General features: G+C 61.3%; 60 protein-coding genes and 3 tRNA genes (2 of these 63 running past the window's edge). 29 read left to right on the plus strand and 34 right to left on the minus strand.

Translation table 11 applies throughout. From position 1 onward, the window contains the following. Positions 1-400 carry the start of a polyprenyl synthetase family protein gene (locus tag GRF63_RS15830; RefSeq protein ID WP_160487039.1) on the minus strand. The gene continues 623 nt to the left of window position 1, outside the view, so the window shows 400 of its 1023 coding nt (coding positions 1-400); the start codon lies at positions 398-400; the stop codon falls past the left edge of the window. A gap of 79 nt (positions 401-479) precedes the next feature. On the opposite strand from GRF63_RS15830, the gene GRF63_RS15835 reads away from it, so the two are divergent. The 3 genes from GRF63_RS15835 to GRF63_RS15845 all read left to right on the plus strand — a co-directional run bounded on the left by GRF63_RS15835 (position 480) and on the right by GRF63_RS15845 (position 2339). Further along, positions 480-797, plus strand: a complete 318-nt coding sequence (locus GRF63_RS15835; RefSeq protein ID WP_419865968.1) for a chorismate mutase — start codon at positions 480-482, stop codon at positions 795-797. 97 nt (positions 798-894) lie between these two features. After that, positions 895-1962, plus strand: a complete 1068-nt coding sequence (locus GRF63_RS15840; protein ID WP_237392568.1) for a PAS domain-containing protein — start codon at positions 895-897, stop codon at positions 1960-1962. A gap of 14 nt (positions 1963-1976) precedes the next feature. Beyond that, complete coding sequence (locus tag GRF63_RS15845; protein WP_160487041.1) at positions 1977-2339, plus strand: response regulator; 363 nt, start codon at positions 1977-1979, stop codon at positions 2337-2339. A 16-nt stretch (positions 2340-2355) separates the two neighbouring features. Here GRF63_RS15845 and GRF63_RS15850 read toward each other — a convergent pair whose 3' ends face one another. The 4 genes from GRF63_RS15850 to GRF63_RS15865 all read right to left on the minus strand — a co-directional run bounded on the left by GRF63_RS15850 (position 2356) and on the right by GRF63_RS15865 (position 5664). Beyond that, positions 2356-3753, minus strand: coding sequence for a sensor histidine kinase (locus GRF63_RS15850; protein WP_160487042.1), 1398 nt, complete (start codon positions 3751-3753; stop codon positions 2356-2358). Positions 3754-3778: 25 nt separating this feature from the next. Continuing rightward, entirely contained in the window at positions 3779-4456 is a 678-nt protein-coding gene (locus GRF63_RS15855; RefSeq protein WP_160487043.1) for a response regulator transcription factor, read from the minus strand. A gap of 104 nt (positions 4457-4560) precedes the next feature. Continuing rightward, positions 4561-4869 carry a hypothetical protein gene (locus tag GRF63_RS15860; protein ID WP_160487044.1) on the minus strand — a complete coding sequence of 103 codons (309 nt, stop codon included), beginning with the start codon at positions 4867-4869 and terminating at the stop codon, positions 4561-4563. Positions 4870-4953: 84 nt separating this feature from the next. Further along, positions 4954-5664: an SIMPL domain-containing protein gene (locus tag GRF63_RS15865; RefSeq protein WP_160487045.1), complete on the minus strand. Its 711-nt coding sequence runs from the start codon at positions 5662-5664 to the stop codon at positions 4954-4956. 112 nt (positions 5665-5776) lie between these two features. On the opposite strand from GRF63_RS15865, the gene GRF63_RS15870 reads away from it, so the two are divergent. Together GRF63_RS15870 and GRF63_RS15875 are read left to right on the plus strand one after the other, a co-directional pair. Next, positions 5777-7591, plus strand: a complete 1815-nt coding sequence (locus GRF63_RS15870; protein WP_160487046.1) for an ABC-F family ATP-binding cassette domain-containing protein — start codon at positions 5777-5779, stop codon at positions 7589-7591. 76 nt (positions 7592-7667) lie between these two features. Further along, the gene (locus GRF63_RS15875) at positions 7668-9131 is read left to right on the plus strand and encodes a hypothetical protein (RefSeq protein ID WP_160487047.1); all 1464 of its coding nucleotides are present in this window, start codon (positions 7668-7670) and stop codon (positions 9129-9131) included. On the opposite strand, the gene GRF63_RS15880 is transcribed toward GRF63_RS15875, so the two are convergent. Further along, positions 9128-9604: a DUF6456 domain-containing protein gene (locus GRF63_RS15880; RefSeq protein ID WP_160487048.1), complete on the minus strand. Its 477-nt coding sequence runs from the start codon at positions 9602-9604 to the stop codon at positions 9128-9130. The two genes, GRF63_RS15875 and GRF63_RS15880, sit on opposite strands and share 4 nt — an antisense overlap. A 101-nt stretch (positions 9605-9705) precedes the next feature. Here GRF63_RS15880 and GRF63_RS15885 point away from each other — a divergent pair, with 101 nt between their 5' ends. Beyond that, positions 9706-10278 carry a helix-turn-helix domain-containing protein gene (locus GRF63_RS15885; protein ID WP_160487049.1) on the plus strand — a complete coding sequence of 191 codons (573 nt, stop codon included), beginning with the start codon at positions 9706-9708 and terminating at the stop codon, positions 10276-10278. A 14-nt stretch (positions 10279-10292) separates the two neighbouring features. Then, positions 10293-11471 carry a glycosyltransferase gene (locus tag GRF63_RS15890; protein WP_160487050.1) on the plus strand — a complete coding sequence of 393 codons (1179 nt, stop codon included), beginning with the start codon at positions 10293-10295 and terminating at the stop codon, positions 11469-11471. 8 nt (positions 11472-11479) lie between these two features. On the opposite strand, the gene secF is transcribed toward GRF63_RS15890, so the two are convergent. Genes secF through yajC form a run of 3 tightly spaced genes read right to left on the minus strand, consistent with a single transcriptional unit; the run spans position 11480 to position 14417 of the window. After that, positions 11480-12457, minus strand: coding sequence for a protein translocase subunit SecF (gene secF / locus GRF63_RS15895; RefSeq protein ID WP_160487051.1), 978 nt, complete (start codon positions 12455-12457; stop codon positions 11480-11482). A 15-nt stretch (positions 12458-12472) separates the two neighbouring features. Further along, complete coding sequence (gene secD / locus GRF63_RS15900) at positions 12473-14071, minus strand: protein translocase subunit SecD (protein ID WP_160487052.1); 1599 nt, start codon at positions 14069-14071, stop codon at positions 12473-12475. A 22-nt stretch (positions 14072-14093) separates the two neighbouring features. Beyond that, positions 14094-14417, minus strand: coding sequence for a preprotein translocase subunit YajC (gene yajC, locus GRF63_RS15905; protein WP_160487053.1), 324 nt, complete (start codon positions 14415-14417; stop codon positions 14094-14096). A 177-nt stretch (positions 14418-14594) separates the two neighbouring features. On the opposite strand from yajC, the gene GRF63_RS15910 reads away from it, so the two are divergent. Next, positions 14595-14671, plus strand: a tRNA-Pro gene (locus GRF63_RS15910). Positions 14672-14839: 168 nt separating this feature from the next. On the opposite strand, the gene GRF63_RS15915 is transcribed toward GRF63_RS15910, so the two are convergent. The 3 genes from GRF63_RS15915 to GRF63_RS15925 form a co-directional block, all read right to left on the minus strand. Further along, positions 14840-15694 (minus strand): alpha/beta hydrolase, encoded by an 855-nt coding sequence (locus GRF63_RS15915; RefSeq protein ID WP_160487054.1) that lies wholly within the window; start codon positions 15692-15694, stop codon positions 14840-14842. Further along, on the minus strand, positions 15694-16983 hold the full coding sequence (locus GRF63_RS15920) for an O-acetylhomoserine aminocarboxypropyltransferase (RefSeq protein ID WP_160487055.1): 1290 nt from the start codon (positions 16981-16983) through the stop codon (positions 15694-15696). Before GRF63_RS15920 ends, GRF63_RS15915 begins: the two co-directional genes overlap by 1 nt. A gap of 92 nt (positions 16984-17075) precedes the next feature. After that, entirely contained in the window at positions 17076-18371 is a 1296-nt protein-coding gene (locus tag GRF63_RS15925) for a cytochrome b/b6 domain-containing protein (protein ID WP_160487056.1), read from the minus strand. A gap of 177 nt (positions 18372-18548) precedes the next feature. On the opposite strand from GRF63_RS15925, the gene GRF63_RS15930 reads away from it, so the two are divergent. The 5 genes from GRF63_RS15930 to GRF63_RS15950 all read left to right on the plus strand — a co-directional run bounded on the left by GRF63_RS15930 (position 18549) and on the right by GRF63_RS15950 (position 22474). Continuing rightward, a complete protein-coding gene (locus tag GRF63_RS15930; RefSeq protein ID WP_160487057.1) occupies positions 18549-18962 on the plus strand; it encodes a holin family protein in 414 nt (137 codons plus the stop codon). A gap of 69 nt (positions 18963-19031) precedes the next feature. Continuing rightward, entirely contained in the window at positions 19032-19466 is a 435-nt protein-coding gene (aroQ, locus tag GRF63_RS15935) for a type II 3-dehydroquinate dehydratase (protein ID WP_160487058.1), read from the plus strand. A 117-nt stretch (positions 19467-19583) separates the two neighbouring features. Continuing rightward, positions 19584-20078 (plus strand): acetyl-CoA carboxylase biotin carboxyl carrier protein, encoded by a 495-nt coding sequence (gene accB, locus GRF63_RS15940; RefSeq protein ID WP_160487059.1) that lies wholly within the window; start codon positions 19584-19586, stop codon positions 20076-20078. Between the two features lie 12 nt (positions 20079-20090). Then, complete coding sequence (accC, locus tag GRF63_RS15945; RefSeq protein ID WP_160487060.1) at positions 20091-21464, plus strand: acetyl-CoA carboxylase biotin carboxylase subunit; 1374 nt, start codon at positions 20091-20093, stop codon at positions 21462-21464. 17 nt (positions 21465-21481) lie between these two features. After that, the gene (locus GRF63_RS15950) at positions 21482-22474 is read left to right on the plus strand and encodes a calcium/sodium antiporter (RefSeq protein WP_160487061.1); all 993 of its coding nucleotides are present in this window, start codon (positions 21482-21484) and stop codon (positions 22472-22474) included. A gap of 42 nt (positions 22475-22516) precedes the next feature. Here GRF63_RS15950 and GRF63_RS15955 read toward each other — a convergent pair whose 3' ends face one another. Together GRF63_RS15955 and GRF63_RS15960 are read right to left on the minus strand one after the other, a co-directional pair. Then, a complete protein-coding gene (locus GRF63_RS15955) occupies positions 22517-22948 on the minus strand; it encodes a GFA family protein (protein WP_272914677.1) in 432 nt (143 codons plus the stop codon). A 2-nt stretch (positions 22949-22950) separates the two neighbouring features. Next, positions 22951-23418, minus strand: a complete 468-nt coding sequence (locus GRF63_RS15960; protein WP_160487063.1) for an Lrp/AsnC family transcriptional regulator — start codon at positions 23416-23418, stop codon at positions 22951-22953. Between the two features lie 208 nt (positions 23419-23626). On the opposite strand from GRF63_RS15960, the gene GRF63_RS15965 reads away from it, so the two are divergent. Further along, a complete protein-coding gene (locus GRF63_RS15965) occupies positions 23627-25396 on the plus strand; it encodes a sensor histidine kinase (protein ID WP_160487064.1) in 1770 nt (589 codons plus the stop codon). Positions 25397-25427: 31 nt separating this feature from the next. Further along, positions 25428-26426: a polysaccharide deacetylase family protein gene (locus tag GRF63_RS15970; protein WP_160487065.1), complete on the plus strand. Its 999-nt coding sequence runs from the start codon at positions 25428-25430 to the stop codon at positions 26424-26426. A 60-nt stretch (positions 26427-26486) separates the two neighbouring features. Here the strand turns inward: GRF63_RS15970 and GRF63_RS15975 are convergent. After that, positions 26487-26563: transfer RNA gene (locus tag GRF63_RS15975), tRNA-Pro, on the minus strand. Positions 26564-26759: 196 nt separating this feature from the next. Here GRF63_RS15975 and GRF63_RS15980 point away from each other — a divergent pair. After that, entirely contained in the window at positions 26760-27155 is a 396-nt protein-coding gene (locus GRF63_RS15980; protein ID WP_160487066.1) for a thermonuclease family protein, read from the plus strand. An 18-nt stretch (positions 27156-27173) separates the two neighbouring features. Here the strand turns inward: GRF63_RS15980 and GRF63_RS15985 are convergent. The 6 genes from GRF63_RS15985 to GRF63_RS16010 form a co-directional block, all read right to left on the minus strand. Next, positions 27174-27249 (minus strand) — tRNA-Ile (locus GRF63_RS15985). A gap of 65 nt (positions 27250-27314) precedes the next feature. After that, positions 27315-28697 carry a M28 family peptidase gene (locus GRF63_RS15990; RefSeq protein WP_160487067.1) on the minus strand — a complete coding sequence of 461 codons (1383 nt, stop codon included), beginning with the start codon at positions 28695-28697 and terminating at the stop codon, positions 27315-27317. A gap of 55 nt (positions 28698-28752) precedes the next feature. Further along, on the minus strand, positions 28753-29250 hold the full coding sequence (locus GRF63_RS15995; protein WP_160487068.1) for a DUF427 domain-containing protein: 498 nt from the start codon (positions 29248-29250) through the stop codon (positions 28753-28755). After that, positions 29247-29609, minus strand: coding sequence for a thiol-disulfide oxidoreductase DCC family protein (locus tag GRF63_RS16000; protein WP_160487069.1), 363 nt, complete (start codon positions 29607-29609; stop codon positions 29247-29249). Before GRF63_RS16000 ends, GRF63_RS15995 begins: the two co-directional genes overlap by 4 nt. Beyond that, on the minus strand, positions 29602-30537 hold the full coding sequence (locus GRF63_RS16005; RefSeq protein ID WP_160487070.1) for an NAD(P)/FAD-dependent oxidoreductase: 936 nt from the start codon (positions 30535-30537) through the stop codon (positions 29602-29604). The genes GRF63_RS16000 and GRF63_RS16005 overlap by 8 nt, the downstream gene beginning before the upstream one ends. A gap of 54 nt (positions 30538-30591) precedes the next feature. Beyond that, entirely contained in the window at positions 30592-31563 is a 972-nt protein-coding gene (locus tag GRF63_RS16010) for a L,D-transpeptidase (protein ID WP_237392569.1), read from the minus strand. A 153-nt stretch (positions 31564-31716) separates the two neighbouring features. Between GRF63_RS16010 and ettA the strand changes: the two genes are divergently transcribed. Continuing rightward, on the plus strand, positions 31717-33390 hold the full coding sequence (gene ettA / locus GRF63_RS16015) for an energy-dependent translational throttle protein EttA (protein ID WP_160487072.1): 1674 nt from the start codon (positions 31717-31719) through the stop codon (positions 33388-33390). Between the two features lie 71 nt (positions 33391-33461). On the opposite strand, the gene GRF63_RS16020 is transcribed toward ettA, so the two are convergent. Further along, positions 33462-33833, minus strand: a complete 372-nt coding sequence (locus GRF63_RS16020; protein ID WP_160487073.1) for a hypothetical protein — start codon at positions 33831-33833, stop codon at positions 33462-33464. 243 nt (positions 33834-34076) lie between these two features. On the opposite strand from GRF63_RS16020, the gene GRF63_RS16025 reads away from it, so the two are divergent. Beyond that, complete coding sequence (locus GRF63_RS16025) at positions 34077-34352, plus strand: acylphosphatase (RefSeq protein WP_160487074.1); 276 nt, start codon at positions 34077-34079, stop codon at positions 34350-34352. Between the two features lie 174 nt (positions 34353-34526). Here GRF63_RS16025 and GRF63_RS16030 read toward each other — a convergent pair whose 3' ends face one another. Further along, a complete protein-coding gene (locus tag GRF63_RS16030) occupies positions 34527-35210 on the minus strand; it encodes a pyridoxamine 5'-phosphate oxidase family protein (protein WP_237392570.1) in 684 nt (227 codons plus the stop codon). A 61-nt stretch (positions 35211-35271) separates the two neighbouring features. On the opposite strand from GRF63_RS16030, the gene GRF63_RS16035 reads away from it, so the two are divergent. Together GRF63_RS16035 and GRF63_RS16040 are read left to right on the plus strand one after the other, a co-directional pair. Beyond that, the gene (locus GRF63_RS16035; RefSeq protein WP_237392571.1) at positions 35272-36279 is read left to right on the plus strand and encodes an RcnB family protein; all 1008 of its coding nucleotides are present in this window, start codon (positions 35272-35274) and stop codon (positions 36277-36279) included. A gap of 110 nt (positions 36280-36389) precedes the next feature. Further along, positions 36390-37106: a prolyl hydroxylase family protein gene (locus GRF63_RS16040; RefSeq protein ID WP_237392572.1), complete on the plus strand. Its 717-nt coding sequence runs from the start codon at positions 36390-36392 to the stop codon at positions 37104-37106. 26 nt (positions 37107-37132) lie between these two features. Here the strand turns inward: GRF63_RS16040 and GRF63_RS16045 are convergent, their stop codons facing one another. Next, positions 37133-38773 (minus strand): lysine--tRNA ligase, encoded by a 1641-nt coding sequence (locus GRF63_RS16045; RefSeq protein ID WP_160487075.1) that lies wholly within the window; start codon positions 38771-38773, stop codon positions 37133-37135. Between the two features lie 119 nt (positions 38774-38892). Here GRF63_RS16045 and GRF63_RS16050 point away from each other — a divergent pair, with 119 nt between their 5' ends. Together GRF63_RS16050 and GRF63_RS16055 are read left to right on the plus strand one after the other, a co-directional pair. Continuing rightward, a complete protein-coding gene (locus GRF63_RS16050) occupies positions 38893-39792 on the plus strand; it encodes a mechanosensitive ion channel family protein (protein WP_160487076.1) in 900 nt (299 codons plus the stop codon). A gap of 168 nt (positions 39793-39960) precedes the next feature. Next, positions 39961-41466, plus strand: coding sequence for a tannase/feruloyl esterase family alpha/beta hydrolase (locus GRF63_RS16055; protein WP_160487077.1), 1506 nt, complete (start codon positions 39961-39963; stop codon positions 41464-41466). Here the strand turns inward: GRF63_RS16055 and GRF63_RS16060 are convergent. Then, positions 41463-41924 (minus strand): hypothetical protein, encoded by a 462-nt coding sequence (locus tag GRF63_RS16060; RefSeq protein ID WP_160487078.1) that lies wholly within the window; start codon positions 41922-41924, stop codon positions 41463-41465. The two genes, GRF63_RS16055 and GRF63_RS16060, sit on opposite strands and share 4 nt — an antisense overlap. 792 nt (positions 41925-42716) lie before the next feature. Between GRF63_RS16060 and GRF63_RS16065 the strand changes: the two genes are divergently transcribed. Next, entirely contained in the window at positions 42717-45464 is a 2748-nt protein-coding gene (locus tag GRF63_RS16065; protein WP_160487079.1) for an ATP-dependent DNA helicase, read from the plus strand. Next, positions 45461-45994, plus strand: coding sequence for a histidine phosphatase family protein (locus GRF63_RS16070; protein WP_160487080.1), 534 nt, complete (start codon positions 45461-45463; stop codon positions 45992-45994). Before GRF63_RS16065 ends, GRF63_RS16070 begins: the two co-directional genes overlap by 4 nt. A 39-nt stretch (positions 45995-46033) precedes the next feature. Here GRF63_RS16070 and GRF63_RS16075 read toward each other — a convergent pair whose 3' ends face one another. The 5 genes from GRF63_RS16075 to rpmF all read right to left on the minus strand — a co-directional run bounded on the left by GRF63_RS16075 (position 46034) and on the right by rpmF (position 49080). After that, positions 46034-46414 carry a MerR family transcriptional regulator gene (locus tag GRF63_RS16075; RefSeq protein WP_160487081.1) on the minus strand — a complete coding sequence of 127 codons (381 nt, stop codon included), beginning with the start codon at positions 46412-46414 and terminating at the stop codon, positions 46034-46036. 17 nt (positions 46415-46431) lie between these two features. Continuing rightward, the gene (locus GRF63_RS16080; protein ID WP_160487133.1) at positions 46432-46731 is read right to left on the minus strand and encodes an integration host factor subunit alpha; all 300 of its coding nucleotides are present in this window, start codon (positions 46729-46731) and stop codon (positions 46432-46434) included. A 103-nt stretch (positions 46732-46834) separates the two neighbouring features. After that, on the minus strand, positions 46835-47800 hold the full coding sequence (locus tag GRF63_RS16085) for a beta-ketoacyl-ACP synthase 3 (protein WP_160487082.1): 966 nt from the start codon (positions 47798-47800) through the stop codon (positions 46835-46837). Further along, entirely contained in the window at positions 47797-48867 is a 1071-nt protein-coding gene (plsX, locus tag GRF63_RS16090; protein WP_160487083.1) for a phosphate acyltransferase PlsX, read from the minus strand. Before plsX ends, GRF63_RS16085 begins: the two co-directional genes overlap by 4 nt. Positions 48868-48897: 30 nt before the next feature. Continuing rightward, positions 48898-49080, minus strand: a complete 183-nt coding sequence (gene rpmF, locus GRF63_RS16095) for a 50S ribosomal protein L32 (protein ID WP_082126465.1) — start codon at positions 49078-49080, stop codon at positions 48898-48900. 196 nt (positions 49081-49276) lie between these two features. Here rpmF and GRF63_RS16100 point away from each other — a divergent pair, with 196 nt between their 5' ends. Beyond that, a complete protein-coding gene (locus GRF63_RS16100) occupies positions 49277-49672 on the plus strand; it encodes an MAPEG family protein (protein WP_160487084.1) in 396 nt (131 codons plus the stop codon). Here GRF63_RS16100 and GRF63_RS16105 read toward each other — a convergent pair. Both GRF63_RS16105 and GRF63_RS16110 read right to left on the minus strand, forming a co-directional pair. Then, positions 49669-50331 (minus strand): MBL fold metallo-hydrolase, encoded by a 663-nt coding sequence (locus tag GRF63_RS16105; protein WP_202131791.1) that lies wholly within the window; start codon positions 50329-50331, stop codon positions 49669-49671. The two genes, GRF63_RS16100 and GRF63_RS16105, sit on opposite strands and share 4 nt — an antisense overlap. 150 nt (positions 50332-50481) lie before the next feature. After that, positions 50482-51069 carry a S24 family peptidase gene (locus GRF63_RS16110; protein ID WP_337189702.1) on the minus strand — a complete coding sequence of 196 codons (588 nt, stop codon included), beginning with the start codon at positions 51067-51069 and terminating at the stop codon, positions 50482-50484. 186 nt (positions 51070-51255) lie between these two features. On the opposite strand from GRF63_RS16110, the gene GRF63_RS16115 reads away from it, so the two are divergent. Continuing rightward, positions 51256-51444, plus strand: a complete 189-nt coding sequence (locus GRF63_RS16115) for a hypothetical protein (protein WP_160487085.1) — start codon at positions 51256-51258, stop codon at positions 51442-51444. After that, on the plus strand, positions 51434-51790 hold the full coding sequence (locus tag GRF63_RS16120; protein WP_237392573.1) for a hypothetical protein: 357 nt from the start codon (positions 51434-51436) through the stop codon (positions 51788-51790). The genes GRF63_RS16115 and GRF63_RS16120 overlap by 11 nt, the downstream gene beginning before the upstream one ends. A gap of 106 nt (positions 51791-51896) precedes the next feature. Here the strand turns inward: GRF63_RS16120 and GRF63_RS16125 are convergent, their stop codons facing one another. Together GRF63_RS16125 and cysS are read right to left on the minus strand one after the other, a co-directional pair. Beyond that, positions 51897-52832, minus strand: a complete 936-nt coding sequence (locus tag GRF63_RS16125; RefSeq protein ID WP_237392579.1) for a D-2-hydroxyacid dehydrogenase — start codon at positions 52830-52832, stop codon at positions 51897-51899. Beyond that, positions 52832-54271 (minus strand): cysteine--tRNA ligase, encoded by a 1440-nt coding sequence (cysS, locus tag GRF63_RS16130; protein WP_160487087.1) that lies wholly within the window; start codon positions 54269-54271, stop codon positions 52832-52834. The genes GRF63_RS16125 and cysS overlap by 1 nt, the downstream gene beginning before the upstream one ends. Positions 54272-54349: 78 nt before the next feature. Here cysS and GRF63_RS16135 point away from each other — a divergent pair, with 78 nt between their 5' ends. Next, positions 54350-54556 carry a hypothetical protein gene (locus GRF63_RS16135; protein ID WP_160487088.1) on the plus strand — a complete coding sequence of 69 codons (207 nt, stop codon included), beginning with the start codon at positions 54350-54352 and terminating at the stop codon, positions 54554-54556. 100 nt (positions 54557-54656) lie between these two features. Further along, positions 54657-54698, plus strand: the 5' portion of a protein-coding gene (locus GRF63_RS16470; protein WP_202131793.1) for a hypothetical protein. Its footprint extends 459 nt past the window's final position; the window shows 42 of its 501 coding nt (coding positions 1-42); its start codon is at positions 54657-54659; its stop codon lies beyond the right edge, outside the window.

Genomic DNA, 54698 nt, shown 5'->3' on the forward strand with positions numbered 1-54698 from the left:
GGGAAAACAGGAAATCGCCCACCAGAACGGTGGCGGGATTGCCGTAAACTATGTTGGCGGCGGATTTACCGCGGCGCATTTCGCTGCCGTCCACCACATCATCATGCAGCAGTGTGGCGGTGTGGATGAATTCCACCGCAGCGGCCAGCTTGTGATGGCGCGTGCCCTGGTATCCCACCACTTCTGCACCTGCCAGCGTCAGCATCGGGCGCATGCGTTTGCCCCCGCCCGCGATCAGGTGGCCTGCCAGCGCCGGGATCAGCGGAATTTCGCTCTGCATCCTGTCCAGAATGATGGAATTCACCGAGTTCATCGATGTTGCCGTCAGGGACAGGATCGGCGTCAACGTCGGGGGAGACGTATCCGGGGCGCGCTTAATGGGGACCACGTTGTCGCTCATGCGGCTCTCAATGGGGATGCACAGGGGTGTTGGCAAGCCAACATTTCTCGCGCAAGAGGGGCTGATGCCAAGCCACCCTATGCAGCCGCAACCGATTGACCCGATGGCCGAAGAAAATTCTGACCAGATCCTCGCCAGTTTCCGCAAAAGTATCGACAATATCGATGCCGCTTTGATCCACATGCTGGCAGAGCGATTCCGAATCACGCAGGCTGTGGGCGAGTATAAGGCGAAGACGAAACTTCCCCCTGCCGACCCAGGGCGCGAGGCCAGTCAGATCGCACGTTTGCGCAATCTGGCGATCGATGCCGATCTTGATCCGGAATTCAGCGAGAAGTTCATCCGCTTCGTGATCGACGAGGTTATCCGGCACCACCGCATCGCGCGCGGTGACTGATTGTCCCTCGAATTGAATACGCGCGACGGAACTCTTTTACCCAACGAGGCGTTTCGCCAGCGAAATGGACAAAACAAAAGATAACAAGGCAGGGCAGATGTCCAAGGGGAGCGGGCAGGCGTACCACGCCGGGCCCAGCTTCGACGCCAGTCCTGAACGCTTTCGCGAAGCGCATCCGGACGATCAGTTTTCCGGTGCATCCGGCGTCTTGTTCGAACAGGCCATGGCGCAAACGCGCATGGCAATCTGCCTGACGGACCCGAATCAGGACGATCAGCCCATCGTCTTTGCCAACCGCGCCTTTCGAGAGCTGACCGGTTATTCCGAAGAAGAAATCATCGGCAACAATTGCCGCTTCCTCCAAGGGCCGGAATCCGATCCGGCTGCCATCGCGAAAATCCGCACCGCGATCGAGGAAGAAGACGTCACCGTCGTGGAATTGATCAATTATCGCAAGAACGGCGAGAAATTCTGGAACGCCCTGCATATCGGGCCGATCTACGATAACGACGGAAAGCTGTTGTATCTGTTCGGCAGCCAGTGGGATGTGTCGGACGTGCGCGCCGCGCGGGCGGAGGAGCTTTATGCCAAGGAAATGGCGCGAGAGCTTTCACACCGCATGAAGAACATGTTCGCCGTAATTTCCGGCATCGTGAACATCACCGGTCGGATGCGCGGCGTGGAAAGCGAAGCGCGCGAAATCAACAACCGGGTGCAGGCTCTTGGCCGCGCTTATGAAACCACGCTGGACGAGGCATCGAGCGGGAACATCCAGATCGGCGAGGCCATCCGCGCCATACTGGAGCCCTATGATCTGGGCACGGGTAGACTGATTCTTAAGGGAAACGGTGCCAAGGTCCCTTTCAATGTGGTGTCCGGAGTGGGCGTTACCCTTCATGAGCTTGCGGCCAATGCCGAACGGCATGGTGCGTGGTCTCGCGAAACCGGACGTGTCGAAGTGGATTGGCGCATGGCGGGCGAGAAACGCGATGAACTGGTTGTCTCGTGGCTGGAACGCGGCGGCCCACCCGTTTCGCCCCCGCGTGAAGACCTGGGATCGGGCAATGCGATCATAGACCGCCTGGTGAGACATTCCGACGGAACCATCCAGCGTGACTGGAATACAGATGGCCTGCACGTCACCATTACTTTTCCTGCCAGCTAGAAGAGAACAGAACAATGTCGAACCCAACGATTCTCCTGCTGGAAGATGAACCTCTTATCCTGATGGATCTGGAATTTGCCGCTGAAGACCATGGCTGCAAAGTTTTCTGCGCATCCGAAGTGGCGAAGGCACTGGCCCATCTGGAACAGCAATCCATCGATGTTGCCATTCTGGATGTGACTTTGAAGGGCACCGAGAATTGCGTGCCCGTGGCAGAGGAACTGGATCGCCGCGGCATTCCCTATCTGCTTCATTCGGGTGATCTGAACCGGGCTGATGAACGAGTTCGCAATCTGGGCGCGATGCACCTGCCCAAGCCTGCAGATTCCGGACATGTGATCGAAACCGCGCTGAATTTGCTGAAAGAAAACGCCTAGCGTTAGTCGCGGTTTGCTATTCGCTGGTGCGCGGCAATCGCAGGGTAATCAGCAAACCGCCCAAATCCTCGCTCTCGCCCAGTTCCACGCTGCCCCCGTAAATTTCCGCCACATCGCGCACGATGGCAAGGCCAAGCCCGGTGCCGGGCTTTTCAGTGTCCAGCCGGGCGCCGCGGCCGAATATGTCCACGCGCTTTGCCTCCGGGATGCCCATACCGTCATCCTCTATCAGCACGGCGCAAAGTTCTGCATTGGGCTCTGCATCAACGGTAATGAACACACTGCCGCCGCCGTATTTGGCCGCATTCTCAATCAGATTGCCCAGCAACTCGTCCAGATCCTGCCGCTCTACGGCGACAAGCGTGGTATCCTTGCCATCGATATCGAAGCGGACTTGCGGGTAAAGGCGGCTGACCGCCCGCTCCACCGCAACGGCGCTTTCCATCAGGTTCGCGCGTGACAGGCCCACCGCGCGGCGTCCCACCGCGCGGGCACGGGCCAGGTGGTGATCCACCTGCCGACGCATGGTGGCCGCTTCGCGCAGCACGGTAGTATCAAGGTCCGGCGCACCGGCGCTGGCCGCGTTGGTAACCACGGTGAGCGGCGTTTTCAGCGCATGGGCAAGGTTGCCGGCATGGCGCCGCGCTTCCTCCGCCTGCAGTTCGGAATGCTCCAGCAGCGCGTTAAGCTCATCCACCATCGGCCGCACTTCCAGTGGCAGCGGATCTGTCACCCGGTTGCTGCCGGAGGAGCGGATATGGGCAATCGCCTTGCGCACGCGGCGCAAGGGACCAAGGCCGTACCATGTTTGCGCCATCGCCATCAGGAACAGGCCGATGCCCAGCACGGCAAATGACCAGCCGAGAATGGCGCGGATATCGGCAATCTGCTGGTCCAGCTGCTCTCTGTTGGCAGCGACGACAAACTGCCATTCCACATCGCTGCCCGGCAGGGACAAGGTGCGCTGCGCCAATCGCAACGATCCCAGCTCTGGCTGGTCGGTATCGTAAAAGATCGGCTCAAAAGCCTGCTCATCCGCGCGGATGGCCAGCTCTTCATCCCACAGCGAACGCGATAGCAGGGGGGCTACGCCCTCCCCATTGATCTGCCAGTAATAGCCGCTGTTGGGCTCCAGATAGCGTTGATCGCCAAGGATGCGGTTGAAGTAGACATCTCCAAACGGATCGAGGTCTGCGGACAGCACCATGGAAGTGAGGGAGATTTCCAGCTGCTCGTCAAACTGGTTGGAAACAAGATTGGTCAGCGCCCGGTCCAGCGCCAGCCCGCCAAGCAGCAGCAGGGCGAAAATCCACCCCGCCGCGATCAGCATCATGCGCCGGGCAAGGCTGCCTGTATGGCGCGGACCATAGCGCACGCCGCCGCCGGAATTGGCAGCCTCGCTGGATGCAGACATCGCAGACGTGTCCCCCTCGCCCGCGTTATTCGCGGGAGGGGCCGTCCGGGTCGTCGAGGCTGTAACCGAGGCCACGGATCGTCGTGATCACTTCTGCGCCGAGTTTCTTGCGGATGCGGGTGACGAAAACCTCGATCGTGTTGGAATCGCGATCAAAATCCTGGTCGTAAATATGTTCGATAAGCTCTGTACGGCTCACCACCTTGCCCTTGTGGTGCATCAGGTAGCTCAGCAGCTTGTACTCCTGCGCCGTCAGCTTCACCGGCTCTCCGGCCAGGGTGACGCGGCCTGAACGCGTGTCCAGCCGCACATCGCCAGCCGTCAGTTCGGAAGATGCATTGCCCGATGCGCGGCGAATCAGCGCACGCAGGCGGGCGATCAGTTCTTCGGTCTGGAACGGCTTGGCGAGATAATCATCCGCGCCAGCATCCAGGCCGGCCACCTTGTCAGACCAGCTGTCACGCGCGGTCAACACCAGGACGGGGAAGTTGCGCCCTTCCTTGCGCCACATGCCAAGCACGGTCAGCCCGTCAATCTCTGGCAGGCCAAGGTCGAGCACGACGGCATCATATTCCTCTGTACTGCCAAGGAAATGGCCATCCTCGCCATCGGTGGAAAGATCCACCGCATAGCCGTTCTGCTCCAGCGTCGACTTGAGTTGTTGGCCGAGCGTAGGCTCGTCCTCGACGATCAGGATGCGCATGCGATTAATTCTCCCCTGCAATCATGCCCGACAATTGGGCTTTTGCCCTAAACGCGTCAAGCAAGGGGGAAGTTTCCGCCGGTAATAAGACAGCGCCCAGATAATCAGCGAGAGATGCGCAGGATGCGCGCGGTCTGCGCATCGACATCGACCCAGATCATGCGGCCGTTGCGGATGAACTTCAGGCGATAGGCCTGCGCAGTCGCATCATATTCAAAGCCGATATATTCATCGCCCCGCTCCATGCGCGGGATAATGCGCCGCTCGATCTCGCGGATCGGCATGTTGCGGCCCGCCTGCATTTCGGCCCGCGCGCTCTGCTGATCGCCGCGCGACTGCGCAGCATAGGCAGGCGTGGCCGCCAAGGAGGCGGCCAGCGCGACAGATGCGAGAAAGGCGGGAAGTGTTTTCATGATGGGACTGTGACTAACCCCAAGCCATTGAACAAGGAGTGAATGTGCGCGTGACCACCTGTTCAGCAACCTGTTGCCGATGGGCTACTGCACCATTTCGAAGCTGAAGTTGACGGTGATGCCCGTCTCCACCTGGCCGGGGCGTACTGGCGTGGAATCGGCCGCAGCTTCAAAGGAAGCCACTTGCCGCAACATTGGCATCGGACGATTGCTCGTCACATTCTCACTGATTTCCAGCAGCCGCACATCGCTATAACCGGAAAGCTGCGCATAATTGCGGGCGCGCTGCATGGCCGTGGCAAAGGCAGCCTGCCGTGCCTGCTCTATCACCGGGGCCGGATCATCCAGCCCCCAGCCGATACCGCCCAGATCCGTTGCACCCGCCGCCACCAGGGCATCCAGAATCTCGCCGGTGCGCTGGATATCGCGCGACACGATATTCACCGTATTTGACACGCGGTAGCCTCGAAACACCTGCTCCTGCCGTTGCTGATCATAATCATACTGGGCACTCAGAGAAACGCCGCTGGTCTGGATATCGTCCTTTGCGATGCCCAACGCCTCTATCTGGGCGACAACGCTGCGCATCTGCTGTGCATTCATGCGCATAGCCTCCACCGCGGTGCGGGCAGAGGTTGTCACCCCGGCGCTGAGATTGGCGATATCGGGATCGGCGGACACACTTTCGTTGACCGAAAGCACGACCACCGGACCATTCGATTCGATGGCCACCTCGGCGGCGGCGGGCGATGCCATCAGGGCAACGGCGGCAACGGGCAGGATGGGACGGATCATGGCAATACTCCTATAGGTCAGGCGCTCAGCCTTGGATTTGCCTACATAACTCGGCACTGAACGCGTCTGTTCCTTGCCAGCAAGCCCGCGCGCGCTTACCTGCGCCTTCGCAATGGCAGAACCACCGATCTTGAGCTGGGAAGGACTGGGCCTGCAACAGGGCGGGCGCTGGCTGTTTGGCGATCCCGCGCATGGCGACGGGCTGGACCTGCACATCGGCCCGCGCGATCGCTTCGCCCTGATCGGCCGCAATGGCGCAGGCAAGACCACGCTGCTCAAACTGATCTCCGGCGATATCGAGGCGGATCGCGGCACCCGCAAGGTGAAGCCGCACATGAATATCGTTTGGCTGGAGCAGGAGCCGGACTTCACCGGCTTTGACACCCTGATGGATTATGCCCTGTCAGGCGATCGCGCCCCGGCAGAGCACGAGATAGAGGCCATTGCCGGCCAGCTTGGCATTGACATGACCACCGGAACGGCCGGTGCCAGCGGCGGAGAGAAGCGCCGCGCCGCCATCGCCCGCGCTTTGGCGCAGCAACCGGACCTGCTGCTGCTGGACGAGCCGACCAACCACCTCGACCTTTCCGCCATCGACTGGCTGGAAAGCTGGCTGACGCGGTATAACGGCGCCTTCATCGTCATCAGCCATGACCGGACCTTCCTTAAACGCCTTACCCGCTCCACCCTGTGGCTGGACCGCGGTCAGTTGCGGCGCAAGGACGTGGGCTTTGGCGGGTATGAGGCATGGGAAGAACAGGCCTATGCCGAGGAAGCGCGCGCGGCGCACAAGATGGATGCCAAGCTGAAGATAGAGGCGCATTGGCTGGAACGCGGCGTCACCGCGCGGCGCAAGCGCAATATGGGCCGGCTGGAGAAACTGTGGGAAATGCGCGCCGCACGCGCGGCGATGATTTCTCCCGGTGGCACGGCAAAGCTGAAACTGGCCAGCGATTCGGATTTCAAATCCAAATCCGTCATCACGGCGGAAAACATCTCCAAGACCTATGATGGCCGCGAGGTGATCAAGCCGTTTTCCCTGCGCATTCAGCGCGGCGACCGCATCGGCATCGTGGGCGCCAATGGCGCTGGCAAGACGACGCTGCTGAAAATGCTGACCAAGGAGCTGGAGCCGGACGAAGGCACGGTGATCCACGCCAACACGCTGGCCGGCGTGATGATAGACCAGCAGCGCGCCTTGATGGACCCTGCCAAATCCGTGCGCGATGTGCTGGCAGAAGGCGGCGACTGGATCGATGTGCGCGGCACGCGAAAGCACGTTCAGGCCTATATGAAGGACTTCCTGTTCGATCCCGAACTGGTGGACGCGAAGATCGGCACATTCTCCGGCGGGGAACGCAGCCGCCTGCTGCTGGCGCGCGAATTTTCCCGCACATCCAATCTGCTGGTGCTGGATGAGCCGACCAACGATCTGGACCTGGAAACGCTGGACCTGTTGCAGGAAGTGATCGCCGATTACGAAGGCACGGTGCTGATCGTCAGCCATGACCGCGATTTCCTGGATCGCACCGTCACCGTCACGCTTGGCCTGGATGGCAGCGGCACGGTGGATATCGTGGCAGGCGGCTATGAAGACTGGCAGGCCAAGCGCAAGCAAAAGCCAGCGAAGAGAAGCGCAAGCGCCGATAATGATACCGAAAAATCTTCCGCGCCCCCTCCCCCGCCTCCTAAAGATCCGGCCAAACTCTCGTACAAGGACCAGCGCGATTACGAGAAGCTGCCTGAACGCATAGAGGAGCTGGAAGGGCTGATCACCAAGGGCGAAGCCGCTCTGGCCGATCCTGAACTCTACGCAAAGGACCCCGACCGTTTCACGCGCATCTCCAAATCGCTGGACCTTGCGCGCATCGAGAAGGAAGAGGCCGAGGAACGCTGGCTGGAACTGGCGGAGCTGGTGGAAGGGTAATTCCCGACCCCAAGGTTAATTCGCATTAACCACGCTTGATCATATCGAATGCACCAAACCCTGCGAGAAGCGCCCTATGGGGAATGCGACTAGCTCTGCTCTGCGTGCTGACGATCCGGCAACATCCGCGCCGGTATCCGCGCCTGCGCGCGGTGGTGCGCCGGGTGAAGACGGTCCCGCCTTTGGCAGCCTAGCCACACTGGGTGGCCCCAAGAAATTCAAGAAAAAGCCTGTCCTCGTCCTCGATCCGGAGGAACTGGAGAAGGCACATATGCTGTTCCAGGATGCGTCCGCAGAATTGCTGGGCGAGGATGTGGAACGGCCTGAGCGGGCGGCACCCGTCCTGGGCCTCGCGCCGATGGCCCTGGATGATGGCGACGCCGATCCCATCGATGCAGGCGAAGATGGCGAGGATATCGAGGACGGCGAAATACCCTCAGCCGAAGAGCTGCTGCGGATGACGGCATCGCGGCCCGCGCCCGATGACGAAGGCGAGGACGAGGACGAGGCCGCGATTGCGGCGCATCTGGAACGCCTGGATATCGATCGCCGTATATTCCCAAGCCTGCCGCTCAAATCCGAAGACGAGATCGCCGCCGAGGAAGAAGCAGAACGCCTCGCTGCCGAGCAGCAATCCGCGATGGATGAAGCAGAGCTGGAGATGGACTTGCCGCCTCCCGAAGCGGACGGCGAGGAGCAAGAGGGCTTCGTCGAAGAGACCTCCGATTATCTCCACCAGGCCCAGGACGAGGCCCCTGCGCCATTGGCGAGACCCGCCGGATCATTCCCCGTCAACTTGCTGCCGGAGCCGGAGCCAGAGCTTCTGCACCCTGCCCCGACGGTGGAGGACGTGGTAGAAGAGCCTGCGGCAGAATTCGAACCACAAGCGGAAGAAACCATCGCCACTGCCAAGGCGGTGTTTGGCGATGAGCCTTTCCTCGATTTCCCCACCCAGCACATCAGCTGGACGCCGGAAGACGAGCCTGCCCAAGAGGCCGAGCTGTCATCCACCGCACCGGAATTGCCAGAGCCGGAATTGCCGGAGCCGGAGGTAGACGCTGCTGAACTGCACGCGCCAGAGATGCCCGAACCAGCGCCATACGAACCAGAGGCAGAGCTGCCGCCGGTCGAGTATAGTGCCACCTTGCCGGACGTGGACGATGATCAATCGAACCGTTTCGAATGGGCTTACGAGGATGACGAGGACGAGGCTGTCGGTCAGACCGATCCCGCAGCCGACGAGCCGCCCAAGGAAGTGCACTGGCCCGAACCCGAAGCAGAGCCGGAACCTGAAACCCCAGACTATCACGACGGCAGTTATACCGAGATCGACGATGATCAGGTGGATGGCTACGCCTTCATGTATGCCAATAATCCGCGCGGCCGAACGATCCACGCACTGGCGGAAGGCGAGAGCAACTCGCTGCGCGCCAAGCTGATCAAGGAACGCGAAGACTTGCTGGCGAAGATGGAGGCGGATGAGCAAAAGCCATCGCTGCTGGCGCGCTTCACCGGCTGGCTGCGTGGCCTTGTCGGCTAATTGATCCGGTAGAAATCGGCCACGCGGTCCAGCGCCAGCTTCAACACCAGCTTCCCGCTGCGCGCTGGCCATGCCAGAGCCTTTTCCGCCACGGGCAGCGTTTCGCCTGCGCACACCACGCGCCACAATATGTCTTCCAGCCCGCGCCCGGCCTGCTTCAGCGCGCCGTTGAAACGGGTGTGCGCGGAAATCTGGCGTTCGGTTGGTGACAGGCCCTGCTCTGCTGTCCCGCGAATCCGCACCGCATCCCAACGCATGGTGACATTCGGGCCCAATTGCGCCCGCTCATAATCGGCGCGCAATCGCTCGCCTGCATCATACAGCCGGTCATCAAGGTGGCCGTGGGCGTGCAACCAGCCCAGTGGGCTTTCCGCCAGATTGACGGTGACGCTACGCCGCTTTCCCACGGCGCGCCCCTTGCGGCGCGGACCCTCTTCGGTCAGATCTCGTTCCACCAGCTTGCGATTGTTCATGCGCATTTCCTTCTTCCTGCGAAAAGGCCCTTGCAAAAACGAATCGGGTGTAGGAAAGACAATTTTTCAAACCATATTGGTTATTTTCTGGAGCAGGCCCGATGATCAACCGCATCCGCGACATCCGTAAGCAGAAGAACATGACGCTGGCAGAAGTCGCTGCGGCCTGCACCCCGCCCACCACGGCGCAAACCATCGGGCGATTGGAAACAGGGATGCGCAATCTCTCTCTGGTATGGATGAACCGTATTGGAGAGGCGCTGGGCGTAGAGCCGGAGCATCTGGTAAAAGGCGAAGCGCAGGTGCAGCCTCAAATCATCGCCCGCCTGACGGAAGCTGGCGCCGATGGCCTGTCCACCCCGCGCGATGCGATCCTGCCCACCGAACTGGTGGATGGCGGCGCGCTGGTGTGCCTTTCCATAGAGGTCAGCCAGGGCGAATACCGCAGCGGAGATCAGCTGTGGATGCGCCAGGTATCGCCCGACGACGCGTCGCAGCTTATCAACCGGGACGTGCTGGCCCCGCGATCGGGCGGCAGGTTTGCCTTCGGGCGGCTGATTGATCGGCAGGGGAGTATGGTCGGCCTGCTGCCGCCGGGTATCGGGCAGCGTCAGATCGTGATTGATAATCCGGGCTGGCTGGCCGTGGCAGAGATGCTTGTGCGCAAGCTTTGACGGGCGAGCCAACCATGCGCCGCGTCCTTTCCATCGCCACGCTTTATCCCAATGCCCATGTGCCGCGCTTCGGCACCTTCGTAGCGCGGCAGATGGAAGCGCTGGCCGCGCGCGGTGACTGGGATGTCACCGTCATCAACCCCATCGGCGTGCCTCCCGTGGCATTTGGCCGGTACAAGGCGCTGGCTGCGGCTACCGTTGCGGGGGAGGAAGGCGGCGTGCACGTGCATCGTCCTCGTTTTTCCCTGATCCCAAGGCTGGGCGGGCGTTTCAATCCGGCGATGATCGTGCGCTCTGTGCTGCCGCTGGCAAAGCGCCTGCATGCGGCAAAGCCCTTCGATCTGGTGGATGCGCAGTTTTTCTATCCTGATGGCCCGGCTGCCGCTCAGATCGCGAAGGAACTTGGCCTGCCGCTCAGCATCAAGGCGCGCGGGGCCGATATCCAGCATTGGGGCCGGGTCTCCTACGCAGCGACAAAGATGCGCAAGGCAGGCGAGCAGGCCGCTGGTTTGCTGGCCGTCAGCGAGGCTTTGAAGCAGGACATGGCCAACATTGGCCTTCCTGCTGACAAGACCACCACCCATTACACCGGACTCGATCGAGGACAGTTTTGCCCGCGCAGCAGAGAAAGCAGCCGCGGCGACCTTGAGGAAAACTTCGGCGTGGAAATCGGGACGGATGCACGCCTTCTCGCCAGCGTGGGGGCACTGATCCCGCGCAAGGGACAGGAATTCGTGATCCGTGCATTGCCTCAGCTGGATGACGCGCATCTGGCGCTGGTGGGCACAGGTCCAGATCGCGAGACATTGCAATCGTTGGTGCAGGAACTGAAACTTCAGGCGCGCGTGCACTTTCTGGGCAGCATGAACCACGGCGATTTGCCCACGGTCCTTTCAGCAGCCGATGTGATGGTCCTGCCCTCTTCAAGCGAGGGATTGGCCAATGCCTGGGTGGAGGCACTGGCCTGCGGCACGCCGCTGGTCATCACCGATGCAGGCGGTGCCAGGGAACTGGTGACCACGCCGAAGGCTGGCCGCATCGTTGCGCGCAATGCCGATGCCATTGCCGCGGGCATTCGCGAGGTGCTGGAGGCGAATTACGCGCCAGAAGAGGTCGCGCAGACTGTTGAACGGTTCAGCTGGGAAGCCAACGCCGCAGCGCTGGCTTCCTATTACAGCGGATTGATCGCCTAGGCCTTGCCCTAGATCTCGCCGCGCGCTTTCCTGTCCTGCTTTTCCGCCACCGTTTCTTCCGGCACGAAGCTGTGGCTGGTAACGCCCAGCCAGATCAGGATCGGCGCGGCCATGTAGATGGATGAGTAGGTGCCGACGAAAACGCCCAGCACAATCGCGGCGACCATGCCAAACAGGCTGGCCGGGCCAAAAAGCAGCAGCGGCAACAGCGCAACCAGCAGGGTAAGGCTGGTCATCACGGTACGCGCCAGTGTCTCATTCACCGACAGGTCCAGCAGTTCGGGAAGCGGCATCTTGCGATACTTCTTCAGGTTCTCACGAATACGGTCGTAAACCACGATCGTATCGTTGAGCGAATAACCGATTATCGCCAGGATCGCGGCGATGATCTGCAGGCTGAACTCCATCTGGAACAGCGCGAACATGCCCAGCGTCAATGACACGTCGTGGAACAGGGCGAAGAGCGCGCCTACGCCGAATTGCCATTCAAAGCGGATCCAGATGTAGGCCGCAATGGCCAGCATCGCGAACAGCAGTGCGTAGACGGACTTCTCGCGGAATTCGCCGGACACTTTGCCCGAAACCGTGTTGTTCGAATCGACGCGGAAATCCGGGTGCTGTTCTGTTACCGTGTCGATGATCTGGGTTGCGATACGATTGGCAGCGGCGGGATCGCCCTCTGCACTTTCCGGCAGGCGCACGCGGATGGAAACCTGATTCACCTCGCCAAATCGCTGGATCACCGGATCGCCCAGGCCCAGCGTGCCCAGTGTATCGCGCAGTTCACCGATTGGCGCCTCAGGTTCTTCGAGGAAGGTGCCGGTAATTTCCTGACCACCGGCGAAATCCACGCCGTAATTCAGTCCCTTGGTCATCACCAGGGCCCAGCTTGCGGCGATCAGCAGCAGGCTGACGACATAGAAAGGCACGCGCCATTTCAGGAACTTGATGTTGGTATCGTCGGGGACGAGCTTGAGCAATTTCATGATTTTTCCCTCCCCTTACACGTTGATTTCGGTGGGGCGCTTTTCGCGCAGCCAGCCGGCAACCCACATGCGGGTGAGCGTCACCGCGGTGAAGACCGAGGTAAACAGGCCGATGATCAGCACGACGGCAAAGCCGCGCACCGGACCGCTGCCGAACAGGAACAGCAGCACACCGGCAATGAAGTTGGTGATATTGGCATCGTAGATGGCGCGGCTGGCTTCCCTGTAGCCATTCTCGACCGCCGCAACCACGCGTCTGCCGCGCTTGCGCTCCTCCCGGATGCGTTCGTTGATCAGCACGTTGGCATCCACCGCCGCGCCGATGGTCAGCACGAAACCGGCGATACCCGGCAGCGTCAGCGTGGTTTTCATGAAGGCCATGATGCCAAGCACCATCAGCACATTGAAGCCCAGCGCGATGGTCGCATAAATGCCGAACCGGCCGTAGGTGACAATCATCAGGACAATCACCAGCAAGGAACCGATGCCCATCGCAAGTGCGCCTGCCACGATCGAATCGCGGCCAAGGTCCGGCCCCACCGTGCGCTCCTCGATAATAGTCAGGTCCACCGGCAGCGCACCCGAACGCAGCGAAATGGCGAGCGCATTGGCGCTTTCCGTGGTGAAACCGCCGGAAATCTGCGCGCTGCCTGAAAGGATGGGTTCGTTGAACGTGGGCGCGGAAATCACCTCGTCATCGAGGATGATCGCGAAACGATCGCCCACGTTTTGCGTGGAAAGTTCTGCAAAACGTGCCCCGCCCTGCGCATCGAAGGTGATGGAGACGACAGGCTCGTTGGTCTGCTGGTCAAAGCTCTGCTGTGCATTCGTCAGGCTGTCCCCGCGGATGCCGCCAAGGCGGCGAACAGCTTCGAACTGTCCGGCAAAATCGCCGTCCTGCGCATAGGGAACAAGCTCGCTGCCGGGATTGGCCACGCCCTGCGCGATATCGCTGGGCAAGGCATTGGCATCCACCAGCTTGAATTCCAGCCGCGCCGTCTGGCCCAGCAGATCCTTCAACTGTTGCGGATCTTCAAGGCCGGGCACCTGCACCACGATGCGGGTGTCACCCTGGCGGATAATCGTAGGTTCGCGCGTGCCCAGATCATCGATCCGGCGGCGCACGACATCGGTGGCGGAATCCATCGCATCGGTAACGGCCTGCTCCAGCCCCTGCTCCGTCTGCGTCAACACCATGCGGTTACCGTCCATAACCGTCATGTTCCATTCGCGCACCAGACCGTTGCCGTTGATCAGCGGGGTAAGGATTTCGCGCGCACGGTCTATTTCCCCTGCGTCCTCCAGCATGAAGGACAGGCGCTGGTTCGCGGTAGATACGTCGCCGATGCGGATGCGCGGGTCGGCATCGCTGAGCAGGCTGCGAACGCTTTCTTCCATCGTCTCCAGCCGCTGGGCCGCAACCTGCGAGGGATCGGCCTCCAGCAGGATATGGCTACCGCCGGCAAGGTCGAGGCCCAGGTTGATCTGCGGCTCATCCGCCCAGGAAGGTAGGTTCACGCCCGAAAGGGAAGCGATGGAGGGGATCGCCATCAACGCCAGGATCAGCGTGATGGCCCAGAGCGAAATTCGCTTCCAGAGAGGGAAATCGAGCATTGTCAGCTATCCGCCAGTAAGATCAGTCGTTGGCTGGCTTGGCGCCGCCCGGCTTCAGGATATCGCCGATGGTGCTTTTCACCACTTTCACGCGGGTATCCTTGGCGATTTCCACCTCGGCATAGGTATCGTCCACCTTCACCACCTTGCCCACGAGGCCGCCTGCGGTGACGACCTGATCATTCTTCTTCAGGGCTTCCACCTTCTGCTGGTGTTCCTTGGCGCGCTTCATCTGCGGGCGGAACAGCAGGAACCAGAAAATGACGATCATGCCGACGATGGGCAGGAACTGCAGCCATCCCGGAGGAGCATCGGCTGCGGCTGCGGCAGAAAGAATATCAAACATCAATCGAGGTCCATCCCGAACATTGGAAACAGTAGAGTGGGGAGGCAGAGGCGAGGTTCAAGTGTCGCCCCGCCACGGCACATTGCGCAGCGCGCCTAGCAGCATTGGCAAATTGAGGCAATCGAGGTGGTTGCCAGACTGGAAATGCCCAACTATAGGGCCGCTCTCCACTGGTCTCGGGAAGTAGCGCAGCCTGGTAGCGCATCACACTGGGGGTGTGGGGGTCGCAGGTTCGAATCCTGTCTTCCCGACCAGTGGAATTCACCCCAAATCCCCCAGATCGCTTGTGATAGGCGGCCTTCTTGAAGAGCCCGCGCCCTGCTCCGCCGCAAGCGGGAATCATGCGTTCGCGGCAGGGCTGGATTGGTGGCGCGCGTGTCGCACCCAACAAAATTGATTCTGAAGAGCCTTACGTAAAAGCGCTACTCAGCAGCGCCCTGCCCTGCGCATGGCACGGTAAAGCCCCATTCCGGCTCAAACTCATACTCCGTCGGCAGCAGATACTGCAGCACGGCGGGCGAGAGGATGTGATAGGCCGTCGCGTGGGTTAGTTCCGGCGTTGCCAGCAGGCAGGCGCTGTCGCCTGCAGCTTCAGCGACCATTTCAATGGCATGCTGCGTTTCCGGCCCTTCGTTGGAGAAGCTGAGCAAAAGGCGCGCTGCGCTGTGCCCCTCCCCAAGGCCGTCCCTTGCCGAGCGTGCCAGCGCCTGATCACCCCACCACAGGCTTGGGTTCACCGCACCATAGGCATCGAACAGGTCAGGCTCCGTCAGCCACGTTTCCACGATGAACAGGCCCGCCAGCGATTCGCCAAGGATCACGTCGGTGCCGTTGGTACGATATTCGGCCTCGATCAGAGGTTTTACCTTGTCTCTCACAAAGGTGCGGAAGGCAGCCGCATTGCCCGCTGTTGGGAAAGCTTCACGCTCCTGCGCATTACCGGCGGATCCGATCAGCTCGGCGCGCCTGTCTCTTGAGGTGATTCCCACGATGATGGCAGGCTGCGATCGGCCCCACAGGGCGTTCAGCGCCGCTGTGCCGCTGATGTGCAGGAAATCCTGATTAATCCCGCCATCCAGAAGATAGAGAACGGGATAATCATCTTCCCCATTCTCATACCCTTGCGGCAGGAACACATTGATTGCCCGCGCACCGTCATCACCGGCCATGGCGAGGATGTGGGACTGCCCTATGGTGATGGGCGTCGCAGCCTCCTGCGCCCCTGCCGAAACGGCGAGGGAAAGCGCAGTGGCCGCTACAAAGCCGCGCAGGATCATCAGATCGCCGCCAGCCCTTTCTCCAGATCGGCTATGATATCGTCGATATGCTCGATCCCCACCGAAATGCGCACAACTTCCGGGCCTGCACCGGCCGCGATCAGGGCATCGCCTTCTAGCTGGCTGTGCGTGGTGGATGCCGGGTGGATGATCAGGCTGCGCGTATCGCCGATATTGGCGAGGTGGCTGAACAGTTCCACGGCCTGCACCAGCTTTACGCCAGCCTCATATCCGCCCTTCACGCCAAAGGTGAACACTGCGCCGCCCTTGCCGCCAAGGTATTTGTCGGCGAGCGGCTTGTATTCATTGTCGTCCAGGCCAGCATAGCTGACCCAATCGATCTTCTCGTGCGCTTGCAGCCATTTGGCCACCGCCAGCGCGTTGTCGCAATGACGCTCCATCCGCAGGGCGAGCGTTTCCATGCCGGTCAGCGCCAGCCAGGCGTTCTGCGGTGCCATCGCCGGGCCAAGGTCGCGCAGGCCCAGCACGCGGCAGGCGATGATGAAGGCGATGGGGCCAATGGGCTCCAGCGCGTCCACCAGCACCGCGCCGTGATACGAACCGTTCGGCTGGGTGAGGCTGGGGAACTTTGCCCCTTGCGCCTTCCAGTCAAACTTGCCGCTGTCCACAATTACGCCGCCGATGGAATTGCCGTGGCCGTTCAGGAACTTGGTGGTGGAATGTGTCACGATATCCGCGCCATGCTCGAACGGACGGCACAGCGCGGGGCTCGCCATCGTGTTGTCCACGATCAAGGGCACGCCGCCAGCATGCGCGACATCGGCAATCGCCTGAATATCGGTGACGACGCCGCCGGGATTGGCGAGAGATTCGATGAAAACGCAGCGCGTCTTCTCATCCATTGCAGCGCGGATGTTCTCCGGATCGTCCGCATCTACGAAGCGGGTTTCCCAGCCAAATTTCTTGAACGCCTCCCCCATCTGGTTGAGCGATCCGCCATACAGCTTTTTGGCCGCCACGATGTTGCAGCCTGTTTCCATCAGCGTGTGAAAGGCGATCAGCTGCGCCGCATGGCCCGATGCAACGCCCAGAGCGCCCACGCCCCCTTCCAGCGCGGCAATCTTCTGCTCCAGCGCATCATTGGTGGGATTCATGATGCGGCTGTAGATGTTGCCGAATTCCTTCAGCGCGAAGAGGTTCGCCGCATGTTCCGCATCATCGAACACGTAGCTCGCCGTCTGGTAGATCGGCGTGATCCGGGCATTGGTGGTGGGGTCAGGCTTTTGCCCGGCGTGGATGGTGAGGGTTTCGATTTTGTGGTCGGTCATGATTTTCATCCCTTGCGGTTATTCAGTCGGCCTGTTCGCGCGTCTGCAATGCCTCATAAACAAGCCCGCCCTGCTATCAACTCGCCGTGCGATCAAGACACCGCGTCAAAAGCAAAGGTAACATTGACTGACGGCGCAAGATTGGCTGCATTCGATCCGGTGCCGACGGAGAAGGCCTTGCGATCCACGGTGGCGCTACCGCTGACAGAGCGGGTTTTTCCGCTGCCGTTCAACGTGAATACAATGCGTTGCGGCCTGCTCTTGCCCTTGAGTGACAAGGTGCCATCAGCCTCATACCGATTGCCCGAAATACGACGCACACTGCTGCTGCGCCATGTTGCCTGCGCATGCGAGGAGGTATCGAGGAAATCACCGCCCCACAGCATGGTGTCCTGCGTCGCGTCGCCCAGGCTGGCGCTGGCAAGGTCCACGGTGATGGAAATCTTCGCGCTTTGCGGGGCATCGGGATCCATGACGATAGAGCCGCTCCAATTGGCGAAGCTGCCTTTCAGCGTGGTGCCGCCATTGTCGATAGCGAAACGCAGCGTACCGCCCGGCTGGATCGCCCAGCTCGGCGGCGGGCCGACAGGTTCCACCACCTCAGGCTCAGCTTCGGCAACAGTCTCTTCATCCTGTTGATCGTCCTCGGCACTGTCCGCAGTTTCGTCCTCAGCTTCATCCTCGTGCACGTGATTGTGGCCATCATCCGCGAGGGTTTGCTGATCACCGTCACAATGCACATCAGTCGCATGATCGCTGGCATGATCCGTTGCATGGTCATGCTCTGCCCGCTGCGAAAATCCGCCCTCATAGGCAAATACGCCAAGGCCCAGCAGCAAAACGGCGGCCAGCATGGCGAGGACAAATCCGCCTCCACCCATCCGGGCAAGCAGGCCGTCCCTGATCAGGAAGTGATGCCGCAGAGCGCCAACCACATGCAGCGCAAACAGCGCCAGCCCGCCCCAGGCGAGGAGTTCATGCGCTTCGCCGGCAAGGCCATTCACGCCTTGCCCCAGCGGCAGATGCGGCAGGGGCACCACGCCGTAAAGCAGCGTGGGGATATCGCTTGGATCGGTTGACACCAGCGCCCATCCCGTCAGCGGCATGGCGATCATGAAGATGTAAAAGCCCACATGCACGGCGGCGGCGAGGAAACCTGTCACGCCGCGTTCTATCGGCGCAGGCCGCGCGTGGGTAACGCGCCAGCCCAGCCGCAGCAGGCTGAGGGCGAGGATGGTGATGCCGATGCTTTTATGCAGCTGGAAGGCGGCAAAACCGCTGGCATCCTTCGGCATCGCGAAACCGAGCGCGATCTCTGCCGCCAGGGCCAGTGCGATCAGCCAGTGCAAGACGATGGCGACCGTCGAATAGCGTTGCGTGGTGCGCATGAAACTTCCCTCTCCCGAACAACACCTGTCGCGCATCAGCCTGCACGGATCAATCCCAAGCACACTTTGAGGATCTCCGGGCCTTTTGCCTGGGCCTCCTTGCTGTCTGGCCTTTCCTACTGCCTGGCCACCCCGGCAAAGCGCCGCAAGTTAAACAGCAAGCGGAACAAATACATAATGGCCATTCTTGAATCGCTCATCGGTCCCATCGCCTCCATCATCGACAAGATCATTCCTGACAAGGAAGCGCGGGAACGCGCCAAGATCGAACTGATAAAGCTGGAAGGCACGCAGGAAATGCAGCGAATCGAAGCGCGCCTTTCCGCCATCGTGGCAGAGGCGAGTTCGCAAGATCCCTGGACCAGCCGCGCCCGCCCCAGCTTCCTTTATGTCATGTATATCCTGTTGCTTACGGCGTTGCCGATGGGCGTGCTGTCGGCGTTTTCGCCCACCGCGGCGCATGATATCGCCAAGGGTATCAATGATTACCTCAGCGGCCTGCCAGAGCCGCTCTATGCGCTGTTTGGCACCGGCTACCTTGGCTACACCGCCGCGCGGCAGTGGGGGAAGGTGAAGGGCGTGGAGAAATAGGCGCCCAAACGGCCTGATGGTCAATCAACCCTTGGCCGCACCCCTTCAGGGCGGCTAAGGGCTGATGCCATGACTGATACTGTTTATGTCCTGAACGGACCCAATCTGAACCTGCTCGGCGTGCGAGAGCCTGAAATCTACGGCGCCGATACGCTGGATGACATCGCCTCCCGCCTCGAAGATCGTGGCCGGCCACTGGGTATCGAGATCGAGATGCGCCAGTCCAACCACGAAGGCCATCTGGTAGACTGGCTGCACGAAGCGCAATCCGATGGCGCCAAGGCCGTTATCGTGAACGCAGGTGCCCTCACCCACACCTCACTGGCGCTGTATGATGCGATCCGATCCATCAAGACGCCCGTGATCGAAGTGCATATCTCCAACCCCGCAGCGCGCGAAGCATACAGGCACAAAAGCTATGTCGGCATGGCGGCCATCGGCTCCATCGCGGGCTTTGGCGCCTATGGATACGAGCTGGCGCTGGACGCAGCGGCAAAGCTTTAAGCCGGCTACCATGGCCCTGTGACGTCACGATGACGGATACACGGGGCCACTTGCCTTGCGGCGTCACAAGTTCTAGCCGCAAATATTCCTGACAATGGTCGCAGAAACGGGGATTACATGCCTGAGAAGAAGGGCACTACCGCCCGCAAGGGTGCATTTAGCGTCGATACCGATCTGGTGCGCGAGCTGGCCGATATCCTGGCCGACACCGGCCTGACAGAGATCGAGGTGGAGGACGAGGATCGCAAGATCCGCGTATCCCGCGCCGCAGTTGCCAGCGCGCCCACCACGCATGTTGCACCAGCGCCTGCTGCTGCTCCCGCGCCATCGGCAGATGTCGCTGCTCCGGCACTCGCAGCCGATGCACCGGTCGACCTTGCCAACGCCGTGAAATCGCCAATGGTGGGCACGGCCTATCTCGCCTCCGATCCGGGTTCGCCCAACTTCGTGAAGGTGGGCGACAGTGTAAAGGCAGGAGACACCCTGCTGATCGTGGAGGCCATGAAGGTGATGAACCCGATCACGGCAACCAAGGATGGCACCGTAAAGGAAATGCTGATCGGCAATGGCGAGCCGGTGGAATTCGACCAGCCTCTCGCCATCGTGGCATAGGGGGCAATCACCATGGCCATTTCCCGCATATTGATCGCAAACCGCGGTGAAATCGCGCTGCGCATCCATCGCGCCGCACATGAGATGGGTATCGAGACCGTGGCGGTGCATTCCACCGCCGATGCCGATGCCATGCATGTACGACTGGCGGATCACGCAGTTTGCATCGGCCCGCCGGCCGCATCGGAAAGCTATCTCAACCACGCTGCCATCATTTCGGCGGCAGAGATCACCGGCGCAGACGCTATCCATCCCGGCTACGGCTTTCTTTCGGAAAACGCCAAGTTTGCCGACATCGTGGAAGCACACGATATCAAGTGGATCGGCCCCAAGCCTGAACATATCCGCACCATGGGTGACAAAGTGCAGGCGAAGAAAACCGCCGGCGCGCTTGGCCTGCCACTGGTGCCCGGCAGTGATGGCGCAGTCTCCGATTTTGACGAGATGCGCGAAGTCGCGGCGGAAATCGGTTATCCCGTGCTGGCCAAGGCGGCGAGTGGCGGTGGTGGTCGCGGGATGAAGGTCATCCCCAGCGAAGACCAGCTCGAAACACTCGTGAAACAGGCGCAGAACGAGGCGATGGCCGCGTTCGGTGATGACACGATGTATCTGGAAAAATACCTCGGCAACCCGCGCCATATCGAATTCCAGGTATTCGGTGACGGACGCGGTAACGCTATCCATCTGGGGGAGCGCGATTGCTCCTTGCAGCGCCGCCATCAGAAGGTGTTCGAGGAAGCGCCCTCCCCGGTCATTTCCCAGGAAGACCGAATGCGCATGGGCGGCATCGTGGCCGATGCCATGGCAACAATGGAATATCGCGGCGCGGGCACGATCGAATTCCTGTGGGAAGACGGCAAATTCTACTTCATCGAGATGAACACCCGCCTGCAGGTGGAGCATCCCGTTACCGAAGCGATCACCGGCATGGATCTGGTGCGAGAGCAGATCCGTATCGCCGACGGCAAGGATCTGTCGGTAAAACAGGAAGATATTGTCTTTTCTGGCCACGCGATCGAATGCCGGATCAACGCCGAAGACCCGTTCACCTTCGCCCCCAGCCCCGGCAAGATCGAATATTACCACCAGGCCGGCGGCATGCATGTGCGCGTGGATAGCGGGCTTTATGCCGGATACACGATCCCGCCCTATTACGATTCCATGATCGCCAAGCTGATCGTCTACGGCCGCACGCGCGAAGGTTGCCTGATGCGTTTGCGCCGGGCGCTGGAAGAGATGGTAATCCAGGGAGTAAAAACCTCGATTCCCCTCCATCAGGAACTGCTGAAACAGCCCGACGTGCTGAGCGGCGATTATACGATTAAATGGCTGGAAGAATGGCTGGCGGAACGCGCTAAGGCAGAGAACGCCGCCAGCGAAAGCTGACGGCAGGCAGACGCGCCATGCCTTCGCTTACCGATATCGGCCTGCTTTTGGGTGGCCTCGTCCTGCTGATGATCGGCGGTGACGTGATGGTGCGCGGCGCTGTGCGCATTGCGGAGCGGCTGAATCTGTCTCCAATGCTGATCGGCCTCGTCGTCGTCGGCCTTGGTACATCCAGCCCGGAACTGGCCGCCAGCGTGCAGGCCGCGCTGGCAGGTTCGCCAGGCCTGGCGATCGGCAATATCGTCGGCTCCAACATCGCCAATCTGCTGCTGGTGCTGGGCGCCGCGGCGCTGATCGCGCCGATGGCGGTGGATCGCACGTCACTTTGGCGCGATGGCGGCGTGGGGCTTGCCGCCTCGCTGGCGATGATTGTCGCCTCCTTTACTTTCGGCCTGGACCGGATTGTCGCTACTATCCTGCTGATCGGCCTCTTCCTGTATATCTGGAGCGCCTACAAGCAGGAGAAGCTGGCGCCGGTAGACCACAGCGCGGCGTACGACAGGGCCGCAGCATCCGAAGGTTTCGACGCGCAGCTTACCCCGCATGACAAGCCGGAAGGCAGCCTGGGCACTGCTTTGGCATTGTTCGCCGTTGGCCTGATCCTGATCGTGGGCGGGGGCACGCTGCTGGTGAATGGCGCGGTTTCCATCGCCTCCTCCCTTGGTGTGAGCGAGGCGGTGATCGGCCTCACCATCGTGGCAATCGGCACGTCCGCGCCGGAACTGGTTACGTCGGTGATCGCGGCAATCCGGGGGCAGAGCGATATTGCGCTGGGCAATGTGCTGGGCTCCAACATCTACAATTTGCTGTTTATTGGCGGGGTCACCGGCATGGCGGCCCCCAGTGATTTTCCCGCGCAGATCGTGCAATTCGACTTGCCGCTGGCGGCGCTTGCCGCGCTGGTGGTGATGGTGTTCGCCTATACCGGCGGGCGCCTGTCGCGCAGGGAAGGTGGCATCCTGCTGGTTTCATATGTCGCCTACACCGGTTTTACGTCCGGCCTGATTTAGCCCGGTCTCTGGCGCGGTCTCTGGCCCGGTCTCTGGCGCGGTCTAATCGAAGGTAAAGCCCGCAGCCTTAGCCTCGGCAATCACCTCTTCCCCGGTTTGCCGGGGATGGTCACCCATCATATCGCCCCAACCAGCCTTCTCATCGGTGAAAATCTCTTTCTCGATTTCGAAACTATCGGCATCGGGGAACAGTCCAGCGTGGAAACTGCGATTTCCGGTGGGCAAGAACTTGAACCACAAATTGCTGCCGCACGTGCCGCAAAAGGCCCTCTCCGCCCATTCGCTTGATCGGTAAGCCGTGATTTCGTCCTCTCCTGCGATGGAGAAGCCCTCGCCCGTCAGCGCGCCATAAAACGCCCCGCCCCAGCGGCGGCACATATCGCAATGACAGATTTCGAGATGGTTTTTCGGCTGCTCGACCGTGATTCGTACGGCCCCGCATAGGCAGTGCCCGTCGATACTGCCGCCAGCCAAGCCTACTGCTCCAGCGGGACGCCGGGCTTATGCTTGGCGGTGCGAATCGTAAGCGAAGTTTTTACGCTGGCCACATTGGGTGCGGGCGTCAGCTTGCTGGTGAGAAATTCCTGGAAGCTTTGCAGGTCCTTGCTCACGATCTTCAGAATGAAGTCGATCTCGCCATTCAGCATGTGGCACTCCCGCACCTCGTCCAGGCCGGCGATGTGATCCTCAAACGCCTTCAGATCCTCCTCCGCCTGGCTGCGCAGGGATACCATGGCAAACACGGTGATTGCGAAACCAAGCTTGGAAGCATCCAGATCGGCGTGGTAACCACGGATCACGCCGTCCTCTTCAAGAGAGCGCACCCGGCGCAGACATGGCGGCGCGGTCAGCCCGACGCGGCGCGCCAGATCAACATTCGTCACCCGGCCTTCTGCCTGCAGTTCTGCCAGCAAGCGACGATCAATCTTGTCGAGTGTGGACATCGGAAAGTCCCCCTATGCGAAACCCGCTACCCTGCGGATGGGTTGCGCAACATATAAAACGCCATAACGAAGAATTGCATAACAAAGTTCCCTATGCGGGTAACTGTCCCCTTTTGCAACGCATCGGTCCTTAACCATGCTTGCCCCGCCGGACCCGGTTAATGCGACGGTTGATGATTTTTTAACCGCGTTTCCAGCCGGAGCCTGCATGTTATTCGACGACCGCCTAGCCACCGTGCTGCGCATGCGCGCCGGAAGCGAAGCGGCTTTGCGCACGCAATTCAGGCAGTTGCTGGATCTGCTGGGCACGCGCGACACTCAGCTTTCGGGCCAGGCGCTGGCCCGGCTTGCCCGCATGGCGGCCACCCTTCCCGCAGCGGAGATAGAGCGGATTCTGGTGCGGCCGGCGCTGGAAAAAAATGATCCGCACCTTGCGAACATCAGTGCGTTTGTCCGGCTGCGCGAATATCAGGCTGCGATTCCGCAAGAGACTCAATCAGCCATTTTGCGAGAGCCTGGCACGCGGCTGCGCAATGCAGAGTTCGTGGCATTCCTTGCCGAGGGGGAGCCAAAACCCGCCGCTGCCGCCGTCGCGGTGGCGCGTCTGACCGAGGATGAATGGCTGGACCTTATCCCGCGCCTGCCCATCACCGCCCGCGGATTTTTGCGCCATCGCCGTGATCTTCCAGCCTCGGTAAAGGATCTGCTGGCACAGCTTGGCGTGGGTGATCTGGTGTTGCCCATGTATCTGACGGCGGAGCAGTCGGCGAAAGCGGAGGCTGTTGCCGAGGCAGAGGCGCAGCCCGCGATGGGGGTATCGCCAGCCGAACCGGAAGACGGCATCCGAGCCCTGCGCCGCCGGATCGAAGCATTCCGCGAAGGCCGCCAGAATGGCCGCACCGGCTCAAATGCTCGAGCGATAGGCTCCGGCCCTCAGGTGGAGGACTCGGACAATTCGCTGATCGACGTAATCACCGATGGCAGCGGTGCCATCGTTCACTGTGACGGGCTGGCCGCGCCCATGTTGACCGGCATGGTCCTGACCGCGCCTACTGCAGGTTCGCTGGTGAGCTTCGCCGATGACGTTGCCCTGCGTCTGCGTCGACGTCAGCCGCTGAACCAGGCAAGCCTCTTAATGGATGCTGCCCCTGATATCAGCGGGGAATGGCTGATGGATGCAACGCCGTTGTTCGTCCACTCCACCGGCGCATTCAACGGCTATGCCGCGCGGCTCTATCGCCCTGTCGCGCCCGATCCGGCCACTGCGCCCGATACGCAGGGTGACGCCATGCGGCAGGTGCTGCATGAATTGCGCACGCCCGTAAACGCGATCCAGGGTTTTGCAGAGATCATCCAGCAGCAGATCTTCGGCAATGTGCCGCATGAATATCGCGCCCATGCGGCTTCCATCGCGGTGGATGCGGCAAAGCTGCTGGCAGGCTTTGACGAGGTGGACCGGCTGGTGAAGCTGGAAAGCCGCACCATGAAGCTGGAAGAAGGCGCGTGCGACTTTCGCGTGGCGCTGTCCGATACGGCGCAGCGGCTGGAAGGCGTGCTGCGGGGTCGCAATGCCGGTTTTGCCCTGAATGTTTCCGGCGATCACTTCACCGTGCCGCTGGATCGCGGGGAAGTCTTGGCCATGTGCTGGCGTTTGCTGGCCACCGCAGCGGGCGCACTGGCACCGGGAGAGACATCCGAACTGGCCCTGTCCAGTGACGGCACCACCGTCGAACTTGGTCTGGATGTGCCGGAAAGCCTGCGCCTTGGCGCTGCAGATACGTCCCGAGAAGGTCAGCGGCGGCGCGCGATCAGCGCGGGCATGTTCGGCCCCGCCTTCGCATTCCGGCTGGCAGAGGTGGAAGCGATTGCCGCGGGCGGTTCCCTGACATGTGAAAAAGACAGGGCAACTCTGCGCCTGCCCGCCTTGACCTTGCAAGCTACCCCCCATAGCACCGCTGGCGGGATCGCGGGGGGCTGACGCCCCTTTACTGCATGCAGGGAGATCGACATTGTCGATGGGCAATCTGCTCAATCCGCCATCCGCACGCGCCATGGCACGTTTCGCGGATGATACCCCGCGTTTTCTGCTGACAGTCGACACCGAAGAGGATTTCGACTGGGAGCAACCATTGACGCGAGACAGCCACGATACGCGTCATGTGCGCAGGCTGGAGAAATTTCAGGATTTTTGTGAGGGCCAAGGCGTTGTCCCTGTCTACCTGGTGGATTGGCCCATCGCCAATTCTCGCACCGCAAGGGAGATTTTGCGCGAACCGCTGATGCAGGGCCGCGCGGAGATCGGCGTGCAATTGCACCCATGGGTCAACCCGCCGTTTCAGGAAGAGGTGACGCAGCAGAATTCCTTTGCCGGAAACCTGCCTGCCGAGCTGGAAGGTGCCAAGCTGAAGGCACTGCGCGATGCGATCGAAAGCAATTTCGGCATCGCTCCACTGATTTATCGCGCGGGCCGATATGGCCTTGGCAGGAATACGGCGAAATTGCTGACCAGTCACGGCATCGCCATCGACACTTCGGTTCGCCCGCTGTTCGATTATTCCAGCGGCGGCGGCCCTGATTATCGCGCCCACCCCCTCGCGCCCTATTGGGTGGACGAGGACAAGACCTTGCTGGAACTGCCGCTCACCAGCGCCTTCTGGGGCATGCTGCGGCGACAAGGGGCCTTCATCTATCCGCGCCTCTGGCGCGCGCCTGCGATGCGCGGCGTTCTGGCGCGGCTGGGATTGCTGGAACGCGTTCCGCTCACGCCGGAGGGTGTGAGCGTAGAGGAAGCGATACGCGGCATAGACATGGCGCTGGACGATGGCCTGCCCATGCTGGTGCTATCGTTTCACAGTCCTTCCCTGCTGCCCGGCTCCACCCCTTACGTGCGCGATGATGCGGATCTTGATGGATTGTATGACTGGTGGCGCCGCATCCTCACCTATCTCGAAACGCGCGGCGTGAAGCCCAGCAGCGTGAGGGACGTCATGGGATCGGTAGTGCGGTAGGGGATCTGGCTGCCTGATTGCGGCAGAACAGCAGGCCGGAAGGGTTCGTCCGGCAGAAAATGGTCGGGGAGACAGGATTCGAACCTGCGACCCTCTGTTCCCAAAACAGATGCGCTACCAGGCTGCGCCACTCCCCGGACCGGGACCGCCCTTAGGTTTTGCGCGAAAACGGTGCAAGCTCCAATCCACTTGGTGGCCAAATAAATATCACATTCTCACAGAGCGAGCGCACATTGCCCACACCGATGATATGTGCTTCTACCTAGTCTTACGCCTCCAGATCGGAGGCAGATGCGCGAGGGGGCGAGCCAATTGGCGGCTTAGGCTTGCCGCATGTTCACTATCGCAACTGCGGCAACCGCTATCGCCCTCACCATGTCCTGCAGCGTAACGGATGGAGACACCATCCGCTGCGGCGACGAACGCATTCGTATCACCGGAATAGACGCACCGGAAACGCGCGCCTGCCGCAAGGGGCGCACATGCGTGCCGGGTGATGGCGATGCCTCCACCCGCACCATGGAGGACCGGGTGAATGGCGCGCAGCTCACCATCGTTCGGCTGGGGCAGGATCGCTATGGGCGAACGCTGGGCGTGATCTATGCCGATGGCGTGAACGTGGCCTGCGCGCAGTTGGAGGCGCGGCAGGCCTATTATATAGAGCGCTGGGACGATAAGGGGCTGGTCGCCGCCGATTGCCCGCGGCTGGCTGCCGAACGCATGATCTGAAGCGATTGGCACGCAAGGTGGTGGGCCCGGCAGGATTCGAACCCGCGACCTAGCCGTTATGAGCGGCCAGCTCTAACCACTGAGCTACAGGCCCGCACCCAACCTTGCGTGCAAAAGCGCCCCTAGCTTCCGCATGGCGGGGCCGCAAGCGGGGAGCGATTATTCGCCGGTCTGAATGCTTTCCGCCTCGTTGGCGAGAATGCCAACAACCTGCGTCCACACCGCCACGTTCTGGCGCAGCTGCACGGGGTCTACCTTGTCCAGCGTATCGTCAGGCGTGTGGTGCAATTCGAAATAGCGGGTGCCATCCTGCTGCAGATCGATGATAGCCCCGCCCTGATCGCGGCTGATATTGATGTCCGCCCCGCCGCTGGCGACATTGGTGGAATTGGCCACACCAAAACGCGCCACCGATTGCGCGATGCGGGCATGCAGATCGGGGTTCGTCTCCCGGAAATTGCTTTCAAATCGCCAGATGCGATCGGCACCGAAATCGCTCTCCATGCCAACGCCAATAGGTTCATCGATATGCGTGGCGCTATAGGCTTCACTGCCCCACAGGCCCGTTTCCTCTGCACCCGCCATCAACACGCGGATGGTGCGCAGCGGCTGGCCTGCCTCGGCAACGTTCAACGCGGCGGAGGCGACAATGGCGCAGCCGGCGGCATCGTCAATCGCGCCGGTGCCCAGATCCCAGCTATCGAGGTGGCAGGCCACCAGCACGGGCGGCAAGGAAGGATTGCTGCCGGTGATTTCCCCCAACACATTGCCGCTGGTGGTGTCACCCAGCCAGCGCGGCGTCAGCGTAAGGTGCATGGTGATGGGCTGGCCGTCGGCGCGCGCGAACATCCGCTCCAGATTGTCTGCATCGGGGTTTGACAGCGCGCCTGCCGGGGTGGGCTCCACCCCATCGGCAAATGTGGTGCCGCCGGTGTGCGGCGTGCGGTGGTTTTCCGTGCCGATCGATCGGATGATAGTGGCAATCGCGCCCTTGCTGGCGGCAAGGCTTGGCCCCGTCCAGCGGGCAGGCCCGGCAAAGCTGTAGCCGGAACCATCCTGCGTCGGGCGCATGTCATGGCTGATGAAGGCGATCTTGCCGCTCAGGCTGCCGACGGGCGCAGCCTCCAGATCGGCATAGCTGGGGAAATAGACCACTTCGGCCTCAATCCCGTCTGCCCCGGTGGAGGCGGTGTTGCCCAGCGCAGTGATGTGCATCGGCTGCGCGAAAGGCGCGGTGACACGTGCTTCCTCCTCGCCGCGAACCCAGGTGCGCATCTGAAACGGTTCATCCGCCACTTTGGCAAAACCGCGCGCGTTCAGCCAGTCCATCGCCCAAGCGCGCCCGCGTGCCTCTGCCGGGGTGCCCGGCTGGCGCGGGCCAACTTCGGTGGTGATGCCTTCCAGGAAATCCCATGCCGCCTGATCGGACGTCAGAGCGTGATCGGCCCTGTCTGCCACGGCAGTGGTGTGATGCTCCGCCTGAGCGGCGGCGGGAAGGATGAGTGAGATGGCTGCGACCGCCGAGAGACATTGTTTTTTCATGGGGCAACTCGCTAATGCCAAAAGCCTCATCAGCCAAGGCCTTCCCAACCGGGGATCACCAGAAACGGCTGCCCGGAATGCCCTTGAACGGCCCCGCCACCTTGCTGGTGATCCAGCCGCCGTAGAATTCGCCCGGCTGCGGGACTACTTTTTCGCCATCCACGAAACAGGCGTCGAATGGCGCGGCATAGAACGCCACGAAATCGGCCAGCAGGGCAAAGCTGGGCGTTGGGTTGGGATAAGACCAGCCGACGCGGGGCAGCACATCATCGCCGATCACCACGTCCCAATATTTCGCTGACCCCTTCCACTCGCACATGGATGTGCCCGGCGCGCGGCGCAGCACGCCCTCTGCGATATCGGCAGGCGGGATGTAATAATTGGGCGGATGGCTGGTTTCCAGCACCCGCACTGCACTGCGCGTATCCACGATGCGCTGCCCGCCATGTTCGATCACGATGTGCGCATCGGTCGCTACTGCGATTGCGGGGCGCGGATAATCCCACACGCTTTCCTGTCCGGGCGTCACCGGATCTGGTTCAGGACGATTCATGCTGCCTCCCCCTTGCTGAAAAACCGTTGCAGATAGGGGAGGATGACCAGGAACCGGCGATACAATCGTTCCAGCACCCACAGCACGGCAGGAATGCGGGCCATTTCGCCCAGTGGGCGCAGCAACGGGATCGCCCTCCACATGGCGGCAAAGGCAGCCGCGCCGTGCAACACCACGCCATGCTCTCGCGCATGGAAACGCGCCAGCAATTCCGCCCGCGAAACTGGGCAGCTTTCCGCCGCGCCATCGCCAAGGTCCACGAATTCGATCGCGCCGCGTCGGTCCAGCTTACGCATCCCGGCTATTTCCCGCCTGCACAGCGGGCAATCGCCATCGAACCAGACCGTAACATCAGCCATGATCGATGATTTTCTGCGCCAGCTCCCAGCCGGAAAGGAAAGCACTCTCCACCCGCGGGCCGTGCAGCCAGTCACCACAGGCGCCGATGGACGTCTCCGCGCTCCAGATCGCGCCCTTCCCCGCATCGCCGCACATGGCATAGCGCCAGCGGTGCGCGCTGGCATGGCGGATCTGCGGCAGCGTGCCGCCTGCCTGCTTTTCCAATTGTTCCAGCAGGAGCGCCTCTACTGCGGATTGCTCGTCCTCCAGATGGTTTCGAGACCACTCGGGCGAGGCCTGCACCACCCAGCATTCCGCATCGCCCCGTCCGGGTTTTGATGCGTTGCGTGCGGCCCAGCCGATGGGGCCAGCGTCTCGCAATGTATCGGGAAGATCGGGGCGCTCTGCAAAGGCGATCATCACCGTCCAGCACGGGTAAGAAACCGTAGCCTCGGCCAGCTCTGCAATTACGGGTGCATGCGGCGCCAGCAGCGGCGCAACCTGTTCAGCAGGAACGGCGCAGACAACAGCGTCGAAAATCTGGCCGGGCACGCCCTCCCCCAGCAGTTTCCAGCCAGTGCCGACCGCGCGCACGCCATCGATCTTGGCAGTGAATGTCACGCCCAACGCATCGGCCATTGCCCTGATTGGCGCGTTCATGGCGGGCACGCCCACCCAGGCATCATCCTTCGCGGCAGGCCAGCGGGCGACGATGCCGTCTGCCTCCCACTGCTCCACCTGCCGTGTAAAGCGTTCATCGCGCGCGGTGAAATACTGCGCGCCGTGATCGAATTGCAATGTTTCGCCATCCCCCAGCGCGCGGCGAGCCGACATCCGCCCGCCGGGGCCGCGGCCCTTGTCGAACAATCGCACATCGTGGCCATTGCCGGAAAGGCGCTGCGCACAGCTGAGGCCCGCCATTCCGGCACCAATGATCGCTATATCCATGCAGAACCTATCACCGCTTCACACAGGTTGCACCACACGGCCAAACGTCTGCCTTCAAACGAATTCCACCTTCACGCCCTGCGATACGGCCCTTGCCAGCGCCCTCGCATCCCAATTGGTGAGGCGGACACAGCCGTGGCTTGTGGTTTTGCCGATCAATTGCGGATCGGGCGAGCCGTGGATGCCATAGCCATCCTTGCCCAGATCGATCCATACGCCGCCGATGGGATTGTTGGGGCCGGCGGGTATGACGAAGGTCTTGTCCGGTCCCCATTTCTGGTCATCCGGGTCAAAGGTGTAGTTCGCCTCTGCCGCGATTGCGTTCACCGTCATGCTGCCGCTGGGGCTTGGAAATTCGCCGCTGCCGATGGTGGCGGGATAGGTGGCCAGTTCATTGCCCTCTGCATCCAGCGCGGCGACTTCGCCTGCATCCTTGCGCACTTCGATCCGGGTAATCGTTCCTGAAACCGCCCCGTCACCTTTCGATATCACCACGATCTTCTGCCCGGCCTTGCCGAGATCGGCGTTCGGGTTGAGCGCGGAGAAGAACTTCTGGTCCATGTGGAAACGCTCGGCCAGCATCTCTTGCGCGTTCTTGTAACCCACGCGTTCCAGATCGGCCTGCTCGGCAAAGCCGGAGGGGATATCGTAGAAAGGCCCGCTCACGTCATCTTCGGTGAGGGTGTAGGTGGTGAAGACACTGCCGCTTTGCGCATCCTGCAAGGATTTCAGCAGCGCGTCATCAATGCCGTCGCCCGCTGGCAGATCATTATTGCTGCGATAGGCTTCTATCGCGCGGCGCGTGTTGCCGCCCATATAGCCGTCGATCACGCCGGGTGAATGGTTCGTCCGATCCAGCATGGCCTGCACCGCAATTACCTGCATATCGCGCTTGCCAAGCTGGCTTTTCGTCAGCCCTTCCGGAAGCGTGACGGAAAGCGCCGATCCATCCTGTGCCGCCACCGGGGGCGCTGCAAGGCTGAGCGGGATGGCGATAAGGGCGACCAGAATGGATTTATGTTTCATGGTTGTAGAACCGGCCGTGCGCGCGCCCGTTCCCCGCATGCGTACCCACCCGCGTTTCCGCATGGGCCGATGCATGCTTGCCCCGGCAATCCCAAGGCCCTATCTGCTGCGGCAACTCCACATCAAATCACATCCAATACCCAAGGACGCGCAATGGCTGCCCAATACGCATATGTCATGAAGAACATGACCAAGACTTTCCCCGGTGCGCAGAAGCCGGTGCTTTCCGATATCAACCTGCAGTTCTATCGCGGGGCGAAGATCGGCATCGTCGGGCCGAACGGCGCGGGCAAGTCCACCCTGATGAAGATCATGGCCGGGATCGATACCGATTACACGGGCGAAGCATGGCCGGGCGAGAACATCACCGTCGGCTATCTGGCGCAGGAACCGCAGCTGGACGAGAGCAAGACCGTTCTTGAAAACGTGAAGGACGGCGCGCGCGATACAGCTGACCTTGTGGATCGTTACAACGCGGTTGCCGCGCAGATGGCGGAGCCCGATGCCGATTATGAGAAGCTGGGCGACGAGATGGCCGACCTGCAGACCAAGATCGACGCGGTCGACGGCTGGACGCTGGACAACCAGCTGGAGATCGCGATGGAAGCCCTGCGCTGCCCGCCCTCCGATTCAGAAGTTGCCAACCTTTCCGGCGGTGAGAAGCGCCGCGTCGCCCTCACCCGCCTGCTGATCCAGAAGCCCGACATCCTGCTGCTGGACGAGCCGACCAACCACCTTGACGCAGAATCCGTGCAGTGGCTGGAAAACCACCTCAAGGAATATGCCGGCGCCGTGCTGATGATCACCCACGATCGCTACTTCCTCGATAACGTGGTGGGCTGGATCCTCGAACTCGACCGGGGTTCCTACTATCCCTACGAGGGCAACTACTCCACCTATCTGGAGAAGAAGGCCAAGCGTCTGGAGCAGGAAAGCCGCGAGGAATCGGGCCGCCAGAAGGCGCTGTCGCGAGAGCTTGAATGGATCCGCCAGACGCCTGCCGCGCGCCAGACCAAGTCCAAGGCGCGTATCCGCAAGTTCGACCAGTTGCAGGACGAGATGAGCAGCCGCAAGCCCGGCAAGGCGCAGATCGTGATCCAGGTGCCAGAGCGCCTGGGCGGCAAGGTGATCGAGGCGAAGAACATCACCAAGGCCTATGGCGACAAGCTGCTATTTGAAGACCTGTCCTTCATGCTGCCGCCGGGCGGCATCGTGGGCGTGATCGGCGCGAACGGCGCGGGCAAATCCACCCTGTTCAAGCTGATCACCGGGCAGGAAACGCCAGACAGCGGCACCATCGAAATCGGTGAAACCGTGCACCTTGGCTATGTCGACCAGAGCCGTGACGACCTGAACCCGAAGAACAACGTGTGGGAAGAAATCTCCGACGGGCTGGATTATATGACCGTCAACAAGCACGAGACGTCCACCCGTGCCTACGTCGGCGCGTTCAACTTCAAGGGGCAGGACCAGCAGAAGAACGTCGGCAAGCTGTCGGGCGGTGAGCGGAACCGCGTGCACATGGCCAAGATGCTGAAGCAGGGCGGCAACGTGCTGCTGCTGGACGAACCGACCAACGACCTCGACGTGGAAACACTGGGCGCGCTGGAAGAGGCAATCGAGAACTTCGCCGGCTGCGCCGTGGTAATCTCGCACGACCGCTTCTTCCTCGACCGCCTCGCCACGCATATCCTTGCGTTCGAAGGCGACAGCCACGTGGAATGGTTCGAAGGCAACTTCGAAGCCTACGAAGAGGACAAGCGCCGCCGCCTTGGCGATGCGGCGGACCGGCCTACGCGGGTGGCTTACAAGAAGCTGACGCGATAAACGAAAAAGGGGCGGCCTGATGACCGCCCCTTTTCTCTTTCGGGCGCCGGGCCCGTGTCCATCGTGATGGATCAGGCTCCGGAATTTGCCAGTGTAACAACCTGGCCATCTTCAGCGGTAGACGTCATGGTGCCGTCTTCACCCTCGACCCAATCGGCCCAGCAGCTTTCCTCGCTGCCTTCCTCATCGCCAAGGTAGCAGGTCATCCCGTCATCCCTCTCGGCATAGGTGCCGGTAGCATCGCCGAACGTGTAGGTTCCGTCATCATAGCGAACCAGGGTGGTGGTCTCGCCGTCCTCGTTGGTGACTTCCATGGTATTGGCAATGGCGGGCTCGGCAGCCACTTCTTCTACGGCCATCTCTTCGGTCGCCGCAGGTTCAGGCGCTTCATCCGCACAACCGGCAATTGCGAAGGCCGCGCACATAACAATAAACTTCTTCATTAAAGAATACCCCCATCTGTTAGTGGAAATTAACGATAACACTTACATGACAAACGACAAAGTTTCGCGCCCATATATCTGATAGGAGTTTGAACGTTTGCTGTAATTTCAATTACCAGTCGGCCTTTTTCAGGTTCGGATTGTTTGACCATCAATTCGCTCGCTCAGGCAGGTAGAAGCATCATATCGCCAAGCCGGGCAGCACGGGTTGCGATTTGGCGCTTTCGCCTTCAGCTTGAACATATGACAGACCGGATTGCCACTCTCCTCATCATCCAAGGCCGCGTGCAGGGCGTGTTCTTCCGCGACTGGTCCGTAACCACCGCGCGAAAGCTCAACGTCAGCGGATGGGTGCGCAACCTACCCGATGGCACAGTGGAAGCGCATCTGGAGGGGACGGATCAGGCGGTTGAAGACCTGGTCGCCGCCATGCATGACGGACCGCCTGCAGCGCGTGTTGATCGGATCGAGCGCAGCGAGGCAGAGCCGCAAGGTTGCGAGGGGTTCAAGCGGCGCTAGGTCCCTTCCCTACACATCCAACATTGCGGCACATCGCCGCCCATGCACCGCTTCCGCCAAATCCACGTAATCCGCAGAAACGCGCCATTTCCGGCCCACAGGTTTTTCAGCCCAGGACAGTGTTCCAGGTGTTCCACATTAGCCCGCGAAACGCGGGGCGAATCGGCGCAGAAGTCACGGCGAAACCCAGCGCCCCTCGCCGCTCTTCAGATCGAAGATCGCGCGCTTATGGCCATCGTGGGCAAGGCTGAACCAGTCGGCCTCCTCCAGCTCCACCAGCAGGATCGCGAAATGCTCTCGCGCCGGGGCGAGCTGGGCGTCGGTGGGCTTCACCCCTTCGAACTCTGTCGGCAGGCCCGATGTGGGTTTGCTCGACACGGCGCCCGGCCCTTCGCCCAGATAGCAGCGGCGGGCGTAGTTATCGCTGGCCTCCCAGGCGGCATCCACCAGCGGCGTATCGGTTTCGATCCAGCCGCGGCCCCGGCAGCGCAATTGCAGCTTCGCCTCCCGGTCATAGAACAGCACGCCCACCTGCGCGCCCTCCCCGATCACACCAGCCTTCGGAGCGCGGGCATCGGTGTGGAATCGCAGCCGCCAATCCGCCTCCTCAAAGGCGCGCAGCACCATCACCCGCGCATCGGCATCGGCGGTGGCGACAATGGGCGTATGCAGGGCAGATCGGCGGTTCGTTGCGCCTTCGTTCAGGCGCGCTGCGATATCGAGGCGAATGTTATCAAGGGTTTCGATGTCTCTGCCCTCTCCGAAATGCCCGTTCATGAAAGTGGCGATAAACATGAACAGAAGCCTTACATCCCGGTTCAGATACCGCTCATCGCGCAATGTTACAACTTGTGACATCGAAAGACATCCTACGCCGCATCACTCGAGCGGCATTGGTCAACACAAGGGAGATGTTGCAATGCAACTCGCACAATTACTGAAGTCCTGCGGCATGGCCGCGCTGGCAGTTGCCATGGCAATTCCAATGATACCCGAAACGGCAGAGGCTTCCGCCAACGCCGCAACCGAAGCATCCACCGATACGCAGCGACGTGACCGCGATGCTCGTGAAGATCGTCGCGGCAACCGCGAAGCACGGCAGGAGCGTCGCAGAGACCGTGAAACCCGCCGCGCTCCGCGTGAGACGGTGGAACGCCGCAACAATTCCGAACTCAGCCAAGCACGCGCTCGCCGTGATGCCGCACAGCGCAGTGAACGCCGCGCAGAACGGGTGGACAGGCGCAGCGACCGCCGCGCAGACCGGGTGGAACGCCGCGGTGATCGCCAGGCCAATCAGGCACGTCGCAATGGTGACCGGCGCGAGGCACGCCAGATCGATCGTCGCTCCGAACGCCGGGCAGACCGGATAGAGCGGCGCGGAGATCGCCGGGCAGACAACATCCGCCGCGGTGATCGCCAGGTAGACACGCGCAATCGCACCTATGGCGGTGATCGTAACCGCAGCTATGGCAGCCGCGACTATCGCAACGATCGTCGTGATTATCGCCGGGATGCACGCCGCGAATATCGTCAGGAGGCACGCCGCGAGGCCCGCAGGGATTATCGCCGCGATTATCGCCAGGAAGCGCGCCGTGAGGCCCGCCGGGACTATCGCCGGTGGAACCGTAACCAGTGGCGCAATGATCGCCGCTATAACTGGAGCCACTACCGCTCCAACAACCGTCGCCTATATCGCCTGGGCCGCTATTACTCGCCCTATCGCGACTATAGCTATCGCCGGCTTAGCATCGGTTTCACGCTGAACAGCCTGTTCTTCGGTGACCGCTACTGGATCAACGATCCTTGGCAGTATCGTCTGCCGGAGGTTTACGGCCCCTACCGCTGGGTTCGCTATTACGACGATGTCGTGCTGGTGGACATCTACACCGGCGAAGTGGTCGACGTGATCTACGATTTCTTCTGGTAAGGAGAAACCAAAGTTGCCGGAGCGAGTGGCCGGCAATGGACCCCCTGCCCCTAACCGGGCGGGGGGTTTCCGTTTGTTTGGCCGGGGTTTAGCGCCAAGACCCCTTGCCTATGCCCGCCAGCAATGGAAAAAGCCTGTCCATCATGGGTAGCCAGACGAAAAGCAAATTCCCCGCAAATGCGGATCAGGCCCGGCTGAGGACGCTGGGCAAACAGGTTCGGGAAAGGCTGGTGGCCAATCCGCTGGTCTATCCAATTCCTTGCGAGGGGGCAGAACTGTTTGCGCTGGGCGATTTCATGACCCCTGCCGAATGCGCGAAGATGATCGAATTGATCGATGCGGTGGCAGAACCCAGCAAGGTTTTCGATCTGAGCTACGAATCGGGTTATCGCACCAGCTATTCAGGCGATGTCGACCCCTGCGATCCGTTCGTGAAGAAGATCAGTCGCCGGGTGGATGATCTGCTGGGGATCGATCCGCTGTTCGGGGAAACCATCCAGGGCCAGCGCTACATGCCGGGGCAGGAGTTTCAGCCGCATCAGGACTATTTCCATGTCGGCACCAGCTATTGGGATTTCGAGATGGGCCGCGGCGGCCAGCGCAGCTTCACCACGATGGTGTTCCTGAACGAGGTCGAGGCTGGCGGCACCACCGATTTCACCGATCTCGGCCTGTCGCTGGAACCCAAGCCCGGCGTGCTGCTGATCTGGAACAATGCCGATCCCGCCGGCGTACCCAACCAGCGCACCATCCATGCAGGCAGGCCCGTTCAGGCGGGATCGAAATACATCATCACCAAGTGGTATCGCACGCGAAAGTGGCTTTGAGCCACTCTGGCTAGCGCTCCAGAGGTTTAGCGCTCCAGCGCCTCTGCAATCAGTTGGCGGGTATTCTTGACGCCATAGAGGGCGATGAAGCTGCCCATGCGCGGCCCTTGCGATGATCCCAGCAGCGTCTCGTACTGCGCGCGGAACCAGTCACGAAGATTGTCAAACCCGTGCGCTTCGTTCTTGCCGATTTCATAGACGATGGTCTGCAAATCCTCGGCCGCGGCATCCTCCGGCTGATCGGCCAGCCGGGCATCCAGTTCACGCAAGGCGGCGGCTTCATTTTCAGAAGGCGCACGCTTTTTGAGCGTCGGGGCCACGAAATCGCGGTTATACGCCAGCGCCTTGTCAACGAGGCGATAGAGGTCAGGATGATCTTCCGGATCGGTATCGTCCATGTAATTGCCAAGGTAGGACCACACCTGCTCATGCGTCGCCGTGGCACCCAGCACGCTGACGAGGTTGAGTAGTAGGCCATAGGTGACCGGCAGGCTGTCGCCCGATCCCGCGGGCGGCTGAGAGCCGCTGGCGTCCTTTACTCGCAGCAGGTTCCAGGCGGGGTTGCCCAGCTGCTTGTCTATCGGCTGATCTGTAATGCGTTCGCGGAATTGCCAGTAATCGTCCACGGCGCGCGGGATCACGTCGACATGCAATTGCTTGGCGCTCTTGGGATTGGGGAAGATGTAGAAGCCGAGGCTCTCCTCGCTGCCATAGGTCAGCCATTCCTCGATCGTCAGGCCGTTGCCCTTGGACTTGGAAATCTTCTCTCCATTGGCATCCAGGAACAGCTCGTAAATCAGCCCCTCTGGCTTACGACCGCCCAGCACCTTGGCAATCTTGCCCGATTGCACGCCAGTGTCGGTCAGATCCTTGCCGTACATCTCGTAATCAACGCCCAGCGCGACCCAGCGCATGGCGAAATCCACCTTCCACTGCAGCTTGGCCATGCCGCCCAGCGCGCTTTGCTCCGTCACGGTTCCGTCAGTGTCGGTAAAGCGAACGATGCCAGCGTCCTCATCCACAACCTCTACAGGCACCTGCAACACGTGCCCGGTCTTGGGAGAGATCGGCATGATAGGGGAATATGTCGCCGCACGTTCCGCACGCAACGTAGGCACCATGATATCGAGAATGGCCTGATTGTTGCGCAGCACACCGCGCAGGGCATCGTCAAAAGCGCCGGAGTTGTAGCGGTCCGAAGCCGCGATGAATTCATATTCAAAACCGAAGCGATCGAGAAATTCGCGCAGCATCGCGTTGTTGTGCGCGGCAAAGCTCTCGTACTTTTCGAAAGGATCGGGGATACGGCTCAATGGCTTGTGCAGATGCTCTTCCAGCAGCGCCTTGTTGGGCACGTTGTCGGGCACTTTGCGCAGGCCGTCCATATCATCGCTGAAGGCGACAAGCCGCGTTGGCGCAGGCGTTCCGTCATCACTGGCGGCCACGATCTCATACGCCTTGCGAACCAGCGTGGTGCGCAACACTTCCTGAAAGGTGCCGATGTGCGGCAGGCCCGAGGGGCCATAACCGGTTTCGAAAAGAACAGGCTCGGGCGTTCCGTCTTTTGCGGTCTTGCCGTCGCGATAACGTTTGGCCAGGCGCTGCGCCTCCTGAAAAGGCCATGACTTGGAATTGCGAGCGGCTTCGATGAGATCGGTGCTGAACATAGTGCGTCGGGCTTTTGCGGATCGCGCGCCATTGTGCAAGCGCGGAACGCGTGCTGGAACCGCAGGCAGACACGCTGCGTTGCGATATCATAAGCTAACCACGACTTCCGGGGGACATCTTGGACTACATCTCTATCCTGCAACAGCAGGTCACTTCCATGTGGACCGGCTTTATCGCCATTCTGCCAAACCTGGCCATCGCGGTTTTCGTGCTGATCCTGACGTGGATCGCCGCAAAATTCGCTGTGCGCATCGCCGACAAGATTACCGGCAAATCCAGCATGCGCGAGGATTTGCGGCAGTTGGTCGAAACGATCGTCCGCCTGTTTATCTGGCTGGTGGGCATCATGCTGGCGCTGATCGTGGCGATCCCCGGCTTTACGCCAACGGGCATGATAGCGGGCCTTGGCGTGGGCGCGCTGGCCATCGGCTTTGCCTTCCAGGACATTTTCGAGAATTTCCTGGCCGGCATCCTGATCATGCTGCGCGAAAAGATGCGCATTGGTGACCTGATCGAAGTTGAAGGCGTGCTGGGCAAAGTGGAAAAAATCACCTTGCGCGAAACCTATATTCGCCAGCTCTCCAACGAGCTGACCATCATGCCCAACTCCATGCTGTTCAAGAACGCTGTAAAAATCCTGACAGACGATACCGTGCGTCGCAACGAAGTCGTTGTTGGCGTTTCTTACGACACCGATCTTGAAGTGGCGCAAAAGGCTATCGAGGAAGCGATGGAAACTGTTGACGCTGTGGTGAAGGATCGCCCCGTCATCGTTTACGCGCAGGAATTTGGCGGCAGCTCGATCGATTTCCTTGTGCAGTGGTATGCACAATCGGCCGCGCGCGATCTTCGCCAGACCAAGAGCGAGGCGATCAAGGCGATCAAGAAGAGTCTCGACGCTGCGGGTATCGACATCCCCTTCCCCATCCAGACCAATTACTTTCCTGAACCGCTGCGTATCGAGCAGATCACTGCGGACAGTTCTTCGGCAAATAATACGGAAAAGCCTGCGGACTAAGTCAACGAAAGCGATTGGCGCGGCGCGCGCGCTGTGGCATCCTGCCTGAAAGAACAGCAGGGAGAGGGGCTGCGGCGGCGCGTTTTCGCGTGCGCATTGTCCTTGAAAAATTAGCAAGGGCGATGATCGTGTCATCTTCTCTCCCGACTGACGGACAGGAGATCTGATATGCGCTTTCTCGTGACTACAAGCTTTGCCGCCCTCGCCCTTGCGGCCTGCACCACCGCGCCAGAAGACGGCGCGCCGGGTGAAGTAACAAGCGCCCCGTCATTCTCCGCCGCCGATTGCACGGGCGTAACCATGGAAGGCACCGCCTTCGATGCGACATGGATGCCAGCCGCCGATGGCTTACCAGCCTTTTGCGAGGTGACCGGCACGCTGCACCCGGTGGAAGGATCGAACATCGGCGTGGTTTACCGCCTGCCCGAAAACTGGGACGGCACCGTCCTGGGTATTGGTGGCGGGGCATGGCTTGGCAACACAACGCTGATGGCCGCACGCGATGGACTGCTGAAAGGCTTTGCCACGATGCAAACCAATGGCGGCCACACCAGCACCAATCCATGGGGCAATGAATGGGTGATAAACCCGGTGCAGGCAGAGGATTTCAGCCATCGCGCCATCCACACCATGACCGACACCGGTAAACGCGTGGCCGCAGCCTTTTACAACCGCGCGCACGATACGGCCATTTACTCCGGCTGTTCCACGGGCGGGCGCATGGGATTGATGGAAGCGCAGCGATATCCGGCTGATTATGACGCGGTTATCGTGGGCGCGCCCGTCTACACATTGCAGGTGCAAACCAGCGCCGTGCTGCGCAACCACACCTTCGCCCAGCCGCAATCCGCCTTCACCGTCCCGGAATTGCAGATGGTGCAGGATGCCGCAGTCGCCGCCTGTGATGCGCAGGACGGGTTGGAGGACGGCCTGATCAACAACCCGCGCGCCTGCACATGGCAGCCGCGCACCTTGCAATGCGCTCCCGGGACAAGCGACGGCTGCCTCAGCCCGCAGCAGGTCGACGCGTTGCAGACCCTTTATGATGGCAAACGCGCATCCGATGGCAGCTGGGCCATGCACCCGATGAGTCGCGGCGGAGAGGCATCATGGGGCTTCTTCAACCGCGCCGATGGCAGCGGCCAGAACGCAGATCCCACCCGCGGCGGCGGCCTGATGGGCCTGCAGCCCGTGATCTTCGGCGCAAGCGCGGTGGACTGGGAGAATTTCTCCGACGCCAATTATCTGACCGTGCGCAATTCCGATTTTGCGGAAATATATGAGGCTGACGAGGCAGACCTCTCAACCTTTTTTGAACGCGGAGGCAGGCTGATGCTGTGGCATGGAGAAAGCGATGCAGGCCCCAGCCCCGTCCTTTCGACCGATTATGCGCGACAAGTGAATGCGCAAAATCCGGAGGCCGCATCGCAGTTCAGCTATTACACCGTGCCCGGAATGGGCCATTGCGCAGGTGGCCCCGGCGCCGATCAGATCGATTATCTGGGCGCGATGCAGCAGTGGCTGGAAACCGGCCAAGCTCCTGATCGGCTGATCGGACGCAAGGCGGATAGCGATCTTGTACGCCCTCACTGTGCCTGGCCCGGCGTTGCCCGATATGATGGTGCAGGCGATCCCAACGAACCGGCGAACTGGAGCTGCGTGCCCCGCAATTAGTCGAGGCGTTTTCTCATCGAAGACAGCGAGGTGACGATCCGCCCATCGGCTGCCACGCCGCGGCGCGGTGCCTGTGCCTCTGTTTGCGTCTGCGCGGTCTGTTGCGGAGGATTTGCAGTGGCCGCAGCATATTGAACCGGACGACGGGTATTGATCGTGCTGGTGACAAACCCGCCCGGGTTTGCCGCTGGCGCAGGTCGGCTAGCTGTCACTACGCCTGCCGGTGTCTGCGGGCGGACTGGCGGAGGCGGCGCTTCCTTGATGGCAGGTTCTCGCGCGGCCTCTGGCGGCTTCTCCTCCATCCGATAGGGCTCGATCTTCTCCACGGTGAAACTCTCACCTTCGCGAAGGCGCAGCCACCAGAAAGCAAATGCGCACAGCGCAACCACCAGCAGCGCGCCTAGCAGCCAGCCGAGGAAGCCCCAGCCTGACGAGCTTGCCGTGTCTTCGCTCGTCACTGGAACATCAGGTGCGATGGAGGGCGGCGTGGACGCTGTGGCTTGATCCGGCACGGCGGCACTTTGTGGCGGCGCAATGGGCTCAGCTGCTGGAGTTTCAGGTTCTGCCGCTTGCGTGGTCTGGGTGGGCTGCGGCGAAGGTGCAGCGCGCTGTTGCGGCGCTATGGTTGCCGTGGGGCGCGGCTGAGGGGACGCGCTTTGTCGAGGTGCTGGCGTATTGCGGACTGTCGGCGTTGCTGACTGCGGGGCCTGCTGCACCGGCGTCGCCGTTGGTGTTGGCGTCGGGGTCGCGCTTTGCTGCGGTAGCGGCTGCACCATTGGTTCGAACCGATTGCCCGGATTTGCTTGCGAGCCGGGAGGTAGGGTAAAATCGTCCGGAATGGCCTGCGAACGATCGACCGTGCGCGGTTGAGCGGTGGGCGCAGCTGCGCCGGTGTCGCCAGCGTTCTGTGCTGACACGGCAGCGGGATACAGCAATAGCAGCGACGCCGCTAAAAACGCAGATTTCGGTATTGTGGCCATGGCGCCGATGGCCATAGGCACCTTGGGTCTTTCGCGCCAATGAATGAATGGCATCAACCACCATATTTCACGACCACTCTGCCACCGGGCACGATGATCCGCGCCAGAATTGCGATATTTTGAACTCGGATGCGCGGGCACAGGTCGCTGTGCCGGTGGAAGAAGGCTCGCGTTTTCCAAGCCTCAAATGCTTCCCTCAACGCCGTCATCCACGGCTTCGTGGTCAATCCTGCGTTTACATTTCGTTCTCACCGGAGATAGTGGGAAATAATGGCCGAACCCGCCCTTCCCGCCGAAGACGTGCCGCTGCCCGCATTGCACGCCAGCCATGCTGGCAGCTGGCTATGTGGCAGCGAGGGCGCCGTGCGCGGCAGTTCCAAGGGAGAGGCGGTGATGGCGGCCGCCGATACGCCGCATCTCATCCTCAACGCCCCGCTGATCGCCACGCGGCTGGGCTACCCTGATCTTTCCGGGCTGGATTTGCTGGAGCTTTTCGCATTCGTCCATCCGGCAGTTTTCTGCGTGCCAACGCCAAAGGGGCTGGCGCACGCGCTCGGCCTGCCGGAGCCTGAGGACGGCGCGCAGGTCCCCAGGCTGCTGCGACAGGCGGCGGGCGTCCTGCTCGCCACGTGTGAGCGAGAGGACTGGGCCGCGCGCGAAGGGGCGTGGAGCGTGCTGCAATCGCTCGCGCGGTTACGCTGGCCATGGGCGCAAGTCCTCAGCCCGCATATCGCCAAGCCGGAACGGGCCGAGAAATGGCTCTTCTCGCGCCTGCCCGAATGGGATGAAAGCGCAGAGCGGCCCCAGCCCGCGCAAGTGGCGCTGGACGAAGTTGCCATTCAGGGCCAGCTGGAGCGGTTGACCGGCGAAGGCTCCGAAAAGCGCGAGGGGCAGCGCGCCTATTCCCGCGATGTGGGCAATATCTTTGCGCCTAGAGAGCGGCGCGACAAGCCGCATGTGCTGCTGGCGCAGGCGGGCACCGGCATCGGCAAGACGCTGGGCTACCTCGCCCCTGCATCTCTGTGGGCGGAGGCATCGGGCGGCACGGTATGGGTGTCCACCTATACAAAAAACCTGCAACGCCAGTTGCGCAGCGAGGCAGCCCGCGCATGGCCCGATCGCCGCGCCGATGGCACGCGCCCCGTGGTGGTGCGCAAGGGGCGGGAAAATTACCTGTGCCTGCTGAACCTGGAAGACGCGCTGCAGGGCGGGTTTGGCGGGCGTGCCGCGATCCTGGCGCAGTTGGTGGCCCGCTGGGCAGCATATTCCCAGGATGGGGACATGATCGGCGGCGATCTGCCTGGCTGGCTTGGCACGCTGTTCCGCCAGCGCGCCATCCGATCGCTGACAGACCAGCGCGGCGAATGCATTTATGCCGGCTGCCCACACTATCGCAAATGCTTCATCGAGCGCGCCGCACGGGCCAGCGCGCAGGCCGATCTCGTCATAGCAAATCACGCGCTGGTGATGGTGAATGCCGCGCGCGGGCGTGACCATGCGCAGCGCCCTACCCGCATCGTGTTCGACGAAGGGCACCACGTTTTCGACGCTGCCGATTCCACCTTTGCTGCCGCGCTGACCGGGCAGGAAGCCATCGAGCTAAAGCGCTGGATCCTGGGCCCGGAACGCGGATCGAAAGGGCGCCGCCGCGGCCTTGCTGCGCGCCTTGCCGATGTCGCCAGCTATGATGAGGCTGGCGGAGAGGCGATTACCGCTGCCTGCGATGCAGCGCAGGCCCTGCCCGGCGAAGGCTGGCTGGGCCGGCTGGCTGAAAACGCGCCATCGGGAGAGATCGAGGCGCTGCTCGCTGCCGTGCGCGCGATCACATATGCCCGCGATGAAAGCGGTGCGGTGGATGCCGGATATGGCATAGAGACAGAAGCCGCCGGGTTGACCGGCGATTTCGTGGAGCGAGCGCAGGCGGCAGCGCAGGCGCTGGCCGAAATCCGCAGCCCCCTGATCAAGCTTGGCGTCCGGCTGGAGGCCATGCTGGAAGATGCGCCGGACTGGCTGGATGCGCAGGGCCGCGCGCGGATAGAAGGCGCGCGTTTCTCCCTCACATGGCGCATAGATACACTCGCCGCATGGGAGTCTCTCCTGGGGAGACTGGGCGGACCGGCGGACCCTGAATTCGTCGATTGGCTGAATGTGGAACGCAATGATACGCGCGAGTTCGATATCGGCCTGCATCGCCGTTTCGTCGATCCGATGAAGCCGTTTGCGCGCACTGTGCTGGAGCCTGCGCACGGTGTCATGCTGACCAGCGCCACGCTGACAGACCGGAACGAGGACGGCCCCGACTGGCCCAGCGCCATCGCCAAATCAGGCGCGCCGCATATTGAGGTGCAGCCGCGTCTGACCGATGCCACCAGCCCCTTCGACTATGCCAGCCGCGCAGAAGTTCTGATCGTGACCGATGTGAAAAAGGGCGATCTCGCCGGGCTGGCAGGCGCCTATGCCCGCATCATAGAGGCAAGCAAGGGCGGCGTGCTGGGCCTGTTCACCGCAATTCGCCGCCTGCGCGCCGTGCACGGGCGCATCGCAGACAGGCTTGCCCGCGAAGGCCTCCCGCTGTTCGCGCAGCATGTTGATCCCATCGATACCGGCACATTGGTGGATATCTTCCGCGACGATCCGCACGCCAGCCTGCTGGGAACGGACGCATTGCGCGATGGTGTGGACGTGCCCGGACATTCCTTGCGCTGCGTTGTGATGGAACAGGTGCCGTGGCCAAAACCCAGCATCCTGCACCGTGCCCGCCGCGCCGCCGGGGGCGGAAGTGCCTATGATGACAAGATCATCCGCGGGCGTCTGGCACAGGCATTCGGTCGTCTGATTCGCAGCCGCGATGATCGCGGTCATTTCATCGTCCTGTCGCCAGCCTTTCCTTCCCGCCTGCTAACGGCCTTCCCGCCGGGCGTGCCAGTTACCCGCTTGACGCTGGACGAGGCTTTACAACGCGTCGCCGCAGGTGTTTCGTGTGATGACACCAAATTCGAAGAGGACGCGCGCACGTGAAACGCCTTGGCTTGATGCGCCATGCAAAGTCAGACTGGGACGACATGAGCCTTCGCGATTTCGATCGCGGCTTGAATGCGCGTGGTCGCAAGGGCGCTGAACTGATGGGCGCACATATCCGGCAGCAGGGCGGCACGTGGGATCTGGTGCTCGCCAGCTCTGCCGAAAGAGTGAAGCTGACGCTGGAAGCGAGCGGGCTGGATATCCCGGTCCGGTTCGAGGATAGCGCTTATCTTGCCGACAGCCAGACGCTGAGCCAGTTGCTATCCGCCTGTGACGACGATGCCGGTGCCATATTGCTGATGGGGCACAATCCCGGCCTGCAGGAACTTGCGCTGGATCTGGTCGCGCCCGATAACGAGAATGACCTTTTCGAAGAGATCATGAAGAAATATCCGACGGCAGCCTTCGCCATGCTGGAACTGGATATCGACAAATGGGCCGATTTGGCGAACGGCTGCGGCAAGCTGGTGCATTTTGCACGGCCCCGCGATCTGGACCCTGAATTGGGACCAGTGCATATCGGCTAAACGCGCCGACAGCAGACATTTGCGTTTTATTCTGGTTGTTTAGTCGTCCATCGCGCTGGCCAAGCCATCGCGGATCGTCTTCAGCCGGTCCACGACTTCAGGTCGATTAGTGGTCGCATCATGGCTGTTGGGCATGGCTTCCTTTGCGGGCGCCTCCGCATCGGTCACGCCTTCGCGCAAAGCCTTGTTTGCACCTTTCAGCGTATAGCCCTGCTGGTTGACCAGCCGATCAATCGTTTCGACGAGCGTGATATCCGCAGCGCGATAAAGCCGGCGTCCACCGCTGCGTTTCAACGGCTGCAACATCGGGAACTGCTGCTCCCAATACCGCAGAACGTGGGGCTTTATGCCAAACGCTGCCGAAACCTCGCCGATGGTGCGCATCGCATCGGGCGCCTTGCCGTCATCGAAACGCGCCATTTAGATCAGAGTCCCGATCATGAGCCCTGGGCGATACGCTCTTTAAGCTTCTGGCTGGCGCGGAACGTCATCACGCGGCGCGGCGTGATGGGCACTTCAACGCCGGTCTTCGGATTACGTCCGATACGCTCTTTCTTGTCGCGCAGAACGAAGCTTCCGAAGCCGGAGATCTTCACATTCTCGCCATCGGACATTGCATCACACATCTTGGCAAGAATCGCTTCGACGAGATCAAGGCTTTCGGCGCGCGAAAACCCCATCTTGTGATTGATGGTCTCAGCCAGGTCTGCACGCGTTAACGTACCTACGGATCGCATTACATTCATGCGTTCCCTCTCCTATAATACTGACGACCCGAAACTTTTATGTAGGAAAACCAGTCATTGCGCAAGGCGGCGCGCAAATTCTCCGGGAAAAATCCTATGCGCGCATCAATGCGGCGCCCCAGGTGAAGCCGCCGCCCATGGCTTCCAGCATCACCAGATCGCCTTTCTTGATGCGCCCGTCCTTTTTCGCGACGTCAAATGCCAGCGGCACGGACGCAGCGGACGTGTTGGCATGCTGGTCCACCGTCACCACCACCTGCTCCATGGAAAGGCCGAGTTTGCGCGCGGTCGCATCCAGAATGCGCAGGTTTGCCTGGTGCGGCACGATCCAGTCGATATCCTCAGCCTTGCAGCCCGCTTCTTCCAGAACTTCGCTCAACACGCTGGAAAGATTGGTCACCGCATGGCGGAAAACCTCGCGGCCTTTCATGCGGACCTTGCCCACTTCTCCGGTGGTGGATGGCCCGCCATCGACGAAAAGCATGTCTCCATACTCGCCATCCGCATGCAGGCGCGATGCAATGATCCCGGCGCCGCTCTCCGCATTATCCTGTGCTTCTATCACGAAGGCGCCTGCGCCATCGCCAAACAGAACGCAGGTGGTACGGTCTTCCCAGTCCAGGATGCGGCTGAAGGTTTCGGCGCCGATCACGATCGCGCGCTTTGCCATTCCGGTGCGCAGCATGGCATCGGCCGTGGTCAGCGCATAAAGAAAGCCAGAGCACACGGCAGCCACGTCAAAGGCCGGAAAGCCCTTGCCGCCCAGCTGGTGCTGCACCTTCGTTGCGGTAGCAGGAAATGTGTTATCCGGCGTGGCAGTTGCCAGCACGATCAGATCGATATCGGCAATCGTCAGGCCGGCGTCGTCAAGCGCAGCGCTGGCTGCGGCCGTTGCCAGGGAAGCGGTCGTCTCCCCCTCCCCCGCGAGAAAGCGCTGGGTGATGCCGGTGCGTTCGCGGATCCAGTCGTCGCTGGTGTCCACGCGCTTGGCCAGTTCTTCATTGCTGACGCAATTTTTCGGCAGGGCGGACCCTGATCCGACGAGTACGGAACGCTTCACTTGTCCACCGTCTCTGTTGCGGGTGCAGCACCATTTCCGCTCAACGCCTCTTCACCCATCTTCGAAAGGTCGGCGGCAATCCGGTCGGTAATATCATCCTCCAGCAGGCGGGCGGTCACAGCCACGGCATTCGCCACGCCTTGTTCGTTGGCGCTGCCGTGCGATTTCACGATCACGCCATTCAGGCCGAGGAACACCCCGCCATTGTGATTATTGGGATCAAGATGGTGCTTCAGCAGCTCTGTCGCGGGGCGCGAAACGAGGAACCCGATCTTGGATCGCAGGGAACTGGTAAAGGCCGCCTTCAGAAGATCGGTGACGAAGCGGGCCGAACCTTCGATGGCTTTCAACGCGATATTGCCAGAGAAGCCATCGCTAACCACCACGTCCACTTCGCCGCGGTTGATCTTGTCAGCTTCGACGTAACCGTCAAACTGCATGTCGAGGCCTTTGGCCTCCTGCAAAAGCTTTGCGGCGCGCTGCAGATCATCGGTGCCCTTGATACTCTCGGTGCCGATATTCAGCAGGCGAACACGCGGGCTGCGCCCCTTGTTGACGATGCGAGAATAGGCAGAGCCCATGATGGCGAACTGCACCAGGTTGCGCGCGTCGCAATCGGTATTGGCGCCAAGGTCCAGCATGATGACGTCATGCTCTTCCAGCGTGGGCAGCAAGGCCGCCAGCGCGGGCCGATCGATGCCGGGCATGGTGCGCAGCGCCAGCTTGCTCATCGCCATCAGCGCGCCTGTATTGCCGGCACTGACAGCAGCACCGCAATGGCCATCCTTCACCGCTTGAATGGCGAGACCCATGCTGGTGGTCTTGGCACGACGCAGCGCGCGGCTGGGCTTTTCGTCGCCCGCCACCACATCATCGCAGTGCAGAATTTCGGATGCTTCGCGCATGCCGGGGTGATCGTCGAGCGCGCGTTTGATACGCTCCTCGTCCCCCACCAGCAGGAAGTTGAATTTGTTGTGGCGACGGCGGGCAAGCGCCGCCCCGGAAACCATGACGCGCACGCCATGATCCCCGCCCATCGCATCAATCGCGATACGGGGCAGGCTCATGCGCGCGACCTCCTTCGTCCGGTTTGGACTTTACAGGCCCTTGGGCTCGATAACCTGGCGGCCATTGTAATGGCCACAGGCATTGCAAAGCATGTGCGGGCGCTTCAGCTCGCCACAATTGGAGCATTCGTGGAAGGCTTCCACCTTCAGCGAATCATGTGACCGGCGATTGCCCCGGCGATGCGGCGATACTTTTCTTTTAGGGACAGCCATGCGGCACCTGTTCCTTGAATTCGTTCAAAATTGATATCGGAGCCGCCCTAGGGCAAGGCTGTCCGCTGCGCAAGCGCGCCGGAGCAGCCCTGATCGAGGATGCGGCGAAGGCGCGCGCTATAGCGTTTTCTCACACAGTTGCAAGCGCGCCAGCCACCTTCTAGCGCCAGATAGGGACTTTATTGAAGGACATGCAATGGCAGACCTGCATATCACCATGCTCAGCGCGGCACTCGCGGCGCTTGTAAACATTTGGCTGGCGGTGCGCTGCGGCAGGGCGCGGCTGGGCAACAAGGTACTGCATGGCGACGGCGGCAACGTGGCGCTGCAACGCCATATGCGCGCCCATGCGAACTATGTGGAGTATACCCCGTTTGCCCTGATCTTGATCCTGGTGCTGGATCTGGCCGATCAGGATGGTTGGGTGCTGGCCATTACTGCGTTGGTCTATTTCGCAGCGCGCATCGTTCACCCTCTGGGTATGCAGGCCGACTATCCGGCAAAAACCCGCCAGATCGGCATCGTGCTGACGTTCGCGCTGCTGCTGTTCTGGAGCCTGTGGGCCGTGCTGGCGGCGCTGGGCGTGCTTTAACGCGCCATCGCCGCGTCAGACACGTAGGGGTTGCTCTGCCGCTCCTGACCGAAGGTGCTGGTGGGGCCATGGCCGGGCACGAAGGTAACGCCGTCGCCCAGGGGCCACAGCTTCTGCGTGATCGCGTCCAGCAGGTCCTGATGGTTGCCCATCGGAAAATCCGTGCGCCCGATACTGCCTTGAAACAACACGTCTCCGACGAAGGCGAAATTCGTGGGCCTGTGGAAAAACACCACGTGGCCCGGTGTGTGACCGGGGCAATGCAGGACTTCCATCGTCACCTCGCCAAAGCTGACGGTGTCGCCATCGTTCAGCCAGCGCGTCGGCTCGAAAATCTCGCACGTCATCTGGAAGCGCGCGGCATCGTCTTCCAGCCGGCTGATCCAGAAACGGTCATCCTCATGCGGGCCTTCAATGGGCAGATCCAGCTCTTTCGCCAGCATGCCCGCCTGCCCACAGTGATCGGCGTGGCCGTGAGTGAGCAGAATCTTTTCCAGCGTCACCCCCGCCTTCGCCACCGCATCCTTCAGCTTGCCAAGATCGCCGCCCGGATCGACCAGCACACCGCGCATTGTCTTCGAACACCAGACCAGCGAACAGTTCTGCTGAAACGGGGTTACGGGAATGATGGCGGCGCGGATCGGGGCTTCAATGCTCATGCCAGATAGGTGGCGGGCGCGGGCCGGTGTTGCAAGCGGTGATTGATGCCGCACCGCGCCCCGCGTCCTCGGCCGAATTATCCAAGGCGAATCACACCGGTAAATGGCCGCGTGCGGCTGAACACTGGCGGTGCAGCAGAATGGCGCGCGCTATACCCGCCCGCTTTTCCACACAACGCGGCCAATGATCGCAAATTCATCCGCGCTCACATCAATAGGCGGATAGGCGAGGTTCTGGCTCAACAATGAGAATCGCCCCCCACCCTTTGATGCTACGCGCTTCACCAGCAGCAGTTCATCCAGCCTCACCACATGCACGCCATCGCGGAAAGGCTGTTCGCGGCGGTCCACCAGAACTTCGTCGCCTTCGCGCAGCAGCGGCTCCATGGAATCGCCCACCACGCGGATGGCGGAAAGCCGCGCGCCGTCCAAGCCCTGCTCGGTCAGCCAGCGCTTCGAGAAGCGAAAGGCATCGAACACCTTCTCCTGCGCGCTGGCGGCACCCGGCCCGGCAGAGGCATCAACGTCGAGCCGCGGCACCTCCACCCAGTCAACGTCACTCCGCTTCACATAGGAATTTTCCTTCGGTCCACCCAGCTCCGCTTCGTCCACTCCCAGGAACTGCGCGAGGACACGCCGATCATCCTCCTCCAGCTTTTTGGGGCTGCCTTTCGTGATATACTGTTGAAGATACGTGTTATTACGGGACAGCATACGCGAAAGAGCCGCCAGGCTCACGTCGCGTGCCTTCGCCAATTCTGCCAGTTTCTCCCGCGGGTCCATCTGCATCTTCCTATGTCGTCGTAAGAAATACCCCTACACGATGTATTTTTCCTAGACAAGTAGGATTTGGATCGCAAGAAATGTGTCATCGAGTCGCTCAAGGGCTCGTAAAACAAGGGAAAAGGAAGAGGGGTCCGCACCGTGCTCATCCGTAAAATCGAAGTCTTTCTGCGCCACACGCGCATGCCACCCACCAAGTTCGGTCGCCTCGCGACTCGCGATCCGCGTTTCGTGCTCGATCTGCGCAATGGCCGCATACCCCGATCTTCAACGGAAGAACGAGTAGAACATTTCATGAACAAATATCGCGAGACCACCAATGCATACTGATACGATCACCCCTCCCCCCGCAAAGCGCCGCTCCAAGCGTGGTCCGCGTGAAATGCTGGCCGATGCGCTGCTGGCCCTGGCAAACGGGAAAGGCCGGATCGAAAGCCATTGCGAAAAAGGCTGGGCCAGCATCACCTTTGCCGGGGCGCGCCATCGGGTTAAAATGGTTTTCGAAGGGGAGGAAGAGGTCGAGGCAGGCGAATGCTTCATTGTATTCCTGCCAGAGCACGAATTCAGCATTCGCGGTCAGCTGGTAGCCGATGCCGCAGTCGTGCAGGTTGACAGTATCGCGCATCCGCCCCGGCTGTCGGTCACGTGCGAGATCCTGTTGCTTGAGGAAGGCTGACCCGTCAGCAGCCGTGAAACCGAGCGGATAGGTGCAACTTCAAGGGTCCACCTATCCGCCGGTGGTATTTACTTGGGCAGCATGGCGAACGCACCCCCGCGCCAGATCAATACCCTCGATCCAGATCGACTTGCCCTTCCAGCTGCTGGCCGGTGCGAAACCTTTCGCAATTGTCGAGAAAACGCTGCGCGGCGCGGGCTCGGCTGGATTTGTTCGGAACACCGCACAGATGCATGGTGATACGGACATTCTCCAATGACCACAGCCGATGGTCGCTGGGCAGCGGTTCCGGCGTTGTGAGATCCAGGATTGCACCGCCGATCGCTTCGTTCTCCAACGCCTCTACCAGCATCGGCTGATTCAGCACTTCCGCCCGGCCGAAATTCACCACCACGGCATTGCTCTTCATGGCCGCTATTTCCGCAGCGCCGATCATGCCGATGGTTTCCGGTGTGGCAGGCAGGGTAAGCACGATCCAGTCGAACTCCCCCAATCGGCCGCGCCATTCGTCAGGGCCAAGAACCGCCTCCCCCGCTGTGCTGCGAACGGGTACGCATTCGACATCGAAAGCACGCAGCATTCGCGCCGCTGCCTGCCCGATGGAACCATAGCCAAGGATCAGCGCGCGGCTGCCCGCGACTTCGCGGCTTGCAGGTGGTCGTTTCAGCCATTCCCGCCTGTCTCCTGCGCGCACAAATTCGCGATAGCCGCGCGCAAAGGCCACCATCGACATGACGGCAAATTCTGCCACCTGCCCTGCCGCAAGGCCGGATCCACAGGTAAGCTTTATATCGCGCGCCTTCAGGTCCGCCAGCGGCATCCAGTCCACCCCGGCATAGGCGGAATTGAGCCATTCCAGATCGCGAGCCTTGGAGAGGGCATTCAGCGCGGGTGGCTTGATATGCATGTCGAACCAGCCGATCTGAGCGCCGGGCGCCAGGTCGATAAGCTCCGCCTCGTCCTTCCACCAGGCCGCATCGATCCACTTTGGCAGCCTGTCTTCCAACCGCGATTGCATCCAGCCCGGCAGAACGGCACGCATCACAGCGCCCATTCCCAACCGATGGGATCGCCGTCCATCACTTCCACACCTTTTGCGGCAAGATCATCGCGCAAGGCATCGGATGTGGCGAAATCCTTTTCGGCGCGCGCGGCCTTACGGCGGGCAAGCGCATCCTCGATTTCCGCCTCCGCGATGGTGGCGGCCCTGGGCCGAAGGCGCAGATCGGTGCGGGCGATATCCATCAGCCCCAAGCCAAGGACGTCATCCATGTGCTCCACCACTGCGCGCTTTATCCCTGCATCCACCTTCTTCACGGCCAGAGCATCTTCCAGCGCGGTGAGCGCGATGGCGGTGTTCAGATCATCGCTGACCGCATTATCGAATTTCTCCAGCAGAGCGGTGAACTTGGGATGCTCTGGCTGGGCCGCCTCGGCATCCTTCAGCCGCTCTGCCTGCATCACCATCCGTTTCAGCCGCGTCAGCGCTGCGCCCAATCCGTCCCAGCTGAATTCCAGCTCGCTGCGGTAATGCGCCTGCAGACACATCATGCGGTAGGCGAGCGGGTGATAACCCTTGTCGATCAACAATTGCAGCCGCAGGAACTCACCCGAAGACTTGCTCATCTTGCCGCTGCGCTCGACAAGGAAGTTGTTGTGCATCCACACGCGCGCGCCGCTGTTGGCGGCCTCGCTCAGGCTGCCGCAACCGCAGAAGGCCTGGTTCTGCGCGATTTCATTGGGATGGTGAATCTCGCGGTGGTCGATGCCTCCTGTGTGTATATCGAAGGGGAAGCCGAGCAGCTTCTCCCCCATGACGCTGCATTCCAGATGCCAGCCGGGCGCGCCCTTGCCCCATGGCGAATCCCATTCCATCTGCCGCGTCTCGCCCGCCGGGGTCTTGCGCCAGATCGCGAAGTCGGCGGCGTTACGCTTCCCCTCCACTGTGTCGATGCGGCCCTCGCCCTCCTCGGTCACGGCGCGCGCGAGCCGCCCGTAATCGGCGACGGACGAGACATCGAAATAGAGGCCGCTGTCGAGTTCATAGCAATGCTTGTCCGCAATCGACTTTGCGAAGGTCAGCATGTCCTCGATATAGTCCGTGGCGACGGACCAGTGCGCGGGCTGCCGGATGTTTAGCGCCTTCACATCCGCCCAGTAGGCCTCGGTGTAATGTTGCGCGATATCCCAGATGGATTGCGCGCGCTCGGCAGCCATCTTCTCCATCTTGTCCTCACCCGCGTCCGCATCGTCCGTAAGATGTCCGACATCGGTGATGTTGATGACATGGGTGAGCTTGTACCCCTTCCAACTCAGCGTGCGGCCCAGCACGTCTGCAAACACATAGGCGCGCATATTGCCGATGTGGGGGTAGTTATAGACCGTCGGCCCGCAAGTGTAGACGCGCGCCTCGCCGGGGTGGACGGGCACGAAGGGTTCGATCTGGCGGGTGAGCGAATTGAAGAGTTGAAGGTCAGACATTGCGTGCCGGTGCTTAGAGCGCGCCAGCGCGGGGGACAAGCAGCGAGGTGCGCGGCAAATCCAACTAACCTGGAACACATGGAACAGAAAAACCTCTCTTGTGTCGCCCTGCCGCTCAGGAACTGTCACTTTGCCCCGAAAAGCGTCACCCTGGCCGCGAAAAACGTGACCCGCTGCGGGGCGAAGCGTAACCTTCGCCGCGATTGTACCGCGCAGAGCGCGAATTTTTTGCAGGGCGAGATTCAACAACATGGGCAAGGTGGAAGCATTACGATCCACATGTAGGACACGAGATTTCACCCTGGCCGGGACTTGCATCAACACAGCGGGGAACTGGTAAGTCTCACCCTGCGTTGCCCTGACTTCATTCCTGTTCGGAGCCAACATGATCCGCATCACCAGTCTTGCCGCTTTATCTTTCCTCGCG

This window comes from Aurantiacibacter rhizosphaerae (assembly GCF_009807005.1).
Lineage (GTDB): Bacteria > Pseudomonadota > Alphaproteobacteria > Sphingomonadales > Sphingomonadaceae > Alteraurantiacibacter > Alteraurantiacibacter rhizosphaerae.

Excerpts from the sequence above, each read along its gene's own strand:
- GRF63_RS16045 (WP_160487075.1), bottom strand. The coding sequence starts at position 38,773 with ATGTTCAGCACCGATCTCATCGAAGCCGCTCGCAATTCCAAGTCATGG.
- rpmF (WP_082126465.1), bottom strand. The coding sequence starts at position 49,080 with ATGGCTGTCCCTAAAAGAAAAGTATCGCCGCATCGCCGGGGCAATCGC.
- secF (WP_160487051.1), bottom strand. The coding sequence starts at position 12,457 with ATGAAATTGCTCAAGCTCGTCCCCGACGATACCAACATCAAGTTCCTG.
- GRF63_RS15870 (WP_160487046.1), top strand. The coding sequence starts at position 5,777 with ATGGCAGAACCACCGATCTTGAGCTGGGAAGGACTGGGCCTGCAACAG.
- GRF63_RS16080 (WP_160487133.1), bottom strand. The coding sequence starts at position 46,731 with ATGCGATCCGTAGGTACGTTAACGCGTGCAGACCTGGCTGAGACCATC.
- secD (WP_160487052.1), bottom strand. The coding sequence starts at position 14,071 with ATGCTCGATTTCCCTCTCTGGAAGCGAATTTCGCTCTGGGCCATCACG.
- GRF63_RS15995 (WP_160487068.1), bottom strand. The coding sequence starts at position 29,250 with ATGAATCGTCCTGAACCAGATCCGGTGACGCCCGGACAGGAAAGCGTG.
- GRF63_RS15860 (WP_160487044.1), bottom strand. The coding sequence starts at position 4,869 with ATGAAAACACTTCCCGCCTTTCTCGCATCTGTCGCGCTGGCCGCCTCC.
- GRF63_RS15845 (WP_160487041.1), top strand. The coding sequence starts at position 1,977 with ATGTCGAACCCAACGATTCTCCTGCTGGAAGATGAACCTCTTATCCTG.
- GRF63_RS16020 (WP_160487073.1), bottom strand. The coding sequence starts at position 33,833 with ATGAAGAAGTTTATTGTTATGTGCGCGGCCTTCGCAATTGCCGGTTGT.
- accC (WP_160487060.1), top strand. The coding sequence starts at position 20,091 with ATGGCCATTTCCCGCATATTGATCGCAAACCGCGGTGAAATCGCGCTG.
- plsX (WP_160487083.1), bottom strand. The coding sequence starts at position 48,867 with ATGAGCCTGCCCCGTATCGCGATTGATGCGATGGGCGGGGATCATGGC.
- GRF63_RS16025 (WP_160487074.1), top strand. The coding sequence starts at position 34,077 with ATGACAGACCGGATTGCCACTCTCCTCATCATCCAAGGCCGCGTGCAG.
- GRF63_RS15920 (WP_160487055.1), bottom strand. The coding sequence starts at position 16,983 with ATGACCGACCACAAAATCGAAACCCTCACCATCCACGCCGGGCAAAAG.
- GRF63_RS15965 (WP_160487064.1), top strand. The coding sequence starts at position 23,627 with ATGTTATTCGACGACCGCCTAGCCACCGTGCTGCGCATGCGCGCCGGA.
- GRF63_RS16105 (WP_202131791.1), bottom strand. The coding sequence starts at position 50,331 with ATGAGCATTGAAGCCCCGATCCGCGCCGCCATCATTCCCGTAACCCCG.
- ettA (WP_160487072.1), top strand. The coding sequence starts at position 31,717 with ATGGCTGCCCAATACGCATATGTCATGAAGAACATGACCAAGACTTTC.
- GRF63_RS16040 (WP_237392572.1), top strand. The coding sequence starts at position 36,390 with ATGCCCGCCAGCAATGGAAAAAGCCTGTCCATCATGGGTAGCCAGACG.
- GRF63_RS16005 (WP_160487070.1), bottom strand. The coding sequence starts at position 30,537 with ATGGATATAGCGATCATTGGTGCCGGAATGGCGGGCCTCAGCTGTGCG.
- GRF63_RS15930 (WP_160487057.1), top strand. The coding sequence starts at position 18,549 with ATGGCCATTCTTGAATCGCTCATCGGTCCCATCGCCTCCATCATCGAC.
- GRF63_RS16120 (WP_237392573.1), top strand. The coding sequence starts at position 51,434 with ATGCATACTGATACGATCACCCCTCCCCCCGCAAAGCGCCGCTCCAAG.
- GRF63_RS16065 (WP_160487079.1), top strand. The coding sequence starts at position 42,717 with ATGGCCGAACCCGCCCTTCCCGCCGAAGACGTGCCGCTGCCCGCATTG.
- GRF63_RS15980 (WP_160487066.1), top strand. The coding sequence starts at position 26,760 with ATGTTCACTATCGCAACTGCGGCAACCGCTATCGCCCTCACCATGTCC.
- cysS (WP_160487087.1), bottom strand. The coding sequence starts at position 54,271 with ATGTCTGACCTTCAACTCTTCAATTCGCTCACCCGCCAGATCGAACCC.
- GRF63_RS15875 (WP_160487047.1), top strand. The coding sequence starts at position 7,668 with ATGGGGAATGCGACTAGCTCTGCTCTGCGTGCTGACGATCCGGCAACA.
- yajC (WP_160487053.1), bottom strand. The coding sequence starts at position 14,417 with ATGTTTGATATTCTTTCTGCCGCAGCCGCAGCCGATGCTCCTCCGGGA.
- GRF63_RS16030 (WP_237392570.1), bottom strand. The coding sequence starts at position 35,210 with ATGTCACAAGTTGTAACATTGCGCGATGAGCGGTATCTGAACCGGGAT.
- GRF63_RS15915 (WP_160487054.1), bottom strand. The coding sequence starts at position 15,694 with ATGATCCTGCGCGGCTTTGTAGCGGCCACTGCGCTTTCCCTCGCCGTT.
- accB (WP_160487059.1), top strand. The coding sequence starts at position 19,584 with ATGCCTGAGAAGAAGGGCACTACCGCCCGCAAGGGTGCATTTAGCGTC.
- GRF63_RS16100 (WP_160487084.1), top strand. The coding sequence starts at position 49,277 with ATGGCAGACCTGCATATCACCATGCTCAGCGCGGCACTCGCGGCGCTT.
- GRF63_RS16000 (WP_160487069.1), bottom strand. The coding sequence starts at position 29,609 with ATGGCTGATGTTACGGTCTGGTTCGATGGCGATTGCCCGCTGTGCAGG.
- GRF63_RS15865 (WP_160487045.1), bottom strand. The coding sequence starts at position 5,664 with ATGATCCGTCCCATCCTGCCCGTTGCCGCCGTTGCCCTGATGGCATCG.
- GRF63_RS15890 (WP_160487050.1), top strand. The coding sequence starts at position 10,293 with ATGCGCCGCGTCCTTTCCATCGCCACGCTTTATCCCAATGCCCATGTG.
- GRF63_RS15925 (WP_160487056.1), bottom strand. The coding sequence starts at position 18,371 with ATGCGCACCACGCAACGCTATTCGACGGTCGCCATCGTCTTGCACTGG.
- GRF63_RS16035 (WP_237392571.1), top strand. The coding sequence starts at position 35,272 with ATGCAACTCGCACAATTACTGAAGTCCTGCGGCATGGCCGCGCTGGCA.
- GRF63_RS16135 (WP_160487088.1), top strand. The coding sequence starts at position 54,350 with ATGGAACAGAAAAACCTCTCTTGTGTCGCCCTGCCGCTCAGGAACTGT.
- GRF63_RS16075 (WP_160487081.1), bottom strand. The coding sequence starts at position 46,414 with ATGGCGCGTTTCGATGACGGCAAGGCGCCCGATGCGATGCGCACCATC.
- GRF63_RS16055 (WP_160487077.1), top strand. The coding sequence starts at position 39,961 with ATGCGCTTTCTCGTGACTACAAGCTTTGCCGCCCTCGCCCTTGCGGCC.
- GRF63_RS16125 (WP_237392579.1), bottom strand. The coding sequence starts at position 52,832 with ATGCGTGCCGTTCTGCCGGGCTGGATGCAATCGCGGTTGGAAGACAGG.
- GRF63_RS15835 (WP_419865968.1), top strand. The coding sequence starts at position 480 with ATGCAGCCGCAACCGATTGACCCGATGGCCGAAGAAAATTCTGACCAG.
- GRF63_RS15855 (WP_160487043.1), bottom strand. The coding sequence starts at position 4,456 with ATGCGCATCCTGATCGTCGAGGACGAGCCTACGCTCGGCCAACAACTC.
- GRF63_RS15960 (WP_160487063.1), bottom strand. The coding sequence starts at position 23,418 with ATGTCCACACTCGACAAGATTGATCGTCGCTTGCTGGCAGAACTGCAG.
- GRF63_RS16010 (WP_237392569.1), bottom strand. The coding sequence starts at position 31,563 with ATGAAACATAAATCCATTCTGGTCGCCCTTATCGCCATCCCGCTCAGC.
- GRF63_RS15950 (WP_160487061.1), top strand. The coding sequence starts at position 21,482 with ATGCCTTCGCTTACCGATATCGGCCTGCTTTTGGGTGGCCTCGTCCTG.
- GRF63_RS15850 (WP_160487042.1), bottom strand. The coding sequence starts at position 3,753 with ATGTCTGCATCCAGCGAGGCTGCCAATTCCGGCGGCGGCGTGCGCTAT.
- GRF63_RS15840 (WP_237392568.1), top strand. The coding sequence starts at position 895 with ATGTCCAAGGGGAGCGGGCAGGCGTACCACGCCGGGCCCAGCTTCGAC.
- GRF63_RS15885 (WP_160487049.1), top strand. The coding sequence starts at position 9,706 with ATGATCAACCGCATCCGCGACATCCGTAAGCAGAAGAACATGACGCTG.
- aroQ (WP_160487058.1), top strand. The coding sequence starts at position 19,032 with ATGACTGATACTGTTTATGTCCTGAACGGACCCAATCTGAACCTGCTC.
- GRF63_RS15990 (WP_160487067.1), bottom strand. The coding sequence starts at position 28,697 with ATGAAAAAACAATGTCTCTCGGCGGTCGCAGCCATCTCACTCATCCTT.
- GRF63_RS15880 (WP_160487048.1), bottom strand. The coding sequence starts at position 9,604 with ATGAACAATCGCAAGCTGGTGGAACGAGATCTGACCGAAGAGGGTCCG.